Origin of the sequence: Nocardia sp. NPDC051929, assembly GCF_044548645.1 — a bacterium.
GTDB classification, from domain to species: Bacteria; Actinomycetota; Actinomycetes; order Mycobacteriales; family Mycobacteriaceae; genus Nocardia; species Nocardia sichangensis.
Genome location: NZ_JBIUCG010000012.1, coordinates 223,978 through 281,648, shown reverse-complemented (window position 1 = coordinate 281,648; position 57,671 = coordinate 223,978). Strand labels below are relative to the sequence as shown.

29 protein-coding genes (2 of these 29 only partly in view) are annotated in these 57,671 nt (G+C 69.3%); 12 read left to right on the top strand and 17 right to left on the bottom strand.

Annotated elements, in window-relative coordinates:
• From ACIHAX_RS18335 to ACIHAX_RS18325, 3 genes are all read left to right on the top strand, one after another.
• Positions 1–30,464 carry part of the coding region annotated (locus ACIHAX_RS18335; RefSeq protein ID WP_397278630.1) for a non-ribosomal peptide synthase/polyketide synthase on the top strand (this coding region is incomplete at its 5' end). Its footprint begins 630 nt before the window's first position, so 30,464 of the 31,094 annotated nt are shown.
• A gap of 158 nt (positions 30,465–30,622) precedes the next feature.
• A complete protein-coding gene (locus ACIHAX_RS18330; protein ID WP_397278628.1) occupies positions 30,623–31,198 on the top strand; it encodes a Uma2 family endonuclease in 576 nt (191 codons plus the stop codon).
• Positions 31,199–31,811: 613 nt separating this feature from the next.
• Positions 31,812–33,404 (top strand): MFS transporter, encoded by a 1,593-nt coding sequence (locus ACIHAX_RS18325; RefSeq protein ID WP_397278626.1) that lies wholly within the window; start codon positions 31,812–31,814, stop codon positions 33,402–33,404.
• 74 nt (positions 33,405–33,478) lie between these two features.
• Here the strand turns inward: ACIHAX_RS18325 and ACIHAX_RS18320 are convergent, their stop codons facing one another.
• Both ACIHAX_RS18320 and ACIHAX_RS18315 read right to left on the bottom strand, forming a co-directional pair.
• Positions 33,479–33,928 (bottom strand): anthrone oxygenase family protein, encoded by a 450-nt coding sequence (locus tag ACIHAX_RS18320; protein WP_397278624.1) that lies wholly within the window; start codon positions 33,926–33,928, stop codon positions 33,479–33,481.
• Positions 33,929–33,948: 20 nt separating this feature from the next.
• Positions 33,949–34,506, bottom strand: coding sequence for a peroxiredoxin-like family protein (locus ACIHAX_RS18315; RefSeq protein WP_397278622.1), 558 nt, complete (start codon positions 34,504–34,506; stop codon positions 33,949–33,951).
• Between the two features lie 72 nt (positions 34,507–34,578).
• On the opposite strand from ACIHAX_RS18315, the gene ACIHAX_RS18310 reads away from it, so the two are divergent.
• A complete protein-coding gene (locus tag ACIHAX_RS18310; protein ID WP_355074752.1) occupies positions 34,579–35,190 on the top strand; it encodes a TetR/AcrR family transcriptional regulator C-terminal domain-containing protein in 612 nt (203 codons plus the stop codon).
• A gap of 1 nt (position 35,191) precedes the next feature.
• Here the strand turns inward: ACIHAX_RS18310 and ACIHAX_RS18305 are convergent, their stop codons facing one another.
• A complete protein-coding gene (locus ACIHAX_RS18305) occupies positions 35,192–36,400 on the bottom strand; it encodes a GDSL-type esterase/lipase family protein (protein WP_397278620.1) in 1,209 nt (402 codons plus the stop codon).
• 37 nt (positions 36,401–36,437) lie between these two features.
• Here ACIHAX_RS18305 and ACIHAX_RS18300 point away from each other — a divergent pair, with 37 nt between their 5' ends.
• A complete protein-coding gene (locus ACIHAX_RS18300) occupies positions 36,438–36,911 on the top strand; it encodes a MarR family transcriptional regulator (protein WP_355074748.1) in 474 nt (157 codons plus the stop codon).
• A 3-nt stretch (positions 36,912–36,914) separates the two neighbouring features.
• On the opposite strand, the gene ACIHAX_RS18295 is transcribed toward ACIHAX_RS18300, so the two are convergent.
• From ACIHAX_RS18295 to ACIHAX_RS18285, 3 genes are all read right to left on the bottom strand, one after another.
• A complete protein-coding gene (locus ACIHAX_RS18295) occupies positions 36,915–37,355 on the bottom strand; it encodes a TetR/AcrR family transcriptional regulator C-terminal domain-containing protein (protein ID WP_364428627.1) in 441 nt (146 codons plus the stop codon).
• A gap of 27 nt (positions 37,356–37,382) precedes the next feature.
• Positions 37,383–38,159: an SDR family oxidoreductase gene (locus ACIHAX_RS18290; protein ID WP_397278617.1), complete on the bottom strand. Its 777-nt coding sequence runs from the start codon at positions 38,157–38,159 to the stop codon at positions 37,383–37,385.
• A 131-nt stretch (positions 38,160–38,290) separates the two neighbouring features.
• Positions 38,291–39,241 (bottom strand): helix-turn-helix transcriptional regulator, encoded by a 951-nt coding sequence (locus tag ACIHAX_RS18285; protein ID WP_397278615.1) that lies wholly within the window; start codon positions 39,239–39,241, stop codon positions 38,291–38,293.
• A 62-nt stretch (positions 39,242–39,303) separates the two neighbouring features.
• On the opposite strand from ACIHAX_RS18285, the gene ACIHAX_RS18280 reads away from it, so the two are divergent.
• On the top strand, positions 39,304–40,455 hold the full coding sequence (locus ACIHAX_RS18280) for an epoxide hydrolase family protein (RefSeq protein WP_364428636.1): 1,152 nt from the start codon (positions 39,304–39,306) through the stop codon (positions 40,453–40,455).
• A gap of 62 nt (positions 40,456–40,517) precedes the next feature.
• Here ACIHAX_RS18280 and ACIHAX_RS18275 read toward each other — a convergent pair whose 3' ends face one another.
• From ACIHAX_RS18275 to ACIHAX_RS18260, 4 genes are all read right to left on the bottom strand, one after another.
• Positions 40,518–42,572, bottom strand: a complete 2,055-nt coding sequence (locus ACIHAX_RS18275; protein WP_397278613.1) for a 5-oxoprolinase/urea amidolyase family protein — start codon at positions 42,570–42,572, stop codon at positions 40,518–40,520.
• Positions 42,569–43,183 carry an urea amidolyase associated protein UAAP2 gene (locus ACIHAX_RS18270; RefSeq protein WP_356963787.1) on the bottom strand — a complete coding sequence of 205 codons (615 nt, stop codon included), beginning with the start codon at positions 43,181–43,183 and terminating at the stop codon, positions 42,569–42,571. Before ACIHAX_RS18270 ends, ACIHAX_RS18275 begins: the two co-directional genes overlap by 4 nt.
• On the bottom strand, positions 43,180–43,932 hold the full coding sequence (locus ACIHAX_RS18265; RefSeq protein WP_397278611.1) for a DUF1989 domain-containing protein: 753 nt from the start codon (positions 43,930–43,932) through the stop codon (positions 43,180–43,182). Before ACIHAX_RS18265 ends, ACIHAX_RS18270 begins: the two co-directional genes overlap by 4 nt.
• Before the next feature lie 72 nt (positions 43,933–44,004).
• Positions 44,005–45,540, bottom strand: a complete 1,536-nt coding sequence (locus ACIHAX_RS18260; protein WP_397278609.1) for an amino acid permease — start codon at positions 45,538–45,540, stop codon at positions 44,005–44,007.
• A 222-nt stretch (positions 45,541–45,762) separates the two neighbouring features.
• Here ACIHAX_RS18260 and ACIHAX_RS18255 point away from each other — a divergent pair, with 222 nt between their 5' ends.
• Positions 45,763–46,437 carry a TetR/AcrR family transcriptional regulator gene (locus ACIHAX_RS18255; protein ID WP_397278607.1) on the top strand — a complete coding sequence of 225 codons (675 nt, stop codon included), beginning with the start codon at positions 45,763–45,765 and terminating at the stop codon, positions 46,435–46,437.
• 121 nt (positions 46,438–46,558) lie between these two features.
• Positions 46,559–47,536 (top strand): hypothetical protein, encoded by a 978-nt coding sequence (locus ACIHAX_RS18250; protein WP_397278605.1) that lies wholly within the window; start codon positions 46,559–46,561, stop codon positions 47,534–47,536.
• 22 nt (positions 47,537–47,558) lie between these two features.
• Here ACIHAX_RS18250 and ACIHAX_RS18245 read toward each other — a convergent pair whose 3' ends face one another.
• A complete protein-coding gene (locus tag ACIHAX_RS18245; protein WP_397278603.1) occupies positions 47,559–48,098 on the bottom strand; it encodes a hypothetical protein in 540 nt (179 codons plus the stop codon).
• Between the two features lie 70 nt (positions 48,099–48,168).
• Positions 48,169–48,378 (bottom strand): hypothetical protein, encoded by a 210-nt coding sequence (locus tag ACIHAX_RS18240; protein ID WP_355074723.1) that lies wholly within the window; start codon positions 48,376–48,378, stop codon positions 48,169–48,171.
• A gap of 793 nt (positions 48,379–49,171) precedes the next feature.
• Between ACIHAX_RS18240 and ACIHAX_RS18235 the strand changes: the two genes are divergently transcribed.
• From ACIHAX_RS18235 to ACIHAX_RS18225, 3 genes are all read left to right on the top strand, one after another.
• Positions 49,172–50,080 carry a helix-turn-helix domain-containing protein gene (locus ACIHAX_RS18235; protein WP_397278601.1) on the top strand — a complete coding sequence of 303 codons (909 nt, stop codon included), beginning with the start codon at positions 49,172–49,174 and terminating at the stop codon, positions 50,078–50,080.
• The gene (locus ACIHAX_RS18230; RefSeq protein ID WP_397278599.1) at positions 50,070–50,285 is read left to right on the top strand and encodes a DUF397 domain-containing protein; all 216 of its coding nucleotides are present in this window, start codon (positions 50,070–50,072) and stop codon (positions 50,283–50,285) included. The genes ACIHAX_RS18235 and ACIHAX_RS18230 overlap by 11 nt, the downstream gene beginning before the upstream one ends.
• Before the next feature lie 207 nt (positions 50,286–50,492).
• Positions 50,493–51,653, top strand: a complete 1,161-nt coding sequence (locus ACIHAX_RS18225) for a UDP-N-acetylglucosamine--N-acetylmuramyl-(pentapeptide) pyrophosphoryl-undecaprenol N-acetylglucosamine transferase (RefSeq protein ID WP_397278597.1) — start codon at positions 50,493–50,495, stop codon at positions 51,651–51,653.
• Positions 51,654–51,660: 7 nt separating this feature from the next.
• On the opposite strand, the gene ACIHAX_RS18220 is transcribed toward ACIHAX_RS18225, so the two are convergent.
• From ACIHAX_RS18220 to ACIHAX_RS18210, 3 genes are read right to left on the bottom strand one after another with little or no spacing between them, the layout of a single operon-like run.
• Positions 51,661–52,776, bottom strand: coding sequence for a DegT/DnrJ/EryC1/StrS family aminotransferase (locus ACIHAX_RS18220; RefSeq protein ID WP_364428671.1), 1,116 nt, complete (start codon positions 52,774–52,776; stop codon positions 51,661–51,663).
• Positions 52,760–53,740, bottom strand: a complete 981-nt coding sequence (locus ACIHAX_RS18215; RefSeq protein ID WP_397278595.1) for an ATP-grasp domain-containing protein — start codon at positions 53,738–53,740, stop codon at positions 52,760–52,762. Before ACIHAX_RS18215 ends, ACIHAX_RS18220 begins: the two co-directional genes overlap by 17 nt.
• On the bottom strand, positions 53,737–54,723 hold the full coding sequence (locus ACIHAX_RS18210) for a dTDP-glucose 4,6-dehydratase (protein WP_364428677.1): 987 nt from the start codon (positions 54,721–54,723) through the stop codon (positions 53,737–53,739). The genes ACIHAX_RS18215 and ACIHAX_RS18210 overlap by 4 nt, the downstream gene beginning before the upstream one ends.
• Before the next feature lie 178 nt (positions 54,724–54,901).
• On the opposite strand from ACIHAX_RS18210, the gene ACIHAX_RS18205 reads away from it, so the two are divergent.
• Complete coding sequence (locus tag ACIHAX_RS18205) at positions 54,902–56,395, top strand: peptide deformylase (RefSeq protein WP_364428680.1); 1,494 nt, start codon at positions 54,902–54,904, stop codon at positions 56,393–56,395.
• A 152-nt stretch (positions 56,396–56,547) separates the two neighbouring features.
• Here the strand turns inward: ACIHAX_RS18205 and ACIHAX_RS18200 are convergent, their stop codons facing one another.
• Both ACIHAX_RS18200 and ACIHAX_RS18195 read right to left on the bottom strand, forming a co-directional pair.
• Positions 56,548–57,078: a hypothetical protein gene (locus ACIHAX_RS18200; RefSeq protein WP_355074717.1), complete on the bottom strand. Its 531-nt coding sequence runs from the start codon at positions 57,076–57,078 to the stop codon at positions 56,548–56,550.
• Positions 57,079–57,167: 89 nt separating this feature from the next.
• On the bottom strand, positions 57,168–57,671 hold the 3' portion of the coding sequence (locus ACIHAX_RS18195; protein ID WP_397278592.1) for a family 1 encapsulin nanocompartment shell protein. 297 nt of this gene lie beyond the right edge of the window; 504 of the gene's 801 nt are visible here — the last part of the coding sequence; its start codon lies off the right edge, out of view; the stop codon is at positions 57,168–57,170.

The following is a 57,671-nucleotide window of genomic DNA, read 5'->3' as shown; positions in this document are numbered from 1 at the left end:
TGCTGGTGCTGCATCACATCAGCGCGGACGGTTTCTCGCTGCGGCCGTTGCTGCGCGATGTGGTGCTCGCCTACACCGAGCGCGCTCGCGGCGAGGTGCCGTCCTGGGCTCCGCTCGAGGTGCAGTACGCCGACTACGCGCTGTGGCAGCGCGAGGTGCTCGGCGCCGAGGACGACGCCGAGTCCGTCGCGGCCAGGCAGATCGCCTACTGGACCGAGCAGTTGCGTGACCTGCCCGACCAGATCGAGCTGCCCGCCGACCGGCCCCGGCCGGAGATCGCCTCCAATGCCGGTGGCACGTACAACTTCTCGGTCGACGCGCAGGTGCACGAGGCGCTGGCCGAGCTGGCGCGCGCCCGCGGCGTGACGCTGTTCATGGTGGTGCACGCCGCGCTGGCGGTGTGGGCGGGCCGGTTGTCGGGCAGCACCGACGTCGCGATCGGCACGCCGATCGCGGGCCGCGGTGAACGCGCGCTCGACGACGTGGTCGGCATGTTCGTCAACACGCTCGTGCTGCGCAGCCAGGTCGAGCCGGGCGCAGGCTTCGACGAGCTGCTCGAGCAGGTGCGCCGCACCGACCTGGCCGCCTTCGCCAACGCCGACGTGCCGTTCGAGCGGCTGGTGGACGTGCTCAGCCCGGCGCGCTCGCAGGCGCACCACCCGCTGTTCCAGGTCGCGCTGACCTTCGAGGCGGCCTCGGCGGCCGCTCTCGGTGCGGTCGCGCTGCCCGGTGGCGTCGAGGTCGCCGCGGTCGAGTTCGATCCGGGCACCGCGAAATTCGACGTGCAGCTCACCGTGGGCGAGGCCGCCGACGGCGGGTTGACGCTGTCGTGGAACTACGCCACCGAATTGTTCGATCCCGAGACGGTGGCCGCGTTCGCGGATCGTTTCGTGCGCATCCTGCGCGGGGTCGCCGAGGATCCTCGGGCGGCGATCGGCGATATCGATCTGCTCGGCGAGGGCGAGCGGCTGGACGTCTCGCAGCGCTGGGTGTCGTCGGGTTCCGAAAGCGTCGCAGGGCTTTTCGCCGATCCGAACATCACTCTGGTCGGGCTGTTCGACGCGGCTGTGGCCGCGCATCCGCATCGCGTCGCGGCCCGCTTCGGCGTGGAGACGCTGACCTACGCCGAGCTGGACCGGCGCGCGAATGTGCTGGCGCGCAGGCTGATCAGCGACGGCGCGGGGCCGGAGACGCTGGTCGCGGTGATCCTGCCGCGGTCGCTGGATTTGGTGGTGGCGCTGCTGGCGGTGGTGAAGACCGGCGCGGGTTACGTGCCGGTGGACCCGACCTACCCGGCCGAGCGCATCGCCTACGTACTCGCCGACTCCCGGCCGACCAGCGTGGTGCTCGACTCCACGGTGCAGGTCGAGGTGCCCGCCGGGCTGCCGTCGGTCGTGCTGGACGGATTCGCGGTGGAGACCGGCAACGTCGAGGACGCCGACGACGCCCCGATCACCAACGCCGACCGCAACTCCGCGCTCACGCCGGACAATGTCGCGTACGTGATCTACACCTCCGGCTCGACCGGCCGCCCGAAGGGCGTCGCGGTCGCGCACCGCAACGTGGTGCGGCTGTTCGCGAACACCGACCGCGACTTCGGTTTCGGACCCGACGACGTGTGGACGCTGTTCCACAGCTACGCCTTCGACTTCTCGGTGTGGGAGCTGTGGGGTCCGCTGCTGTTCGGCGGCACCCTCGTGGTGGTCGACTACTACACCTCGCGCTCGCCGGAGCAGTTCCTGGAACTGCTGCGCGCCGAGCGGGTCACGGTGCTCAACCAGACCCCGTCGGCGTTCTACCAGCTGGCCGAGGCCGACCGGAACGCCGCGCCCGACGCCGCCGCTCTGGCGCTGCGGTATGTGGTGTTCGGCGGTGAGGCGCTGGAGCTGCGCAGGCTGTCGGATTGGGTGGCGCGCCACGGCGACGGCACCGGCGCGACGGCTGGCACCGCGCCGCTGCTGGTCAACATGTACGGCATCACCGAGACCACGGTGCACGTGTCCTATCGCGCGCTGGACGCCGCGACCATCGCCGCCGCCTCCGGCAGCGTGGTCGGCCGCGCCATCGCCGGTCTGCGGGTGTACGTCCTCGACAGCAGGCTGCGCCCGGTGCCGGTCGGCGTCGCGGGCGAGATGTACGTGGCGGGCCCGCAATTGGCGCGTGGCTACCTCGGACGCCCGGATCTGTCGGCGACCCGTTTCGTCGCCGACCCGATGGGCGGCACGTCGGGTGGGCGGCTGTATCGCTCCGGCGACCTCGCCCGCTGGAACCGCTTCGGTGAACTCGAGTACCTGGGCCGCGCCGACGACCAGGTGAAGGTGCGCGGCTTCCGCATCGAACTCGGCGAGATCGAGTCCGCGATCCTCGCCCAGCCGGGCATCGCCCAAGCCGCGGTCATCGTGCGTGAGGACCAGCCCGGCGATCAGCGGATCGTCGCCTACGTGGTGTCCGAGCCGGATGCCGAGCCCGTGCTGGACGCGGTGCGCGACGGCGCGGCCGCGCAACTGCCCGCCTACATGGTGCCCTCGGCCGTGGTGCGGCTGGAATGGATCCCGCTGACCGTCAACGGGAAGCTGGACCGTCGCGCGCTGCCCGCCCCGACGGCGACCTCGCGCGCGTTCCGCGCGCCGGTCACGCCGGTGCAGGAGACCGTGGCGGCGGTGTTCGCCGACGTGCTCGGCCTGGAGCGGGTCGGCGTGGACGACGACTTCTTCGACCTCGGCGGCAACTCGCTGATCGCGACCAGGGTGGTCGCCCGCATCGGCGCGGCGCTGGGGACGACGGTCGCGGTGCGCACCCTGTTCGAGGCCTCGACGGTGGAAGCGCTCGCCGCTCGGGTGGAATCGCACGCCGACGGCGCGGCCCGCGCCCGGCTCGTCGCCCGCGAGCGCGCGGCGGGCGAACTGGTGCCGCTGTCGTTCGCGCAGCAGCGCATGTGGTTCCTGAACAAGTACGACACCTCCTCGGCGGCCTACAACCTGCCGATCGCCATCAGGCTCACCGGCGCGCTGGACGTCGAAGCGCTGCGGCTGGCGGTGGCCGATGTGGTGCGCAGGCACGAATCGCTGCGCACCCGTTACCCCGAGCACGGCGGCACCCCGGTCCAGGTGATCGTGCCCGCCGAGGACATCGCCCTGGATCTGCGTCCCGTGGCGGTGGACCCGGCGCGGTTGATCGAGACGGTGACCGAGTTCGTCACCACCGGATTCGACGTGGCCGAACAGGTTCCGCTGCGCACCCGGCTGTACGCGGCCGGGCCGGACGAGCACGTACTCGTCGTGGTGGTGCACCACATCGCGGCCGACGGTTTCTCGATGGGACCGTTGACCCGCGACGTGATGGCCGCCTACACCGCGCGCAGCACCGGCAGCGCTCCCGGCTGGGCGCCGCTGGCGGTGCAGTACGCCGACTTCGCGGTGTGGCAGCGCGAGATCCTCGGGTCCGAGGACGATTCCGACTCCCTGCTGGCTAAGCAGGTCGCCTACTGGCGGCACGCGCTCGACGACATCCCCGACGAACTGGCCCTGCCCACCGACCGCCCGCGTCCGGCCGTCGCCTCGCACCGCGGCGCGACGTTGCACCGCGAGCTGTCCGGTGAACTGGTCGCCGCGCTCGAGGAGATCGCGCGGCAGCGCGGCGCGTCGCTGTTCATGGTGATGCACGGCGCGCTGGCGGTGCTGCTGGCGCGGCTGTCGGGCAGCGACGATGTCGCGGTCGGCACCCCGGTCGCGGGCCGCGGCGAGGCCGCGCTCGACGACCTGGTCGGCATGTTCGTCAACACGCTGGTGCTGCGCACTGGAATCGAGCCGGGCGAGTCGTTCGCCGACCTGCTCGGCCGGGTGCGCCGCACCGACCTGGACGCCTACGGCAACGCCGACGTGCCGTTCGAGCGGCTGGTGGAACTGCTCGCGCCGGAGCGCTCGCAGGCCCGCAACCCGCTGTTCCAGGTGATGCTGGCGTTCCAGAACTTGGAGCGCACCACCCTGGAACTGCCGGGGCTTTCGGTGTCGGCGCTGGACCTGGAAGAGAACGTCGCGCGCTTCGACCTGCAGTTCACCCTCGCCGAGCGCGGCGAAAACGGTTCCGGCGCCATGGCTTTGGCGCTCACCTACGCCACCGAGCTGTTCGACGAGTCGACCGCCGCGGCCATCGTGGATCGCTGGGAGCGTGTGCTCGCCGCGGTGGCGGCCGATCCGTCGGTCGCCGTCGGCGCGATCGACGTGCTCGACGCCGCCGAGCGCGCCGACCTGGTCGCGCGCACCGGCGCGCCCGCCACGCCCGCGCGGACGCTGCCGGACCTGATCGCCGAGGCCGCCGCCATCGATCCCGAGGCGCCCGCCGTGGTGTTCCAGGGGAGAAGTGTGTCCTATGGCGAGCTGGACGCGCGGTCCAACCGCTTGGCCCGCTTGCTGATCGAGCGCGGTATCGGCACCGAGGATCTGGTGGCGGTCGCCGTGCCGCGCTCGGACGAGTCGTACTTCGCCGAGTGGGCGGTGTCGAAGTCCGGTGCCGCGTTCGTGCCGATCGACCCGGCCTATCCGGCCGACCGCATCGCGCACATGGTCACCGACTCCGGTTCCCCGATCGGCCTGACCGTGGCGTCGGTGCGCGCCGAACTGCCGGAATCGGTCGAGTGGCTGGTACTCGACGAACTGGATCTCGACGGGTTCGACAGCGCCCCGGTGACCGACGGCGATCGGGTGCGCCCGGTGCGGCCGGAGCACCCCGCCTACGTCATCTACACCTCCGGTTCCACCGGCGTGCCCAAGGGCGTCGTGGTCACCCACGCCGGTCTCGCGAACTTCCGCGACGAGCAGAACGCCCGCTACGACGTCGACTCCGACACGCGCGCACTGCATTTCGCCTCGCCCAGCTTCGACGCCTCGATCCTGGAGTTCCTGCTCGCGATCGGCCGCGGCGGCGCCCTGGTGGTCTGCCCGCCCGGCGTGTACGGCGGCGAGGAACTGTCCGAGCTGATCCGCGCCGAGCGGGTCACGCACGCCTTCATCACCCCGTCGGTGCTCGCGTCGCTGGATTCGGCCGCGCTGGCAGGCATGCGGGTGATCGTGGCGGGCGGCGAGGCCGTGCCGGCCGATCTGGTCACCAAGTGGGGTGGCGCGCCGGACGGTTCGGGCCGCCGCTTCCACAACGGTTACGGCCCGACCGAGACCACGATCATGACCAACATCAGCGACGCGCTCGCGCCCGGCGACCGGGTCACCATCGGTGGCCCGACCCGCGGCATGCAGTCGCTGATCCTGGACGCCCAGCTCAGGCCCGTTCCGGTGGGTGTCGCGGGTGAGCTGTATCTGTCGGGCGTCCAGCTGGCGCGCGGCTACCACGCCCGCCCCGGCCTGTCGGCGGAACGGTTCGTCGCCAACCCGTACGTGCCCGGCGCGCGGATGTACCGCACCGGCGACGTGGTGCGCTGGACCCGGGTCGGGCACTCCGCGGGCTCCGCGCCCGCTGGAGGAGTCGAATCCCTAGTTGTCGAATACGTAGGCCGCTCCGACTTCCAGGTGAAGGTGCGCGGTTTCCGCATCGAACTCGGCGAGATCGACGCCGCGCTCGCCTCGCACGAGACCGTCGACTTCGCCGTCACCGTGGGCCACAAGAGCGCCGCGGGCGCCGTGTCGCTGGTGTCGTACGTCGTTGCCGCGCAAGGTCATTCGATCGACGTCGCGGCGCTGACCGCGCACGTCGAGGAGCGCCTGCCCGCCTACATGGTGCCCTCGTCGATCATGGTGATCGACCATGTGCCGCTCACCCCGGTGGGCAAGCTGGACCGTAAGGCGCTGCCGGAGCCCGTGTTCGCGACCGAGGTCGTGTTCCGTGCGGCGCGCACGCCGGTCGAGCAGACCATCGCGGAAGTGTTCGCCGAGGTGCTGGGCGTGGAGCGGGTCGGCGTGGACGACTCCTTCTTCGCGCTCGGCGGCGACAGCATCGTCTCCATCCAGTTGGTGTCGCGGGCCAAGGCGCGCGGCGTGGTGTTCACGCCGCGGCACGTGTTCGAGCAGCGCACCGTGGCCGGGCTGGCCTCGGTCGCGGAGACCACCGAGGCGGCCGAGGCGTCGGCGACGACGCTGGCCGAGCCGCCCGGCGGCGGCATCGGCGCTATGCCGTTGACGCCGGTGGTGCGGTTCATGGCCGAGCGGCGCGGCTCGTTCGGCCGGTTCAACCAGACGCTGGCGCTGGAACTGCCGATCGGCATCGACCGGGCGGGCATCGCCGCGACGGTCGGCGCGGTCATCGATCGCCACGACATGCTGCGCGCGAGCCTGCGCCGCGACGGCGACGACTGGGTGGTCGAGACCGCCGCGCCGGGCACGGTCGCGGTGGACGCGCTGATCGATCGCACCGAGTTCGACGCGAACGTCACCGACGCCGAACTGGTCGAGATCGCCGCGGCGGCACTGGACGAGTCGCTGGACCGGCTCGATCCGGCCGCGGGCGTGGTCATCCGGTTCGTCTGGCTCGAGCCGGATTCCGCCGAGCGCGCCGGACGCCTGGTCGTCGTCGCCCACCACTTGGTGGTGGACGGCGTCTCCTGGCGCATCCTGGTGCCCGACTTCGTCGCCGCGTGGGGGCAGCGCACCGCCGGGCAGACGCCCGAGTTGGTCGCCCCGGCCACGTCGATGCGGGCGTGGGCGCACGCGCTGGAGCGCGAAGCGGTCAGCCCGGAGCGGGTGGCCGAACTGGACTACTGGCGTTCGGTGGTCGGTACGGCCGATCCGCTGCTGACCGAGCGTGCGATGGATCCGGCTCTCGACACCTCGGGCGTCATCGAGAAGCATCAGGTCGAGGTGTCCGCCGAGGTCACCAAGGCCCTGCTCACCACGGTTCCGGCGCTGTTCCACGGCGGTGTGAACGACGGCCTGCTGACCGCGCTGGCGCTGGCCACCGCCAAGTGGCGGGCGCGGCGGGTGGCCGCTCGCGGCGAGGATTCGCTGCTGATCCGCTTGGAGGGTCACGGCCGCGAGGAAGACGTGGTGCCGGGTGCGGATCTGTCGCGCACCGTCGGCTGGTTCACCGCGATCTACCCGGTCGCCTTCGACCTGTCCGGCATCGACGTCGATGCCGCGTTCACCGGCGGTCCCGCGCTGGGCGCGGCCGTGAAGGCGGTCAAGGAGCAGTTGCTGTCGGTGCCCGACAAGGGCATCGGCTACGGCCTGCTGCGGTACCTGAACACCGAGACCGCGGCCGAGTTGCCGCGTGAGCTGCCCGGCCAGGTGAGTTTCAACTACCTCGGCCGCGTCTCCGAGGGTGACGTGCCGGAGTCGCTGCGCGGCTTCGGCTGGATCCCCGCGCCGGAACTCGGCGCGCTGGGCGGGGCCTACGACGCGGACATGCCCGCGATGGCGCCGCTGGACGTGAACGCGATCGTGGTCGGCGACAAGCTGACCGCCAACATCGGCTACCCGTCGACCCTGCTGTCGGCCGCCGAGGTGCGCGAGTTCGGCGAATTGTGGACCGCGGCGCTGGAAGCTGTCGCGCGGCACGCCAATTCGGCGGGCGCGGGCGGGCATACACCGTCGGACTTCGCGCTGGTGCGCAGCACGCAACGCGATATCGACGTCTGGGAGCGGCGCTTCCCGGCGCTGGCCGACGTGTGGCCGCTGTCGGCGTTGCAGGCCGGTCTGCTGTTCCACGCCCGCCTCGCGGCGACCTCGGTGGACGTGTACACCGCCCAGGCGGTGCTGACGCTCACCGGCCGGGTGGACGCCGCCCGGTTGCGCTCGGCCGCACAGGCTCTGGTGGACCGCTACGAGAACCTGCGCACGGCGTTCGTCAGCGACCACGACGGCAACCCGGTGCAGATCGTGCTGGACAGCGTCCGGGTGGCGTGGGCCGAGCACGACCGGATCGAATCCGGTGCGGCCGACGACCTGATCGAGGCCGATCGCATGAGCCGGTTCGACCTGGCCGCGCCGCCGCTGATCCGCTTCACGCTGATCCAGGTCGCGGCCGACCGCTGGCAGTTCGTGGTGTCCAACCACCACATCCTGCTCGACGGCTGGTCCATGCCGCTGCTCATGCGGGATCTGCTGGTGCTCTACGCCGCGCACGCGGACGTCTCCGCGCTGCCCGCGGTGCGGTCCTACCGGCACTTCCTGGACTGGACCCGGCAGCAGGATCAGGCGGCGTCGCTGGCCGCGTGGGCGCACGCGCTGCGCGGCGTCGGCGAGCCGACCCTGCTGGCGCGGCCGGACGCCGGTCGCGAGATCACCTCGCTGTCCGGCGAGTACTTCTTCGACCTTGACGAGGCGACCACCGCGCGGCTGACCGCGCTGGCCGGCTCGCTGGGCGTCACCCCGAACACCGTGTTGCAGACGGCGTGGGGCATTCTCGTCGGCCGCATGACCAGCCGCGACGACGTGCTGTTCGGCACCACCGTCTCCGGTCGTCCCGCGCAGCTGTCCGGCGTGGAGGCGATGGTCGGCCTGTTCATCAACACCGTGCCGGTGCGGGTGCGTTTCGATCCGTCGGAGTCCGTGCGCGACCTGCTGGTCCGCACGCAGGGCGAGCAGGCCGACCTGATCGACCACCACTACGTGGGCCTGGCCGACATCCAGGCCGTCGCGGGCGTCGGCGGGCTGTTCGACACCCTGGTGGTGTTCGAGTCCTACCCGGTCGACGCCGCGGGCTTGCAGGCGCAGGCGGCGGACATCGACGGCATGGCCGTGGTCGGCCTGGACGCGGCCGACGCCACGCACTACCCGCTGACCCTGATCGCGCAGCTGGATTCGCGGCTGCGGGTGCGCGCGGGCTACCTGCGCGACCTGTTCGACGAGCAGACGGTGCGCCGCATCGCCGACCGCTTGGTCCGGGTGCTCACCGCGATCACCGCCGAACCCGAGGCGGTGGTCGGCGACATCGAGCTGCTGGATGCCGCCGAGCGCGAGCTCGTGGTGTCCGGGTGGAACGACACCGCGCATCCGGTGGACACCGGCGCGACGTTGGTGTCGATGTTCTACGACCAGGTCGAACGCACTCCGGACGCGACGGCGGTCACGTTCGAGGGGACAAGTCTGTCCTACGCCGAGTTCTCTTGGCGGGTGAACCAGCTGGCGCGCTGGCTGATCGCGCGCGGTGTGGGCGCGGAATCGTTTGTGGCGCTGGGTATGCGGCGCTCGATCGATTTGGTGGTCGGCATGTACGCCGTCGCCGTGGCCGGTGGTTCGTATGTTCCGCTGGACCCGGATCACCCGGCCGAGCGCACGGAATACATCCTCGGCACGGCCGACCCGGTGTGTGTGCTGACCTCCGGTAGCGATCTGGACATCGACACCGCGCAGGTGCGCATCGATCTGCTCGATCTGAAGGGTCTGTCCGAGGCCCCGGTCACCGACGCGGATCGCCGTGCGCCGCTGCTTCCGTCGAACACCGCCTACGTGATCTTCACGTCGGGTTCGACGGGTCGTCCGAAGGGTGTGGCGGTTTCGCATTCGGCGATCGTCAACCGCCTGGTGTGGATGCAGACCGCGTACCAGTTGACCGGCGCTGACGTGGTGTTGCAGAAGACGCCTGCGACCTTCGATGTGTCGGTGTGGGAATTCTTCTGGCCGTTGCAGATCGGTGCCCGCCTGGTCGTGGCGAAGCCGGACGGTCATCGCGACCCGGCCTACCTCGCCGAGATCATCAGCGCCGAGAAGGTGACCGTCACCCACTTCGTGCCCTCGATGCTCGCGGTATTCGTCGCCGATGCCGCCGCCGCGCAGTGCGATTCGCTGCGTCTGGTGTTCGCTTCGGGTGAGGCGTTGCCGCCCAAGCCCGCGCACCGCCTGCGCGAGCTGACCGGCGCGTCCCTGCACAACCTGTACGGCCCGACCGAAGCGGCGGTCGACGTCACCTTCCACGAGGTCGTCGACGCCGACGCCGAGACGGTGCCGATCGGTGCTCCGGTGTTCAACACGCAGGTGTTCGTGCTGGACGCTCGCTTGCGTCCGGTCCCCGTTGGTGTCGCGGGTGAGCTGTACCTCGCGGGTGTTCAGCTGGCGCGGGGTTACGTCGCGCGCCCGGATCTGACGAGTGACCGGTTCGTCGCCAACCCGTATGGGGAGCCCGGCGCGCGGATGTACCGTACCGGCGACCTGGTGGCGTGGACCGAACACGGCGAGCTGGAGTACCTGGGCCGCACCGACTTCCAGGTGAAACTGCGTGGTCTGCGTATCGAACTCGGGGAGATCGAGCAGGCGCTGACCGGCCTGGACGAGGTCGCGCAAGCCGTCGTCGTGGTGCGCTCCGACGCGCACGCGGGCGATCAGCTCGTCGCGTACGTCATCCCCGCGCCGGACGCCGCGCTGGACACCGACCTGGTGCGCGAGGACCTCGGTCGGCAGCTGCCCGCGTACATGGTGCCGTCGATCGTGATGGCGCTGGAGGAGTTCCCGCTCAACGCTTCGGGCAAGCTGGACCGCAAGGCGCTGCCCGCGCCGGTGTTCGAGGCCGCGGTGTTCCGCGCGCCGACCACGCCGGTCGAAGAAATCGTCGCCGCCACCTTCGCCGACGTGCTCGGCCTCGAGCGGGTGGGTCTGGACGACGACTTCTTCGCCCTCGGCGGCAACTCGCTGTCGGCCACCCAGGTCGCCGCCCGGCTGTCGGCGGCGCTGGACACCGACCTCGGCGTGCGTGAGCTGTTCGAGGCCTCCACCGTGGTCGCTTTGGCGGCGCGCGCGGAGACCAAGGCGGGTGTGGGCGGTCGTGCGCCGCTGGCGCCGCAGCAGCGGCCGGAGCTGGTGCCGCTGTCGCTGGCCCAGCAGCGTATGTGGTTCCTCAACCGCTTCGATCCCGACTCGGCGGTGGACAACATCCCGGCCGCGGTGCGGCTGTCGGGCCTGCTGGACCGGCAGGCGTTGCAGATCGCCGTCGCCGACGTGCTGGCCCGCCACGAGTCGCTGCGCACCTTCTACCCCGAGGTGGACGGCGCCGCGCGGCAGCAGATCGTGGCCACGGCCAAGGTCATCCCGGACCTGACGCCGGTCGACGTCACCGAAGCCGAACTGCCCGAGCGGCTTTCGCAGCTGATCGGCACGGCCTTCGACGTCACCGCCGAGGTGCCCTTCCGCGCCAGGCTGTTCGAGATCAGCCCCACCGAGCACGTGCTCGCCCTGGTGGTGCACCACATCTCGGCCGACGGTTTCTCCATGGGCCCGCTGACCCGCGACGTGATGACCGCCTACGGCGCCCGCGTCGACGGCGGCGAGCCCGCCTGGCGTCCGCTGGAGGTCCAGTACGCCGACTTCGCGCTGTGGCAGCGTCAGGTGCTCGGCGCCGAGGACGATCCGGCTTCGGTGATCGCCGAGCAGATCTCGTTCTGGTCGGACTCGCTGCGCGGGCTGCCCGAGCAGCTGGATCTGCCGTCGGATCGGCCGCGTCCCGCGGTCGCCTCCGGTCGCGGCGCCACGCACGTCTTCGAGATCGACGCGCAGACCCACGCTCAGCTGACCGAACTGGCCCGCACCAGGGGCGCGACGCTGTTCATGGTCGCGCACACCGCGCTGGCCGTGCTGCTGTCGCGGCTGTCCGGCGAGGACGACATCGCGATCGGCACTCCGGTCGCCGGACGTGGCGAGCGCGCGCTCGATGACCTGATCGGCATGTTCGTCAACACTCTCGTGTTGCGGACCCCGGTCAGGGCCGGTGCGACGTTCACCGAGTTGCTGCGTGCGGTGCGCGCCACCGACATCGCCGCGTTCGGGCACGCGGACCTGCCGTTCGAGCGGCTGGTGGAGATCCTGAACCCGGCGCGCTCGCAGGCGCGGCACCCGTTGTTCCAGGTGATGCTGTCGTTCCAGAACACCGGCCAGAACAGCCTGGAGCTGCCCGGTCTGACGGTGAGCGGTGTCGAATTGCCGATCGACGTCGCCAAGTTCGACCTGCAACTGGTGCTGTCCGAACGCGACGCCGAGAATTCCGCGGGCGCGAACCCCGCGGGCATCGCGGCCGAGCTGATCTACGCCACCGACCTGTTCGACCCGGCCACCATGGCCGAGTTCGGGCGGCGCTTCGGCCGGTTGCTGAAGGCCGTCGCGGCCGAGCCGGACCGGCCCATCGGCGATCTCACGCTGCTGGACGAGCCGGAGACCGAGCAGGCGCTGCGCGGCTGGAACGACACCGCCCGCGACCTCGGCCCGGCGAGCACGCTGGTCGAGGAGTTCGCCGCGCAGGCCGCGGCGACGCCGGACGCGGTCGCGGTGATCGATCCGGCCACCGGGACGCAGCTCACCTACGCCGAATTCGCCGCGCGCGTGCGGCGATTGGCGCGTCGACTCATCGAGGCGGGTGTGGGTCCTGAGACGCTGGTCGCCCTGGGCCTGCGCCGCTCGGTGGACCTGGTCGTGGCCGCTTACGCGGTGCAGGCGGCGGGTGGCGGCTACGTGCCGCTGGATCTCGACCAGCCCGCCGACCGCGTGCACTACGTGCTCGACTCGGCCGACCCGGTCTGCGTGCTGACCACCGCGCGCGACGCGTTCGACGGCGCGGGCCGCGCGACACTGCGCATCGACGAGCTGGAGTTGTCCGGTTACGCGGACGACCCGGTCACCGACGCCGAGCGCATCGCGCCGCTGCGCCCGCAGCACCCGGCGTACGTGATCTTCACCTCCGGCTCCACCGGCCGCCCCAAGGGCGTCGCCGTGCCGCACGCCGCGGTCGTCAACCAGATCCGCTGGATCACCGGCGAATACGGCATCGACGCCGACGACGTGGTGCTGTTCAAGACCCCCGCCACCTTCGACGTGTCGGTGTGGGAGCTGTTCGGCCCGCTGAGCACCGGCGGCCGGATCGTGGTGGCGAGCCCGGACGGGCACCGCGACCCGCAGTACCTGGTCGAGGTGATCGCGGCCGAGCGGGTCACGATGACCTCGTTCGTGCCGTCGATGCTGACCGTCTTCGCGGCCTGGATCGACCCGGCCGACGCCGACGCGCTCGCCTCGCTGCGCACGCTGTTCGTCGCCGGTGAGGCGTTCACAGCCGACGCGGTCGTGGCCATCCGCCGCGTCAGCGACGCCGCGCTGTACAACCTGTACGGACCCACCGAGTTCACCGTGCACGCCACGCACGCACCTGTCGCCGAGCAGGTGGACGGGGCGGTGCCGATCGGCCTGCCGGTGTGGAACGCGCAGGCGTACGTGCTGGATTCGCGTCTGCACCCGGTGCCGTCGAACGTCGCGGGTGAGCTGTACCTCGCGGGCGATCAGTTGGCGCGCGGCTACTTCGGTCGCACGGACCTCACCGCCGATCGCTTCGTGGCCAACCCGTACGGCGCGCCCGGCGCTCGGATGTACCGCACCGGCGACTTGGTGCGCCGGGACGACACCGGCGCCATCGAGTACCTGGGCCGCACCGACTTCCAGGTGAAACTGCGTGGTCTGCGCATCGAGCTCGGCGAGATCGAGACCGCGTTGACGGCGCACGAATCGGTCGCGCAGTCGGTCGCGCTGGTGCGTTCGGACGCGCGCACCGGCGACCAGCTGGTGGGTTATGTGGTGCCGGCGAACGGCGCGACGGTGGACGTCGAGGCGTTGCGCGCGCATCTGTCCGCGCAGCTGCCGTCCTACATGGTGCCCGCCGCCATCGTGGTGCTCGACGCCATGCCGTTGAACCCGAACGGCAAACTGGATCGCCGCGCGCTGCCCGAGCCGGTCTTCGAGGCGCGGGAGTTCCGCGCGCCGTCCACGCCGGTGGAGGAGATCGTCGCCGACGTCTTCGCCGAGGTGCTCGGCCTGGCACAGGCGGAACGCGCGGTCGGCTTGGACGACGACTTCTTCGACCTGGGCGGCAACTCGCTGATCGCCACACAGGTGGTGGCCCGACTCGGCGCCGCGCTGGACACCAGGATCCCGGTCCGCACGCTGTTCGAGGCGCCGACCGTGGCGGCGTTGGCCGTGCGGGTGGAGGCGCACCAGGGCACCGGCCGCCGCCGGGAACTCGCCGCGGGCCCGCGCCCGTCGAAGATCCCACTGTCGCTGGCCCAGCAGCGCATGTGGTTCCTGAACCGGTTCGACAACCAGACCGCGGTGAACAACATCCCGCTCGCGGTCCGGCTCACCGGAACCCTGGACACCGAGGCGCTGCGCCAGGCCGTGGCCGACGTGGTCGACCGGCACGAGGTGTTGCGCACCGTCTACCCGGAGACCGCCGACGGCCAGGGCGTGCAGGTCGTGCTGCCCGCCGGGCACAGCGCGGTCGACCTCACCCCGATCGAGGTGTCCGAGGCCGAGATCTCCGAGCGGATCAGCGAACTGGTGCTGACCGGCTTCGACGTCACCGCCGAGGTGCCGGTGCGCGCCGCGCTGTTCCGCATCGCGGGCTCGATGGACGGCTCGCAGCCCGACACCCACGTGCTGGTGTTCGTGGTGCACCACATCTCCGGCGACGGCTGGTCGGTGCGCCCGCTGGCACGCGACGTGATGGTGGCCTACTCGGCGCGTTCGCGCGGCGAGGCGCCCGCGTGGGCGCCGCTGCCGGTGCAGTACGCCGATTACGCGCTGTGGCAGCGCGAGACGCTGGGGTCGGAGGGCGATCCCGCCTCGCTGATCGCCCAGCAGGTCGCGTTCTGGTCCGACTCCCTGGCCGGGCTGCCGGATCAGCTGGATCTGCCGTCGGACCGCTCGCGTCCGGCGGTGGCGTCCAACCGCGGCGGCGTGTACGAGTTCGCGCTCGACGCGCGGCTGCTGCGCGAGCTGAACGCGCTGGCCCGCGCGAACGGCGCCAGCCTGTTCATGGTGGTGCACGCGGCGTTCGCCGCCTTGCTGGCCCGGTTGTCCGGCAGCGACGACATCGCCATCGGCACCGCGGTCGCGGGCCGTGGTGAGGCCGTGCTCGACGACGCCATCGGCATGTTCGTCAACACGCTGGTGCTGCGCAGCGCGGTCGATCCCGCGATCGCGTTCACCGAATTGCTCGCGCGCACCAAGGACACCGACCTCGCGGCGTTCGCGCACGCGGACCTGCCGTTCGAGCGGCTGGTGGAGATCCTGAACCCGGCGCGCTCGCAGGCGCGGCATCCGCTGTTCCAGGTGATGCTGTCGTTCCAGAACACCGGTGAGGCCACCTTCGAGCTGCCCGGCCTGGAAGTGGCCGGGGTGCCGCTGGACGTGGTGACCGCCAAGTTCGATCTGCACCTCAACCTCGCCGACCGGTTCGACGCCTCGGGCTCGGCCGACGGCATGACCGCCGAATTCGCCTACGCCACCGACATGTTCGACTCCGACACCATCGCGGGCGTCGCGTCGCGGCTGGTGCGGATGCTGACGGCGATAGCCGCCGATCCGTCCGTGGCCGTCGGCGATGTCGAGTTGCTCGACAGCGTCGAGCGCACCGAGGTCCTCGAGCGGTGGAACGACACCGCGCACGCGGTCGACCCGGACGCCACCCTGGTGTCGATGTTCGCCGCGCAGCTGGCGCGGACCCCGGACGCGACCGCCGTGACGTTCGAGGGGACGAGTCTGGCCCACCCGTCGCCCGACCACCACCCCTCATCGAGTCACTACGTGACGCTGACGTATGCCGAGTTCGCCTCGCGCGTGAACCGCCTGGCCCGGCACCTCATCTCGCTGGGCGTCGGCCCGGACTCGATGGTCGCGCTGGGCATGCGCCGCTCGATCGACCTGGTGGTCGGCATGTACGCGGTGAGCGTCGCCGGTGGCGCGTACGTGCCGCTGGATCCGGACCATCCGGCCGACCGCACCCGCTACGTGCTCGACACCGCGCAGCCGGTGTGCGTGCTCACCACTTCGCGCGACGAGTTCGACGCCGGCGCTACCCCGGCGATCGAGATCGATGTTGTCTCGCTGGCCGGGTACTCCGACAAGCCGGTCACCGATGCGGATCGCCGTGCGCCGCTGCGCTCGTCGAACGCCGCGTACGTGATCTTCACCTCCGGTTCGACCGGCCGCCCGAAGGGTGTGGCGGTCTCGCACGCGGCGATCGTCAACCGTCTGGTGTGGATGCAGGACGAGTACGGCCTCGACGACACCGACGTGGTGTTGCAGAAGACCCCGGCCACGTTCGACGTGTCGGTATGGGAGTTCTTCTGGCCGTTGCAGGTCGGCGCGCGCCTGGTCGTCGCGAAGCCCGACGGCCACCGCGACCCGGCCTACCTCGTGCAGGTCATCACCGGCGAGCAGGTCACCACGGCGCACTTCGTGCCGTCGATGCTGTCGGTGTTCGTGGCCGAGGAACGCGCCGACGAATGCACCAGTCTGCGCAACGTCTTCGCCTCCGGTGAGGCGCTGCCCGCCGCCACCGCGCAGCGGATGCAGGAACTCACCGGCGCGCTGCTGCACAACCTGTACGGCCCGACCGAGGCCGCGGTCGACGTCACCTATCACGAGGTGACCGAGGCCGACACGGTGTCGGTGCCGATCGGCGCTCCCGTGTTCAACACCCAGGTTTACGTGCTGGATTCGCGCCTGCACCCGGTGCCGGTGGGTGTCGCGGGTGAGCTGTATCTCGCGGGCGTGCAATTGGCCCGCGGCTACGTCGCGCGTCCCGATCTGACCGCTGACCGGTTCGTGGCCAACCCGTACGGCGCGCCGGGCGAGCGGATGTACCGCACCGGCGACCTCGTCTCCTGGACCGACAAGGGCGAACTGGAGTACCTGGGCCGCACCGACTTCCAGGTGAAGCTGCGCGGTCTGCGCATCGAGCTGGGCGAGATCGAGTCGGCGCTCACCGCGCTGGACTCGATCGCCCAGGCCGTGGTCGTGGTGCGCTCGGACGAGCGGCTGGGCGACCAGTTGGTGGCGTACGTCATCGCGACCGCGGGCCGCTCGGTGGACATCGAGGGCGTGCGTTCCGAGCTCGGCGGCGAGCTGCCCGCCTACATGGTGCCGTCGGCGTTCGTCGTGCTGGAGGCGTTCCCGCTGAACGCCTCCGGCAAGCTGGACCGTAAGGCGCTGCCCGCGCCGGTGTTCGAGGCCAAGGTGTTCCGCGCGCCGTCCACCCCGATCGAGGAGATCGTGGCGGGCACCTTCGGTGACGTGCTCGGTGTCGCGCGGGTCGGACTGGACGACGACTTCTTCGAACTCGGCGGCAACTCGCTGCTGGCCACCCAGGTGACCGCGCGGCTGGGCGCCGCGCTGGACACCAGGCTCGCGGTGCGCGACCTGTTCGAGGCCTCCACCGTGGTGGCGTTGGCCGCCAGGGTGGAGCGCAACGCCGGGTCCGGCCGGAACCGGCCACGCCTGGAGGCGGGGGAGCGCCCGGCGCGCATCCCGCTCTCGCCCGCGCAGCAGCGGTACTGGTTCCTCAACCAGTTCGACACGGCCACTTCGGCGGTGGACAACATCCCGCTGGCCGTCCGCTTGTCGGGCACGCTGGAGGTGGCCGCGCTGGAGCAGGCCATCGGCGACGTGTTCGCCCGTCACGAGGTACTGCGCACCACCTACCCGCGCTCGGCGGAGGGCCCGCATCAGGTGATCCGCCCGGCCGACCGGTCCGCGGCGGCGCTCACCCCGATCGACGTGGCCGAGGACGACCTGCTCGGCGCCGTCATCGGCTTCGCGCTGACCACCTTCGACGTCACCGTGGAGGTGCCGTTGGCGGTGGCGCTGTTCCGCATCGCGGACAACGACCATGTGCTGGCGTTCACCGTGCATCACGTCGCGGCCGATGGTTCGTCGATGGGTCCGCTGGCCCGCGACGTTATGGCCGCCTACGTGGCGCGGGTGCAGGGCGAGGCGCCGCAGTGGCAGCCGTTGCCGGTGCAGTACGCCGACTACGCGCTGTGGCAGCGCGCGGTGCTCGGATCCGAGGACGATCCGGAATCGCTGGCCGCGCAGCAGGTGGCGTACTGGCGTCAGGCGCTGGCGGATCTGCCCGATCAGCTGGAACTGCCCGCCGACCGGCCGCGCCCGCCCGCGCAGTCGTTCCAGGGCAAGGCGATCCGCTTCGAGATCGACCCGCAGCGGCACGCCCGCCTGCACGAACTGGCGCGCGCGCACAACGCGTCGCTGTTCATGGTGGTGCACGCGGCGCTGGCGGTGCTGCTGTCGCGGTTGTCGGGCACCGACGACATCGCGGTCGGCACCCCGATCGCCGGTCGCGGCGAACGCGAACTCGACGACCTGATCGGCATGTTCGTCAACACCCTGGTGTTCCGCACCCGGGTGGCGTCCGGTGAACGCTTCGCCGACCTGCTCGGCGACGTCAAGGAACGCGATCTGGAGGCGTTCGCCAACGCCGACGTGCCGTTCGAGCGCCTGGTCGAGGTGCTCAACCCGGTGCGCTCGACCGCGCGCAATCCGCTGTTCCAGGTGGGCCTGTCGTTCCAGAACCTGGCCGAGACCACCTTCGAGCTGCCCGGCCTGACGGTGAGCGCGGTCAACTTCGACTCGCAGCTGGCCAAGACCGACCTGCACGTCACGCTCTACGACCGGTACGCAGACGACGGCACGCCCGCCGAGATCATCACCGAATTCGGTTACGCCACCGACCTGTTCGACGAGGACACGGTGCAGGGCTTCGCCGACCGGTTCCTGCGGGTGCTCGACGCGGTGGCGGCCGACGCCACGGTGCGGGTGGGCGAGATCGACCTGCTCGCGGCCGAGGAGAGCGAGCGCATCCTCACCGCGTGGAACGCCACCGACCACGAGGTCGACCAGACCGCGACGCTGGTGTCCTTGCTGGATGACACGGTGGCCGCGACCCCGGCGGCCGTGGCGCTGGTCGCCGACGAGCCGACCGGCCGTCGCGAGCTGACCTACGCCGGGCTGGACGCGCGGGTCAACCGACTGGCCCGGTACCTGATCGGCCGCGGCGTCGGCCCGGAGGACCGCGTCGCGCTGGCGATCCGCCGCAGCAGCGACCTCGTGATCGCCATGTACGCGGTCGCGAAGGCCGGTGCGGCGTACGTGCCGATCGATCCGGATCAGCCCGCCGAGCGGACCGACTACATCCTGGGCACCGCCGCGCCGGTGTGCGTGCTGACCACCGGCCGCGACGGGTTCCGCACCGCGGCGGCCGATGTCGTGCAGATCGACGGGCTCGACCTCGCCGAGTACCCGACGGCTCCGGTGACCGCGGCCGAGCGCACGGGTGCGCTGACCCCGGCGAACACCGCGTACGTGATCTTCACGTCCGGTTCCACCGGTCAGCCGAAGGGCGTCGCGGTCCCGCACGCGGCGATCGCCAACCAGTTGCAGTGGGAGACATCTGTCTTCGAGCTGGGCGCGGACGACGCGGTGCTGCTGAAGACGGCGGCGACGTTCGACCTCTCGGTGTGGGAGTTCTGGTCGGCCGCGGTTTCCGGCGGCCGCCTGGTGATCTCGTCCGCCGACGGGCATCGCGACCCGGCGTACCTGAACGAGCTGATGCGCGCCACCGGCGTCACCACGCTGCACGTGGTGCCGTCCATGCTGGACGCGCTGCTCACCGAATCCGGTGGCCGCCTGTCGGACTCGCTGCGGCGGGTGCTGGCCATCGGTGAGGCGCTGCCCGCCGCGACCGCCCAGCGGTTGCGCCGCAACAACGCCGCCGAACTGCACAACCTCTACGGTCCGACCGAGGCGGCGGTGTCGATCACCAGCCACCTGGTCACCGATGCCGACGAGGCGTCGGTGTCGATCGGCGCGCCGGAGTGGAACAGCCGGGTCTACGTGCTGGACTCGCGACTGCGGCCGGTGCCGGTCGGCGTCTCCGGTGAGCTGTACCTGGCCGGTGCGCAGTTGGCGCGCGGGTACTTCGGTCGTGCGGACCTGACCGCGGACCGGTTCGTCGCCGACCCGTTCGGCGCGGCGGGCGACCGGATGTACCGCACCGGCGACCTGGTGGCCTGGAGCGCCTCCGGCGAGCTGGACTACCGCGGCCGCACCGATTTCCAGGTGAAGATCCGCGGCTTCCGCATCGAGCTCGGCGAGATCGAGGCCGCGTTGCTGCGGCAGGACGCGGTGAGCGCCGCGGCCGTCGTCGCGCACACCGATCCGAGCATCGGCGATCGGCTGGTCGCCTACGTGGTGACCCGCACGGGCGCGCTGGACAAGAGGGCTCTGCAGTCCGCGCTGTCGGCCGAGCTGCCGTCGTACATGGTGCCGTCGATGCTGATCGGGCTGGAGGCGTTGCCGCTCAACGCCAACGGCAAGCTGGACCGCAAGGCGCTGCCGGAGCCCACCTTCGAGAAGGCGGTGTTCCGCGCGCCGGTCACGCCGATCGAGCAGATCGTGGCGAACACCTTCGCCGAGGTGCTGCGGCTGTCCGATCGCGAAGGCGGCGAAGCCAAGCGCCTCGGCCTGGACGACGACTTCTTCGCCTGGGGCGGTAACTCGCTGCTGGCCACGCAGGTCGCCGCCCGCCTGGGTGAGGCGCTCAACACGCGGGTGCCGGTGCGTCTGCTGTTCGAGGCGTCCACCGTCGCCGCGCTGGCGGTGCGGGTGGAGCAGCACGCCGACATGGGCGGCCGCCGTGCGCTGACGGCGGGCCCGCGGCCGGAGCACATCCCGCTGTCGCTGGCGCAGCAGCGCATGTGGTTCCTCAACCGGTTCGACACCCAGTCGGCGGCCTACAACGTGCCGATCGCGGTGCGGTTGTCCGGCGCGTTGGACGTGGCCGCGCTGCGTGCCGCGATCGCGGACCTGGTGAGCCGCCACGAGATCCTGCGGACGGTGTACCCGCAGACCGAGGCGGGCCCGGTGCAGGTCATCCTGCCGCCCGCCCAAGCCGTGCCGCGCCTGGAGGTGCGGGTGGTCGCGCCGTCGCAGATCGAGTCCGCCGTGGTGGCGCTGACCTCGACGATCTTCGATGTCACGACCGAGGTGCCGGTGAAGGTCGCGCTGTTCCAGATCGCCGGGGAGGGCGCGCAGACTCCGGCGGACGGGTCGGTGGACTACGTGCTGGCCATGGTCGTGCACCACATCTCCGGTGACGGCTCCTCGGTCGGCCCGCTGACCAGGGACCTGATGATCGCCTACGCCGCGCGGTCGGCGGGCGAGGCGCCGAACTGGGCGCCGCTGGAAGTCCAGTACGCGGACTACAGCATCTGGCAGCGCGAGCTGCTCGGCGACGAGGAGGATTCGGAATCGCTGGCCGCCAAGCAGGTCGCCTACTGGCGCCAGGCGCTGGCCGAGCTGCCCGATCAGCTGGACCTGCCCTCGGACCGGCCGCGCCCCGCGGTGCAGTCCTTCGCGGGCGGCAAGGTCGAGCTGCGGGTGGACGCGCAAACCCATCAGGCGCTGATCGAGCTGGCGCGTGCGGAGGGCGCGACGCTGTTCATGGTCGTGCACACCGCGCTGGCGGTGCTGCTGGCCCGGTTGTCTGGCACCGACGACATCGCGATCGGCACGCCGATGGCGGGCCGTGGCGAAGCCGTTCTGGACGATCTGATCGGCATGTTCGTCAACACCCTGGTGTTCCGCACCCGGGTCGAGGCGGGCGAGGCGTTCACCGATTTGCTGGCCCGCCAGCGCGAGACCGACATCCAGGCGTTCGCCAACGCCGACGTGCCGTTCGAGCGCCTGGTGGAGGTGCTCAACCCGGTGCGTTCGACCGCGCGGCACCCGCTGTTCCAGGTGGGTCTGTCGTTCCAGAACCTGGCGCAGTCCGCGCTGGAGTTGCCCGGCCTGAGCGTGTCCGGCCTGGACATCGACACCGAGCTGTCCCAGTTCGACCTGCACCTGATCGCGACCGACCGCTACGACGACGCCGGCGCGCCCGAGGGCATCACCGGCTTCTTCACCTACGCGACCGACATGTTCGACCGCGCGACGGTGCAGGGCTTCGTGGACCGGTTCGCGCGCCTGCTCGGCGAGATCATCGCCGCGCCGCGCACCCCGGTCGGCGACCTCGAACTGCTCGACGCCGCCGAACGGACCCAGCTGCTCACCGCGCGCAACGCGACCGACCAGCCGGTGGACACCTCCGCCACGCTGGTGTCGCTGCTGGACGCCACGGTCGCGGCCGGGCCGAAGGAAGTCGCGCTCGTCACCGAGGACGGCGAGTCGATCACCTATGGCGCACTCGACGTTCGGGTGAATCGTCTTGCGCGGCATCTGATTTCGTTGGGTGTCGGTCCGGAGTCGCGAGTGGCGCTGGCGTTGCGTCGGTCGGTCGATCTGATCGTGGCGATGTATGCGGTGGCGAAGTCCGGTGGCGCGTATGTGCCGGTGGATCCGGATCAGGCTGCCGAGCGCACGAGCTACATCCTCGAGACGGCGGCACCGGTTTGTGTGTTGAGCAACGCCGAGGCGGAGTTCAGTACCGATGTCGCGCCGGTGGTGCGGATCGATGAGCTCGACTTGTCGGGTGTGGATGCCACGCCGGTCACGGATGCGGATCGGGTCGCACCCCTGCGTCCGGAGAACACGGCGTATGTGATCTTCACGTCTGGTTCGACGGGTCGCCCGAAGGGTGTCGCGGTTCCGCACGGCGCTATCGCGAACCAGTTGCAGTGGAAGAACGTCGAATTCGGTTTGGACGCTGCGGATGCGATTCTGCTGAAGACGGCGGCGACGTTCGACCTGTCGGTGTGGGAGTTCTGGTCGGCCGCTGTCTGCGGTGGTCGCCTGGTGATCGCCTCCCCGGACGGTCACCGAGACCCGGCGTACCTGAACGAGTTGATGGCTCGCGAGTGGGTCACCACGCTGCATGTGGTGCCGTCGATGCTGGACGCGTTGTTGACCGCCGGTATGCCGAACTCGCTGTGGCGGGTGCTGGCCATCGGTGAAGCGCTGCCGGGTTCGGTCGCGCAGCGGTTCCTGCGGGAACACCCGCGCACGGAACTGTTCAACCTCTACGGTCCGACCGAGGCGGCGGTGTCCATCACCAGCCACCGGGTCACTCTCGCCGACGAGACCTCCGTGTCGATCGGTGCGCCGGAATGGAACAGCCGGGTCTACGTCCTCGACTCCCGGCTGCGGCCGGTGCCCGACGGCGTCTCCGGCGAGCTGTACCTCGCCGGTGCGCAGTTGGCGCGTGGTTACTTCGGTCGTGCGGATCTGACGGCGGATCGGTTCGTGGCGAATCCGTTCGAGCCGGGTGCGCGGATGTATCGCACGGGTGACTTGGTCGCTTGGACCGGCACCGGCGAACTGGAATATCGGGGTCGTACGGATTTCCAGGTGAAGATCCGTGGTTTCCGTATCGAGCTGGGTGAGATCGAAGCAGCGTTGCTCGTGCTGCCGGAGGTCGCGCAGACTGCGGTGATCGCGAAGTCGGATCCGAAGACGGGTGACCGTTTGGTGGCCTACCTGGTGGCTGCCGATGCCGAGGCCGGTGTGGATGTGGCGCGGGTGAAGTCCGAACTCACTGCTGGGTTGCCGTCGTACATGGTGCCGTCGGCGTTCGTGGTGTTGGATGCGTTGCCGTTGAACGTCAACGGCAAGCTCGACCGCAAGGCGCTGCCGGAACCCGAGTTCGAGATTCAAGCCTTCCGTGCGCCGTCGACTCCGATCGAGGAGATCGTGGCGTCGGTGTTCGCCGAGGTGCTCGGGGTGGAGCGGGTCGGCGCGGATGACGACTTCTTCGCGCTCGGTGGTAATTCGCTGTTGGCGACGCAGGTCGCGGCGCGTATCGGCGCGGCACTGGATGCCCGTGTGCCGGTGCGTGTGCTGTTCGAAGCCTCCACCGTCGCCGGACTGGCCGCGAAGGTCGAGCAGCACGCGGGGGCCGGTGGCCGCCGCGAGCTGGTGGCCGGTCCGCGTCCGGAGCACATCCCGTTGTCGCTGGCGCAGCAGCGCATGTGGTTCCTCAACCAGTTCGACACCGCCTCGGCGGTGAACAACATCCCGGTGGCCGTGCGGCTCACCGGCGAGCTGGATGTCGAAGCGCTGCAAGCGGCGGTCGGGGACGTCATCGCCAGGCACGAGACCCTGCGCACCGTCTACCCCGAACAGGACGGCGCGGCGCACCAGGTCATCGTGCCCGTCGAGCGGGCACTGCCGGACCTGCGGCCGGAAGCGGTCGCGCCCGAGGACATCCGGCACCGGATCATCGAGGTGATCTCCGCCGGGTTCGACGTGACCACCGAGGTTCCGTTGCGGGCCAAGCTGTTCCGCGTCACGGATGCGAGCGGCGGGGCGGGAGCCGGCACAGCGTACGTGCTCGTGTTCGTCGCGCATCACATCAGCGCCGACGGCTGGTCGATGGGCCCGCTGACCCGCGACGTGATGCTGGCCTACGCGGCCCGTTCGGCCGGTGTGGAACCGGGTTGGGCGCCGCTGCCGGTGCAGTACGCCGACTTCAGCCTCTGGCAGCGTGACGTGCTCGGCTCCGAGGACGACCCGCAGAGCCTGATCTCCCAGCAGGCCGAATACTGGCGTGCCGCGCTGGCCGGGCTGCCCGACGAGCTGAACCTGCCCGCCGACCGGCCGCGTCCGACGACGCAGTCGTTCGCGGGTGGGCGAGTGGTGTTCCCGATCTCCGGCGAGCTGCACGGCAGGCTCACCGACATCGCCAGGCAGCAGAACGCGACGCTGTTCATGGTGGTGCACGCCGCGCTGGCGCTGTTCCTGGCGCGTATGTCCGGCACCGACGACATCGCCGTCGGCACGCCCATCGCGGGCCGCGGCGAGGCCGAACTCGACGACGTGATCGGCATGTTCGTCAATACCCTGGTGCTGCGTTCGCACGTGGACGGCGACCTCACCTTCGACCAGTTCCTGGCCCGCACCAAGGACGCCGATCTGCAGGCGTTCGCGCACGCGGACCTGCCGTTCGAGCGGCTGGTGGAACTGCTCAACCCGGAGCGCTCCACCGCGCGGCACCCGCTGTTCCAGGTGGCGCTGTCGTTCGAGAACCTGCCCGAGAGCAGCTTCGAGCTGCCCGGACTGCACGTGGGCGCGGTCGATTTCGACGTCGACACCGCCAAGTTCGACCTGTCGCTGACCATCCGCGAGGCAGGGGAGAACCCCGACGACGCGGGCATGTACGCGGAGTTCTCCTTCGCGCGCGACCTGTTCGACGACGAGACGGTGCGGGTGTTCGCCGAGCGGTTCACCAGGCTGCTCACCGCGATCGCCACCGACCGGGAAACCCCGATCGGCGACCTGCCGCTGCTGGACGTGGCCGAGTACCACCTGCTCACGCACGTGGCGGGCGAGGACGTCATGGCCACCGGCCTGCTGCCGGACCTGCTGCAGCACGGCGCGCGGCTGGACCCGGACCAGATCGCGGTGCGCTACCAGGGCCGCTCGATCACCTACCGTGAATTGGACGAGTACTCCTCGCGCCTGGCGCGGGTGCTCATCGCGCGCGGTGTGGGACCGGAGCGCATCGTGGCGCTGTCGTTCCCGCGCTCCTACGAGATGGTCGCGGCGTTCTGGGCGGTGGCGAAGGCGGGCGGCGCGCACGTGCCGGTCGACCCGACCTACCCCGAAGATCGCATGCGGCACATGGTCAACGACTCCGGCGCGGTCATCGGCATCACCGCGAGCGAGTACGTCGACCGGCTGCCGCGCGACGTGGAGTGGCTGCGGATCGACGACCCGGCGCTGGGCGAGCTGATCGAGAGCCAGCCCGCCGAGCAGGTGACCGACACCGATCGGAACGCCGTGCTGGCGATGCGTCATCCGGCGTACGTCATCTACACCTCCGGCTCGACCGGTATGCCCAAGGGCGTCACCGTGACCCATGCGGGCATGGGCGGCCTGGTCGGCGTCGCGGCGGATCTCTACCAGCTGGAATCGCACCATCGGTTCCTGCACATCTGCTCGCCGAGCTTCGACCCGTCGGTGCTGGAATGGCTGTGCGCCGCCTACACCGGCGCGACGCTGGTGGTCGTGCCCTCGACCATCATCGGCGGCCCGGACCTGGCGGAGCTGCTGCGCACCGAGCGGGTGAGCCACACGATCATCACCCCCGCGGTGCTCGGCACGGTCGATCCGGAAGGCATGGAGGCGCTCGAGGTGGCCTCCGTCGGCGGTGACGTCACCACGCCGGAGCTGCTGGCCAAGTGGTGGCCGGGCCGCAAGTACTTCAACGCCTACGGCCCGACCGAGACGACGATCATCTCGTCCTACGCCCAGCTCACCCCGGGCAGGCACATCACCATCGGCCGCCCGGTGCGCGGCATGTCCGCGCTGGTGCTGGACAACCGCCTCAACCCGGTGCCGCCGGGCGTCGCGGGCGAGCTGTACCTGGCCGGTGGCGCGCTGGCGCGCGGCTACCACAACCGCCCCGACCTCACCGCGGAACGGTTCGTCGCCAACCCGTGGAGCGACGAGGGCGCGCGCATGTACCGCACCGGTGACGTGGTGCGCTGGTTCGCCGAACCCGGCGAGCGGGCCGGCAACGCCGCGCTGGCGTCGGTGCCGTGGCACCTCGATTACGTGGGCCGCTCGGACTTCCAGGTGAAGATCCGCGGCTTCCGCATCGAACTGGGCGAGATCGACACCGTGCTGGCGAGCCACGAGGACGTCGAGTACGCGATCACCATCGGCCGCAAGACCGAGGCGGGCGCGACGATCCTGGTGTCCTACGTGCTGGCCGCGCCGGGCCGGGAGATCGATACGGCGAGGCTGACCGAGTACGCCTCGCGCACGCTGCCGCCGCACATGGTGCCGACGGCGATCGTGGTGATCGACGAGATCCCGCTGACCCCGGTCGGCAAGCTGGATCGCAAGGCGCTGCCCGAGCCCGAGCTGGCGCCGCGCGAGTTCCGCGCGCCTGCCAGCGAGGTCGAGGCCGTCATCGCCGAGGTGTTCGCCGAGGTGCTCGGCGTCGACCAGATCGGTTTGGACGACTCGTTCTTCGCGCTCGGCGGCGACTCCATCCTGTCGATCCAGCTGGTCTCGCGGGCCAAGGCGCGTGGCGTGCTGTTCACTCCGCGTGACGTGTTCGAGCGGCGCAGCGTGGCCTCGCTGGCCGAGATCGCCGCGCTGGGCGCGGGCACGGAGCAGGTGCGGCTGGAGGAACTGCCCGGCGGCGGTGTCGGCGAGATCCCGCTGACCCCGATCATGCGGCAGATCCTCGCGAGCGGCTCGTCGTATCAGCGGTTCTCGCAGACCATGGCGCTGCGGCTGCCCGAAGGCATCGACCGGGAGACACTGGTCGCCACCATCGCCGCGGTCTTCGACCACCACGACGTGCTGCGGTCGCGGCTGCGCCGCACGGGCGGGGACTGGACGTTCGAGGCCCTGCCGCACGGCGCGGTGGACGTCGACGCGCTGGTGCGCCGCGTGGACCTGGCCGCCGACGCCGACGAGGCGGAGCTGGCGCGCGTGGCCACCGAAGCGCTCGACGGTGCGTTGGGCAGGTTGGATCCGGCCGAGGCCGCCATGGCGCAGTTCGTCTGGTTCGCCTTCGAAGGCGAGCGGCGGGACGTGCTGTTGATCGTCGCGCACCACTTCGTGGTCGACGGCGTGTCCTGGCGCATCCTGATCCCGGATCTGGCGGTGGCCTGGTCGCAGCTGGTCGCCGGTCAGCCGGTGGCGCTGCCTGCCAACGGCACCTCCATGCGGCGCTGGGCGCACAGCCTGGTCCAGGCGGCGAGCGCGCCGGATCGGGTCGCGGAACTGCCGTTCTGGCAGCAGGTTTCGGCCACACCGGATCCGTTGCTCGGCGAGCGTGCGTTCGATCCGGCGGTGGACACGTTCGCCACCGTCGAGCGGGTCGAGGTCACCGTGCCCGCCGAGGTCACCGACGCGGTGCTCACCGCGATCCCGGGCCTGTACCGGGGCGGTGTGAACGACGGTCTGCTCTCGGCGCTGGCCATGACGATCGCCCGTTGGCGCGGCCACGGTTCGGACGCGGCGCTGGTGAAGCTGGAAGGCCACGGTCGTGAAGAGGACGTCGTGCCGGGCGCGGATCTGTCGCGCACGGTCGGCTGGTTCACTTCGGCCTACCCCGTCCGGCTGGACCTGGCCGGTGCGGATCTCACCGACGCGTTCGCCGGTGGCGCCGCGCTCGGCGAGATCGTGAAGTCGATCAAGGAGCAGCTGCTCGCGGTGCCCGACAAGGGCCTCGGCTACGGCCTGCTGCGGCAGCTGAATCCGGAGACCGCGCCCACCCTGGGTTCGTCCGGGCAGATCAGCTTCAACTACTTGGGCCGGATGTCGGCCGGGGAGATCCCCGAGCAGCTCGCCGAGATCGGCTGGGTGCCGGTGGCCGACCTGGGTCAGCTGGATGTCGACATGGACCTCGACATGCCCGCCAACGCGACGATCGACATCAACGCCATCGTCACCGACTCCGACGAGGGGCCGCGCCTGGGCGCGTCGTTCGCCTTCCCGACCGGTCTGCTGAGCAGGGAGCGGGTCCAGGAGTTCGCCGACCTGTGGGTCGAGGCGCTCACCGCGCTGGCCACCCACGCGCGGCGGCCGGACGCGGGCGGCTTCACGCCGTCGGACATGCCGCTGGTGCGGGTGCGGCAGCCCGACCTCGAGCAGTGGGAGCGCAGCTACCCGGCGCTGGCCGAGGTGTGGCCGCTGTCGCCGCTGCAGTCGGGTCTGCTGTTCCACGCGATGATGACCCAGTCCACCGTGGACGTCTACACCATGCAGGCCGTGGTGGACCTGGGCGGCACGCTGGACGTGGCGCGGCTGCGTGCGGCGGCTCAGGGCATCGTCGACCGGTACCCGAACCTGCGCACCGCGTTCGTCACCGACGCCGACGGCCAGGCCGTGCAGGTGGTGTTGGATCGGGTCGAGGCGCCGTGGCGCGAGGTGGATCTCACCGGGCTGCCCGCCGACGAGCGGACCGCGGAACTGCGCAGGCAGGTCGCGGCCGATCAGGCGACGCACTTCGACATGGCCACGCCGCCGCTGATGCGGTTCACGCTGTTCCGCAGCGACGCCGCGCAATGGCACCTGGCCATCACCACCCACCACATCCTGCTGGACGGTTGGTCGATGCCGCTGCTCATGCGGGATCTGCTGGTGCTGTACGCGGTGCGCGGCGACCAGACCGCCTTGCCGCGGGTGGCCTCCTACCGCAACTTCCTCGGCTGGCTGGCCGGGCGCGACCGGGACGCCTCGCTGCGCGCTTGGGCGACGGCGCTGGAAGGGGTCAACGAACCCACCCAGCTCGCGCCGCAGCCGCGCGGCGCCGAGAACTACGAGATCGGCAAGGTCGTCACCGAACTCGACGCCGACCGCACCCGCCGGATCACCAAGCACGCCGCCGAACTCGGCGTCACGGTGAACACGCTGGTGCAGGCCGCGTGGGGCATCCTGCTCGGACGTCTCACCGGCCGCGGCGACGTGGTGTTCGGCGCGACGGTGTCCGGCCGTCCGGCCGAGCTGCCCGGTGTCGAGTCGATGGTGGGTCTGTTCATCAACACGCTGCCGGTGCGGCTGCGCATCGATGACCGCCAGAGCATCGGCGAGCTGCTCGGGCGCTTGCAGGGCGACCAGGCGGGTCTGCTCGAGCACCACTATGTGGGGCTCACCGACATCCAGCGGGTGGCGGGCACCGGAGCACTGTTCGACACGCTGCTGGTGTTCGAGTCGTATCCGATGGACAAGGAAGCGATCTCGGCCGCCAGCTCGATCGACGGCATGTCGGTGACCGGTGTCGGCGTCAACGACGCCACGCACTACCCGATGACCCTGCTGGTGATGTCGGAGGCCACGATCGAGCTGACCCTGAAGTACCTGGGCAGCCGGTTCACCGCCGAAGAGGTCGAGACCCTCGCCGAACGGCTGGTGCGGGTGCTCGACGCGCTGCTGGGCGATCCGGACGCGCTGGTCGGGGACATCGACATCCTCGACGAGGGCGAACGGGCCCGGCTGCTGGTCGAATCCGGCGTCACGGCCGCGGCTTCCACGCCGGAGCCGGTGGGCCGGGTCGGCGCTCGCACGGTGTCCAAGGTGCTCGCCGAGGTCGTCGAAGAGGACCCGGACGCGCCCGTGCTGCTGGCAGGCGAGGACGAGGTCGCCTTCCACACGCTGGATCGGCGTTCCTCGCAGCTGGCCCGGGTGCTCATCGACCGCGGCGCCGGACCCGGCGACGTGGTCGCGGTGACGCTGCCGCGTTCGGTGGACGCGGTGGTCGCGGCCTGGGCGGTCCAGAAGGCCGGTGCGGCATGCCTGTTCGCGGGCGATCTCACCGCCGAGGAACTGACCGCTGCGGGCGCCGGGTTCGGCATCGGCTCGGAGTCGGTGGCCGACAGCGACATTCGCTGGCTGGCGCTCGACGACGCCCAGGTCCAGCAGGACATCGCCGCGGCGGCCGCGCACCCGGTCTCCTACGCCGACCGGGTCCGCCCGCTCGGCGAGGAACACCCGGCGTTCGTCGTCACCACGGCGAACGGAGTCGTCGCGATCACCCAGTCCGAGGCACTGGACGAGGCCGAACGCGTGCGCGAGGAGCACGAGATCGACTACGAGTCAACCACGTACACCACCGCGCTCTCCGGCCGCGCCGCCGTCCTGGAGTTCTTGGTCTCCGCCACCGCCGGAGCCCTGTCCGTGCTCCCGACCGGCGACCTCGCGACCGACCTCACCGAGGGCGAGGTCACCCACTGGTTCGCCTCGCCGGGTGAATCGACCGACGCGGCGGGCGAGGAGATCACGATCGTGATCGCGGAATAGGAGAACGACGGAACTTGCTGGTGTAGGGCACGGTCGACCTGTGCCCTACACCAGTGGCGCCGCTCCGCTCGATCGACTCGAATCAATTCGGTCCACGCGATTACACTCGAGTCGATCGGCGGCGATCGTCATCGTCCTACGAGGTTGGAGGTGGTTTCATGGCGATGCCAGTTCCTCATGGCGACGGCTGGACGGCTGCCGACCTCGATCACATGCCCGAAGACGGATTGCGTTACGAGGTGTTGAATGGTCAGCTCGTCGTGAATGCCGCACCCAAGCCGCGCCATCAGTTGCTGATCAGGTGGCTGGGACGTGCCCTCGACGCGGTGTTGCCTCCTGGCCGCTTGGTGCTCGAAGGCGTCGGCGTGCTGATCGGCGACGACGAGCCGATTCCCGATCTCATGGTGGTGGCCGACTCGATCGATGTCGACGCAAGAGGGGTTCCTGCTCACCAGGTGGAACTGGTGGTAGAAGTGGTGTCCAAATCCACTACGATGCAGGACCGCATGGTCAAACCCGTGGTCTATGCCGAAGCCGGCATCACCAACTACTGGCGTTTCGAGCCCAACACCTTCAAGGGCCAATTACCGGGCGAGTCGCTTCCCGTTCTGTTCGCACACGAACTCGGTGCCGACGGTACCTACCAGCTGACCCACCGGGTGTCCGCCGGCGACACCGTCACCTTGCGCAGCCCCTTCGAATTCACGATCGACCCCGCCACCCTCCTGCCCTGACCTCGCCGTAGCGGAAGTCTTCCGCCGTGGTGATGGTTCCTCTCGCCGCCGGAGGTGATCGTCAGCCGAGTCCGTGGTCCGGTTCGGTTCGGTTCGAACTGCAATGATGTCGCTATGAGCGCTCCCGACGAGCAACAGGTACTCCGTGTCACGGCCGAGCAGTTCGCCGAAGGGGCGACTGCCGGGCTCGGTGACATCGAGATCGTCGACGGGCGCGTAGTGCGACTGATGGCACAGAGCCCCGTGCACAGCCGTGTGGTCCGGCGGCTGGCCCGATTGGTCCGGCCGCCGCTACCTGGCCCACACAGTCCACCGACGCGTACTGCTACTGGACGACCCGGTCGAGGCAACTATTCCCTTCGACGTACTGGAACAGCCCTAGCCCGCAACAGCCGCGAGCGGCACATGGCTGCGGCAAAGCGCGAGAGACCTCTCCACCATGTGCCACTCGTCGCTGCGCGAGATTGTTTGTCTTGATACGTCATTTACGGGGGTTGTGGGCGTAGATAGTGTCGGTGGCGCGGCTTCGGTCGCGCGTTTCCCGTCCTTTCGGTCCGTAATGGACTCGCCCGCACGCGATTCGCGGACGGTGCGCGAACTTCATAAGGAAGACATGTCCACGATCGCAACCTCGTCCGGCAGCAAGCCGGACGACTCTTCCGCAAGTCCGCTGCGCGCCGGGCTGGTGCTGGTCATGGTCAGCGGGGCCATCTTCATGATGATGCTCGACCTGACCGTGGTCTCCGCCGCGCTCGCCGATATCCGCGCCGACTTCGACACGTCCATCGACGGACTGCAGTGGGTCATCGACGCTTACGCCATCCCGATGGCGGGGTTGCTGCTGACCTTCGCCACGCTCGGCGACCGGTTCGGCCGGAAGCGCCTTTTCCTCGCGGGCATGGTGGTGTTCACCGCGTCATCGCTGGCATTGGCGCTGGCCGGCAGCATCTTGCAGTTGAACGTCCTGCGCGCGGTCCAGAGCGTCGGCTCGGCGATGATCTTCGCGACGGCGTTGCCTCTGCTCGCGGTGGCCTACCCCGACGCGGGCAAGCGCGCGAAGGCCATCGGCGTCTACGGCGCCGTCATGGCGAGCGCGACCGTCGCGGGTCCGGTACTCGGCGGCGCGCTGGTCACCCAGTTCGGCTGGCGGTCGATCTTCATCATCAACGTCCCGATCGGCATCTTCATCGGGGTGCTCGCCGTGCTGCGGATGCCGGAGTCGGCGCGCATGGAAGGGCGCAAGGCCGACTGGCCGGGGTCGCTGATGCTCACCGGTGGCCTGGTGACGGGTGTGTTCGCGCTGACCCGCGGCAACTCGCTCGGCTGGACCTCGGCCACGGTGCTCGGGCTCGCCGCCGCCGCCACGGTGCTCCTGGCCGGGTTCGCGGCATGGCAGTTCAAGGCCGAGCACCCCCTGCTCGACGTGTCCATGATTCGCAAGCGCGGATTCACCGGCACGGCCGCCGTCTCGATCGGACACATGGCGACGCTGATGGCCGCGAGCAACTACCTGGCGGTGTTCCTGATCAACACACTCGGGTACACGCCGTTGCAGATGGGCCTGCGCTTGCTGCCCGTGAGCGTGGCCGCGCTGATCAGCGCGCCGCTGGCGATGGTCTTCGCTAAGCGGGTCCCGTTCGCGGTCTCGCTGCCGGTCACGATGGGCATGGTCGCGTTGGGCACATGGCTGATGGGCGACTTCGGTTCCGACGACTCTTGGACGCATTTCCTGCCCGGAATGGTGATCGGCGGCCTCGGGCTCGGCGCGATCACGGCCGTCAACCAGGCGGCCTCACTCACCTTCGCCTCCGACGAGAACGCGGGCATGGCCAGCGCGACGTTCGGCACCCTTCGGCAGGTCGGCCTCGCGGTGGGCGTGGCCGGGCTCGGCGCCATGTTCAATCACTCCGCGCGCGGTTCCGCTGCCGACGGGCTCGACGCGCTGCCCGGGGCCGTCCCGCCGGTGTTGCGTGAGCAGTTCCTGGAAGCGGCGGGCTCCGGCGCCGGCCGCTCGGTGGCCGACGAGCTGCCCACGCGGTTCCAGCCGATCGCGTCGGACCTGTCGCACATCGCGGCCTCCGCGTCGATCGATGGACTCAACTCCATGATCGCCCTGGCCGCGGTGATCGGATGCGTCGCGGTACTCACCTCCATGCTCGCTTTCGGCGTGAACCACCTGCGCAGCAGACGCACCCGTTCGGACTAGCCGGAAACACCACCGCGAGTGGCACATGGTGCGGCGAATCGCGAGAAGACCTCGCCACCATGTGCCACTCGTGGTCATGATTTCGCGGGGAGGAGAGTCGTAGAGGCGATGAGGAGGAAGGCCAGGACGGCGCAGGCGGTGCGGGCGACGTGGAAGGTTTCCCAGCGGGTGAGGATTTCGGCGTAGTCGGCGGGTGGGCCGCTGATCGCCCATATCTTGATCTTCTGGTTGATCGGGACGTTGCCCAGGCGGGTGATCACGAACGCGGCGACGGCGAGCAGACTCGCGCTCCCGGCGAGCAGGCGTGACCGCCCGGTGGAGCGGGCGGTCAGCACCAATGCGCTCAGAATGGTCAGACCCATCAGTGTTTGCATGACCACGCCGTTCACGCTCATCAGCGCGGTGTGGAAGGTGAAGCGCACATCCAAAGGGACTCTGCGGAACGCGTAGAGGACATTCACCGCGCCGTAACCGAACGCTCCGGCGAGCAGCCCGCCGGGAACCAGCGCGAACACACGTGCCACCAGGGGACTTTCGGCAATTCTCATGCGCGCCGCTCCGCTGGGACGAGCGCGAGGAGTTCGTCGACCGACCACTGGTCGTAGACGTGCGCGCCGTGCTTCGCGGCGAGCACCCGTCCGTCGGGTGCGATCAGGAAATCGGCGGGCAGTCCGAGACTGCCGCCCTCGGGCTTGCCGGGTGGGGCGGACTGCCTTCGGCGCAAGGTCGCGTAAGCGTCGTGGGCGACACCGCGCAGGATGGCGGGCCAGCCGCGCGGGTCGAGCAGCGCGCGAGGCGAGGTCTCGACGCCGAATTCGCGGTAGAGCTTCCGGTCCGGATCGGCGATGACGTCCAGCGGCAGTTCCGCGGTGTACTTGCGCAATTCCGCCGCGCTGGAATGGAAGACGATCACTTCCCGGACGCCTGCGGCGGCGATCTCCGCGTGGCGCGCGACGATCGAACGCAGGTGCAGGTTGCACACCGGGCATCCGGCGAAGCGCCGGAATTGCAGGTGGATCAGGCGATCCGGGTCCGGCACCAAGACCTGCGCACCGGAGACGGTGACCAGCTTTCGGTCCGGGACAGCGGTCGGCAGCGGCATCAGGGGCTCCTCTCGTAGGTGTACTTTGTACGCCTACGACAAGTATGCGCGTAGCTTGTACGCTGTCAATCCGTGCCCCGCCCCCGCTCGCTGACCACCGCCGATCTCGCCACGGCGGCCCTCGCCGTGCTCGACCGCGAGGGTTCGTCGGCGCTGACCATGCGTGCGGTGGCCAAGGAACTGGGCATGGCCACCATGGCCCTGTACCGCTACGTGCGCGACCGCGACGAACTAGAGGTGCTGGTGGCCGACCAGGTCTTCGCCGCGATCGACACGTCGCTCCCTGCCGGAACCGACTGGCGGGAGCGCGTGACGATACTGCTCGAGAACATCCGTGACGGGTTCTCGGCCCATCCGGCCGCCGTGCCGATCGTGCTGCGGCGCAGGCAGTCGGCGGTCGAGTCGTTGCGCGTGATGGAGACACTGCTCGCCGTGCTCACCGAGGGTGGGTTCACCGGGCGCGCCCGCGTCATCGCCCAGCGCACCCTGATCGCCTTCCTGATCGGCTACCTCCAGAACAAGCACTATGCGCCGCTGCGGGGGCACGGGACGATCGTGCTGGCCGAACTGCCCCCGGAGAAATACCCGCACCTGGCGCAGACCGCGGGCCAGGCCAAGGGCATGTCGGCCGACGACGAATTCCGCGGTGGCATCGAGATCGTGCTGCGTGGTCTCGAGCCGTGACCTAGCCGAAAAGAACTGTGACGTCGACACTTTCCGCCATGGCGCGAGCGCCGGCGTCATTGAGGTGCATGCCGTCGCCGCTGTCGAATTCGGGCCGGATGAAGTCGGGCCGCTCCGGGTCCTCGACCGCTCGCGCCACATCGAACACCGAATCGAAAACATCGGTGCCGCGCAGCCATTCGTTCACGCGCCGACGGATCGGCAAGGTCTCCGCGACCGGCAGGCCCTCGTAGACGCAGCCGCCGTAGGGTCCGATGGTCGCGGCGTGGATGGGAAGCCCCGCCGCGTGCGCGCGCCGCGCGAGCGTGGTGAAGCCGGTGATCAACTCCTCGGCGGTCGCGGGCGGCTGCCCCGCCATCCCGCCCAGGATGAAGTCGTTGATGCCGAAGTTGATCAGCACACTCGTCACGCCCGGCACGGCGAGTACGTCGCGATCGAAACGATCCAGGCCCGGCTCGCCGATTTCGTCGGTGAGCAGCCGATTCCCTGAGATGCCCTGGTTGACCACCCAGCCCCGCTCCAGTCGCGCGTTGAGGAAGTCCACCGACCTGCGGTTGGCGCCGATCGTGGTGCCGAAGCCTTCGAACCACGAATCGCCGAACGCGACGGCCACCGGCGTCGCCACGGGCGCGAGAACGTCGACACCGGTGACGAAGAACCGCGCGGGCGCCTCGTCCGCGGTGGTGAGCGCGGCTTCGTCGGCGACATTTCCGTCCGCGATGTAAGCGGTTTCGCCGGGCTGGTGGGAGAAGGTGGCCAGCCCGGTCGGGCCGGGCAGATACAGGCTCAATGCCAGGTCCGCGCCCGCGGGGACAGCCAGATCGACAGGGTCGCTGAGCACTTCGCCACCTACCGGGACGACCACCTGTTCGGCGCCGTCGAACCGCAACGCGGCATCGGTCTCGGCGACGATCTCGCTGCCGGTCTTGCGCAGGGCGACCCGGGCGGCGCCGATCGCCAGCGGTGTTTTCCCATAGCGATTGGTCAGCCCGACCCGCACCCGCGCGCCGCCGCCCGCGAGATGCAGCACTTGGCGGACGGTCTGGTCGGTGAACGCGCGCGACTCCGCGAGCTTGATCTGTTCGTCCGGGCGGATCACCGCGGAGCGGAATCCGGCGATCCAGGCGGTCGGCGACATGGGAACCTCCACTAGTTGACGCGAGGAATATTGCGTATGCATATTTCTACAACGACCTATTCCTCGTGTCAACTATCCGCGCGGGGAAACATTCCGGTAGGTTGCCCGTATGGACGTGACGGAGTTGTTCGACGACCCGCGCCTGACCACGATGGGCCTGCTGTTCGAGGCCTACGGCGGTGTGGTCGCCAAGCTGGAGCAGGTCTGGAATGCGCACGGTCTGTCCGGACTGGATCTGAACGCCCTGATGCGGCTGAGCCGTTCGCCGGGGCGGCGGCTGCGGATGACGGAGCTCGCCGTGCAGACCGCGCTGTCCACCAGCGGCGTCACCCGGCTCGTCGATCGGCTGGCGCGCGCCGGGCTGGTGGAACGCGAGCTGGACCCGGGGGATCGGCGCAGCGCGTACGCGGTGCTCACCGAGGCGGGCGCGGCGCGGCTCGCGCAGGTGCTGCCGGACTATCTCGCCGCCGTCGACCGCTGGTTCGTCGGTTTGCTGACGCCCGAACAGCTCGCGGCGTTGTCCGAGGCGTTGCGGATCGTGCGGGACACCGCGAACCCGGAGGCCACGTTCCGCATGGACTGAGCGTCAGGCGCTCGCGGCGAGCAACCGTTCCAGGCCGTCCAGGATCAAGTCGAGGCCGAAATCGAAATGGGATGCGCGGCAGGAACTGTTGTGCCGCAGCGACGTATGCGGCCGGTTCCGTGGAAAATTCAACTCCTGCAATGTGAAACCGTAGCGGTGGCCGTCCAGCGCGTTCCAGGCGCGATCGGCTTGCGGCAGGGAGAAACCCGCCGCGCGCAGGCAGCCCACGGTGGCGTCGATGTACCGCAGCATGGCGGGGCCGACGTTGATCCGGGTGCCGGTCAGACCGGTGGCCCACGGATGGCGCAACAAGACTTCGTGGGCGGACGCCGACCGGGCACGCAGCGCGGCCTTCCAATCGCCGCCGATGGCCGGTAGCGCCATCTCGGCCACCACCAGATCGGCGATGCCCGGCGGTGGCCGAGGCGTGGTCGCCACCGCCACCCGAGCCGGGTCGGCGGCCGTGACGGGTCATCCGGCCAGGACCGCGCCCCGGTGTTCCGCCAGGTAATCCGCCCAGGTCAGCTCGCCGACGTCGGCGCCGCCGGTCACCAGATTTCCGCCCGCGCGATAGACCCGGCCCGCCTTGCCCGGCACCCGGACGGTCAGCAACGCCCGCCGCTTGCCCAGCAGCGCCAAGTAGTCGCGGATCAGCTCGCGCATGCCGATCACCTCGGGCCCGACCAGATCCGGGACCCGTCCGGCGGGCGCGCCGAGCGTCAGCTCCGCCAGCCGGGCCGCCACCTCGCGCACGTGCACCGGCTGGAGGCACACCCCACCGAGCGCCGGGAGCACCGGCGATTTCAGCATCGTGTCCACCAGCTTCGGCGCGAAATCGTGGAATTGCGCGGCACGCAGCGTGGTCCACGGGATACCCGACTCCGCGATGGCCTGCTCGGCGGCGAACTTCGCGCGGAAGTAGGTCATCGGGAGCAGTTCGGCGGCGGTGACCGAGATGTAGACGATGTGCCCAACGCCCGCGGCGGTGGCGGCCCGCAACAGATTCGCGGTGGCCACGTCGTCGCCCTTCGCGTCGCCCGCCAGATGCAAGATGGTGCCGACACCCGCCACCGCGGCATCTATGCCGGTGCCGCGCAGCAGGTCTCCCGCGACGAACTCGACGCCGCCGTCCGACGGACGTTCGGTGCGGCTCAACACGCGCACGGCGGCCCCGGTCGCGCGCAGCAGCGGGAGCACTTCGCGGCCGAGGGTGCCCGTGCCACCGGTGACCAGGATCTTCGCGGTCATGACTGTCTCCGATCTCGTCGGTGCCGATGGGACGTTCCCATCGCTTCACCGAGACGACGACGTGCGGGCGCGGACTGTGACACCTGTGCCGGGCACCACTCCTGGCCGCGATAGCGACCGTCTGAGCCGGGTCAGCCGGCCGCCGCGCCGAGGCGCGCGGCGAGTTCGCGTAAGTGCGTGACGAGTTCCGGCGGTTCGTGCACCCGGAAGGGAAAGCCGAAGCCGGCGACGTAGATCGCCAATTCGTCCAGCGAGTCGGAACCCGTTCGCAGCACACAATTTTCCGCGTCCACCGCCTCGATCACGCCGACGGTCGGGGCGATCCGCTCGGCGGCCACTTCGGCGGCGACGCGCAGGGTGATGCGGGCCGCGTAGCGGTACGGCGCGGTCGACACGCCGCGGGAGAGATACCCGGGCAGGTCCGCGTCGGGCGCTGCGCGCGGGGTGAAGCGGGGACCGGTGGGGATGCGCGGCCGCAGGCGGTCGACGCGGTAGGTGCGCCAGTCCGCGCGGTCGACGTCCCAGCCGATCAGGTACCACCGCCTGCCCGTGTGGGCGAGGCGATGCGGTTCGGTGACGCGCAGCGAGGTGGCGCCGTCGTGGGCGCGATAGTCGAAGCGCAGGCGGTGGTGGTCGCGGATGGCCGCCGCGACAGCGGTCAGCACGTCCGGGTCGACGGTCGGGCCGCCCGCGGGCACCGTGACCGTGGCCGCCTGGAGCATCCCGACGCGGTGGCGCAGCCGTGCGGGCAGCACCTGCTCGAGCTTGGCCAGCGCGCGTAGCGAACTGTCCTCGATGCCCGCGATGGTGCCGCCCGCCGCGGTGCGCAGGCCGAGTGCCACCGCCACCGCCTCGTCATCGTCGAGGAGCAGTGGCGGCAGCTTCGCTCCCGCACCGAGCCGGTAACCCGCCACGCCCGGTGTCGCGTCCACCGGGTAGCCCAGCGCGCGCAGCTTGTCGATGTCCCGGCGGACGGTGCGCACGTCGACACCGAGTCGTTCAGCGAGTGCGGCGCCGGTCCAATCGCGCGGGGTCTGCAACAGCGACAGCAGACGAAGCAGGCGCGCCGAGGTTTCCAACATGGGAAAAGTCTGCCCGAAAGCTAGGGCGGAAGCTGTCCTAGGCAGGCCATACCGTCGATGACATGACCGACGAAATCACTCCGTTCCGCATCGAAATCCCGCAGCGGCAACTCGACGACCTGCGTACCCGTCTGGACGCGACCCGCTGGCCTGCCCCCCTGCCCGGGGACGACTGGGACACCGGTGTGCCGACCGCGTGGCTGCGCGAGCTGGTCGACCACTGGCGTACCGGATACGACTGGCGCGCGGCCGAAGCGCAACTCAACTCCTATCCGCAGTACACGACGGAGATCGACGGGCAGACCATCCACTTCCTGCACGTGCGCTCGCCCGAGTCCGGCGCGCTGCCGCTGCTGCTGACCCACGGATGGCCCGGCTCGGTGGCCGAATTCCTCGACGTCATCGTGCCTTTGAGCGATCCGAGGTCGCACGGTGGCGACCCGGCCGACGCGTTCCACCTCGTCATCCCGTCGCTGCCGGGATTCGGGTTCTCCGGCCCGGTCGCCGAGACGGGCTGGAGCATCACGCGGATCGCCGCGGCGTGGGCCGAGCTCATGCGCAGGCTGGGGTATGAGCGATACGGCGTGCAAGGCGGCGACATAGGAGCGGCGGTGAGCCCGGAGGTGGGCCGAACGGTGCCCGATCGGGTCGTTGGCGTGCACGTCAACGGCGCGCCGGGTCTTCCGCCGCTGCCGCGCGCGGAGGCGGAGCTGGCGAGCCTGACCGAACTGGAGCGCGATCGCGTCCGGCGGATGCAGGCGTTCATGCGGGAGGAGTACGGCTACGTCGCCATCCAGTCCACCCGCCCGCAGGCCTTGGCCTACGGACTGACCGATTCTCCGGTGGGGCAACTGGCCTGGATCATCGACAAGTTCCGGGAGTGGACGCATCCACGGGCCGTCGAGCCGGACAAGATCCTCGACCGGGACCGGCTGCTGACCAACGTGATGATCTACTGGCTCACCGGCACCGCGGGCTCCTCGGCCTATGTCGGCTACGCCCAGGACGCCCCGTGGGGCGAGCCGAAGCGCAACTCCGGCGTGCCGACGGCCGTGCTGGTCTTCGCCCACGACGTCGGCATTCGTCGCTACGCCGAGGAAGCCAACACCATCACGCGCTGGAACGACGTCGATCGCGGCGGCCACTTCGCCGCCATGGAGGAACCCGCGCTGCTCACCGCCGACATCCGCGAGTTCTTCCGCGACCTGCGCTGACGAGTCAACCGGTGAGCTCCTGCGCAGATAGCACACATAGTTCGCGACTCCTGCGCCATAACTCAACCCGTGAGCTCACCAGCCGAGCGCCAGGAATTGCGTTCCGCGGTGAACGCTTCCGCCTGCTTCGCGCGGAAAGCGTCGATGGATCGGGCGTTCTCGGCGAGGAACGCCCGATACTCCGCCAGGCGGAATTCGCCGTCCTCGGCTCGCACCCGCACGTCGCCCGCGGCGAAGTCGGCGCGCAGGTCGAGCAGTTCCTCCGCTTCGACGGGATACCAGCGGATCCGGTCGAAATACCGCAGTAGCCAGGGTGTTTCGACGCCCGCTGCGGCCCGGTCGGCGCCGGGAGGAACCGGGCCCGCACCGGCTCGGTGATTCCACACCTGCGTGGTGCGTCCGACGAACTGATATCCGCCCGGCCCTTCCATGCCGTAGATGCACAGATAGGCGCCGCCGATGCCGACCGCGTTCTCCGGTGTCCAGGTGCGGGCGGGGTTGTACTTGGTGGTGACCAGCCGGTGCCGGGGATCGGTGGGTGTGGCGACCGGCGCGCCGAGGTAGACGTCGCCGAGGCCGAGAACCAGGTACTCGGCTCCGAACACGGTGTCGTAGACGTCCGCGACGGAAGCCAAGCCGTTCATGCGGCGGATGAACTCGATGTTCCACGGGCACCACGGCGCATCGGCGCGCACACCGTGCATGTAGCGGGTGATCGCCTCGCGCGTGGACGGATCGTCCCAGGACAGCGGCAGATGAACGACCCGGCTGGGCACCACCAGCTGATCGGAGGCGGGCAACTGCGCCTCCGTCTCGGCGAGCAGGTCGAGCAGCGCGGTCACGGACAGCACGTGCGGGTCGACCCGGATCTGCAACGAACGGATGCCGGGGGTCAGCTCGGTCACGCCGCGCACTCCGGCGGCGAGCAGGTGCTGGTGCAGCGCGTGCACGCGGGCGCGCAGGCCCAGATCCAAGGTCATGGCACCGTATTCGACGAGTACGCCGTCGTCGCCGGCGCGACGGTAGGTCACCGCGGTCTCGTCGTCGGCTTCGCAACGGCGCAACACGCCGTCGTCGCCGTCGCCGCCCGACGAGAGCACCGTCGGCCACCCGGCCCGGCGCGCGAGCCCGAGTTCCCGGATCGAAGCCGCCCGGTCACCGCGGACCGGCACGAATCGCACGCGGTCGCCCGGCGAGAGCTGCCCGAGCTTCCAGCGGTCGGCCGCCACGACGGTGACCGGGCAGACGAAACCGCCGAGGCTGGGTCCGTCCGGACCGAGCAGAATGGGCGTGTCACCGGTGAAGTCCAGCGCGCCGACGGAATACGGGGTGTCGTGGATATTGGACGGGTGCAGTCCCGCCTCGCCGCCGTCGGTGCGGGCCCATTCCGGTTTCGGCCCGATCAACCGGACACCGGTGCGGTCGGAGTTGAAGTGCACCTCGTAGTCGGTGCCGACGACGGTCTCGAAGTCGGCGCGGGTGAAGAACTCGGGCGCACCGTGCGGGCCCTCGGTGACGGCGAGTTCCCAGCGCCGGGTCAGCACGGGTTGCTCGTCCATCGGCACGGCCGCCGTGACGCGGCCGTGGTGGGTGCCGAGCGCGAGCGACTCTCCGGCGCGCAACGCGGCGCCGGTGCCGCCGCCGAAGCGGCCGAGCGTGAAGGTGGCTGCGCTGCCGAGGTATTCGGGCACGTCGATACCGCCGGCGATCAGCACGTAACAGCGCATCCCCGGTCCGCGCACCGCGCCCACGTCCAGCACACCGCCCGCGGGCACCCGTACGGTCCGCCACTGCGGCACGGCGACGCCGTCCACGGTCACCTCCGCCGGAGCGCCGGTGACGCAGACCCAGCCCGGTGCGGTGAACCGCAGCGCGGGGCCGTCGAGGGTGCATTCCAGTCCGGCGGCGCCCTCGGCATTGCCGAGCGCGCGATTACCCAGACGGAAGGACAGATCGTCCATCGGCCCCGACGGCGGGACGCCGATGTGCCAATACCCGACCCGGCCCGGCCAGTCCTGCACGGTGGTGAGCATGCCGGGGCGAACGACCTCGATCCGGCCGGGTCGCGCGGACTCGTCCTGCGCGACCCGGGCCACCGGTAGCTCGGCGACGGTCATCGCGACACCACCATGCGCACCGGGGTCGGGTCGAAGCCGTTGCAGGGGTTGTTGATCTGCGGGCAGTTCGACACCAGCACCAGCGTGTCGATCTCGGCGCGCAACGTGACCCGTTTGCCCGGCGCGGACAATCCGTCCACGATGCCCAGCGTGCCGTCCGCCTCGACCGGAACGTTCATGAACCAGTTGATATTCGACACCAGGTCGCGTTTGCCCAGGCCCCAGCGCAAGGCCTCGGTGAGGAAGTTCTCCACGCAGGCGTGCTGGTGGCGGGTGTGGTGGCCGTAGCGCAGAGTGTTGGATTCCTGCGAGCACGCGCCCGCGATGGTGTCGTGGTTGCCGACCTCGTCGGCTACCACCGTCATCAGTGCCGTGCCCGTGTCGGTGCGCAGCACGCTGCCGGTGGTGAGGAAGATGTTGCGCTGGGCGGTGATCGTGGCCTGCGCGCTGTAGCGTTCGGAGTGATCGGCCGCCGAGTACAGCAGGCAGTCCACCGCCTGGTTGCCGTGCAGATCGATGATCTCCAGGTATTCGCCCGCCCGGACCACCGCCGACCAGGGCGAGCGGGCGGGGACGGTCTCGTCGAGCACGATGGCGCGTGCCGTGGTCATGCGGTTGCCTCCGAGGTCAGCGCGGCGGTCCAGGCTTGTTCGGTGTTCTCCAGTGCCCGTTGGTATTCCGGGTCCTCGTTGCCGGGTGCGACGAGGTCTTCCGGTGCGGCCCACGCGACGAGGTCGAGGTCGGTCGCGGGCCGGTCGTCCAGCGGATGCGCGGAGTTGGCGACCAGCACGGTGACCGGCAGGTGCACCAGCAGATCCACGGAGGAGCCGGGGGCGGCGCTGCCGGTCGAGACGAGCGCGCCATCCCGCGCGACACGCACGCCGCGGAAGAACGAGACCGTCGGCCCGATGTCCCGTGGTTCCAGGCCGTGTTTGGCGCCCGCGAGGCGCAGCGAGTGCCGGGCCTGGTCGGTGGGTCCGCAGAGCGTGTCGTGGTGGCCGGAGGTGTCGGCGAGTACGGTCGCCAGCACACGGCCCTGGTCCGACAGCAGCGGGTGACCGCCGCCCAGGTACGCCTGCCACGGCACCTTGACCGTGTCGGCGACGTTCAGGCGCTCCCACGGCGCTTCGGCGCGCACCAGCAGCAGGTGCGCGCAGGCCGCGCCGTGCGGGTCGGAGAGGCGGACGCGGGTGCCGCGTCCGAGCGCGATGTTCGCGTAACCGCCCGCCGGAATCCGCTGGGCGAAGGTGATCTTCGAGGCGGGGATGTCGGCGGGGAGCGCGGGATTCGCGATCGTCGCCGCCGCGGCCTGCGCCCGTGCGTGCGCTCGCGCGCCGGAGGTGTCCGCAGTGCTTGTCACGATGATTCCTTTCGGATGCCGAATGTGGGGAATGCGGCGGTGCCTGGCAGCGCACCGCCGCATCGAAGGCGCTCAGGCCGGTTGCGGTGCGGGCTCACCCGCGGTGACGCCGCGCGACCAGCCGACCACGAAGCGGTGCACCACGACGCCGACGGCGAGCACCAGCAGCACGAAAAGCGGTGCGGCCCAGAGCATCCACCAGCCGCCGCCGGCCGGGGCGTATACCTCCGCCCGTGGCCAGGCCAGGTTCACCACCATCGCGACGCCCCAGGCCACGGCGAGCGCGTTGACCGGAATGCCGAACCGGCCCAGGCCGAACAGCCGCGCGTCGGTGCCCGCGTCCGGCAGGCCGGTGAACCGGCGGATCAGCAGCGGCACCGTCACCAGCAGGTAGGCCAGGTACAGCGTGACGATGCAGACGCTGGCCAGCGTCGCGAAGATGGCGGCGTTGCCGAGATTCAGCACCAGCAGGCCGATGCCGAGCGCGCCGATCACGATCGCGGGCAGCACCGGCGTGCCGTAACGCGGGTGCACCGCGGCGAGCCTGCGGGCGAACGGCAGCTTCCCGTCTCGCGCCATGGAGAACATCAGCCGCGAGCCCGCGGTCTGGATAGCCAAGGTGCACACGGTGATCGCGACCGCCACGCACCCCAGCAGCACCTTGCCCGCCGGGCTGTCCAGCTTCGCGGTGAGCACGTAGGCCAGGCCGTCGGAGGCCAGCGCGCCATCGGACAGGCTCGGCGCGGCCATCAGTGCGCCGAGCAGCATCAGCCCGCCGCCCAGCGCCGAGACCGACAGCGCGGTGAGAATGGTGCGCGGCGCGACCCGGCGGGGGTTCTTGGTCTCCTCGGAAAGCTCACCCGCGGAGTCGAATCCGACCATGACGTAAGCCGCCATCAATCCCGACACCAGGAACGCGGCCCAGTAGGGACCCGGCGCGGCCTGGTCGGTCTCGAGTACCACGCCGGGCCCGCGCTCGGTGTGGGTGAAGAACAGCGCGATGATCGCCAGCACGCCGACGATCTCGACTGTGACGCCGATCGAGTTGATTCGCGCCATCAGGTCGATGCCGATCACGTTGATCAGCGTGGTGACCACCAGCAGGATGCTGCCCAGCAGCACGGCGTTGGTCGCGCCGGACGGCGAGGTGAGCGCGGTGTCGGTGCCGACGAGCTGGAATCCGGTCCAGATCGATGGCAGCACCACTTGCAGGGCGATCGCCGCCGCGGCGGCGGTGACGATCTGCGCGATGATCATCATCCAGCCCGCGAACCAGCCGACGAGTTCGCCGCCGAGTCGCCGGGACCACTGGTAGATGCAGCCCGAGATCGGGTAGCGCGCGGCCAGTTCGGCGAAGTTGAGCGCGACGAGGAACTGTCCGGCGAACACGATCGGCCAGGTCCAGAAGAAGGCGGCTCCGCCGAACGAATAGCCGAAGCCGAAGAACTGGAAGATCGTGGTCAGGATGGAGACGAACGAGAAGCCTGCCGCGAAGGAGGCGTAGCGGCCGAGCTTGCGGTGCAGCACGGGCTGATAGCCGAACCGGGCGAGGTCGGCGCTGTCACCGGTGAGATCGGGTGGCGGGGTCGGGGCGAGCGTGGTGGCCATGGGGTGGTCCTTCGGCGTGGCGGCCAATAACTATCAGACGACAGTTTTGCCGCCTCGATCGCGCTTTCGGTGACCTGCGTGTATCGCTTTCGAGACCTTGGGTAACTTCTGTGTTGCGGCTATTTCTATCAAATGACAGAAAACGCACCGCGTGCCGTCGGCCAACTGAGCGCTCGACCACCGCGCCGGAGCATCCCCACGCCGACCTGCCAGAATGAACCCGTGGCAAACCTCGGGCCCGGACGGCCGCGTCTCGAACAGCGACGCAGGCGCGGATCGACGCCGCGCGCCGAGATCCTCGACGCCGCAGGCGAACTGTTCACCACCAACGGGTACGCCAACACCTCCACCCGCGCGATCGCCGACGCCGTCGGCATCCGGCAAGCCTCGCTCTACCACCACTTCTCCGCCAAGGACGACATTCTCGACGCGCTGCTCGCCGAAACCGTCGCCGCCCCGATCGAACTGGCCGAACGCCTGCGCTCGGCGTCCGAACCGGTACCGGTCCGGCTGTACGCGCTGGCACTGTTCGATGTGCGGCAACTATGCGCGTCGCGCTGGAATCTCGGTGCGCTGTACCTGCTCCCGGAACTGCGCACCGAGCGCTTCGCCGCGTTCCGCCTGCGCCGCGACGAATTGCGCGGACATTACGAGGCTTTGGCCGCCCAGGTGCTCGCCGAGGTAGGCGCGGTGAGCGTGCCGGGTACGCAGTTGCTGCCGTTCCGGTTGGTGGAGACGGTGATCAGCATTCGCTCCGACGAAGGAGCCGCGCCCAGGTACGCCGAGCGCACGATCCCCGGGGCGGTACTGCGCACGCTCGGCTGGTCCGGAGATCTCGACCCGATCCGGGCCGAGGCGATCGTGCTGCTGGACCACCTGGCAATGCCCACCCCATGACACGGTACGGCTACCGATTGCGCTCGATCCCCCGGCTCCGATCCTGACTGTGCAAATAGCCCCGCACAACCGGCGGCGCATGACCCGGCGGCTCCCGCACCGCCGCCGACGGCGGTTCCGCTTGACCGAGCCCCAGAATCTTCACCACCTCCGGTGGTATTCCGCGCGCTTGCAGCCGCGCCAGATGTTCCGCGCGTTCCTTCTCCGCTGCCGCGCGTTCCTTCTCGGCTGCCGCACGTGCCTCGGCCGCCTCTCGGGCCGCCTGTTCCCCAGTGTCGGTGGCCGGTCGCTCCTGGTGCTGGTCGGGCGCTGGGAATTCCCGCGCGACCCGCTCGGCGGCCTCACGTGCAACCCGTGCACGCTCGGTTTCCGGCGCATGGGGTACTTGCCTGGCTCGTTCGGCTTGCTCCTGAACCTGCCTGGCGTGTTCGGCTCGCTGGGGAGCATCCGCCCGGCCACGAGTGGCGCCTTCCCGGAACCGCAGCATATTCCGGAACTTCTCCGCTCGTTCACGTGCCTTGTTCGCCAGCTCCGCGAGTTTCGACCTGTGCTCGCGCTGTTGCCTCTTCTGCTGCCGCGCTTTCTCGCCGACACCGGACAATTCGAGCTGCTGGCCTCGCTCCAATGCCAGCCCACGTGCCCAGATTTCGCGAGCGTCGGCCCGCGATATGACCTGGTGCGTGAACCGATCCCCGAAATCCCGAATCAATCCTCTGATGATTTCTTGGGCCTTACTCGAGATGAACTCGCCTTCGACGGATCGCAATATATGTTGATGCACCTCACGATTGGCGAGAAGCGCACGTATTACCTTGAGCTGAGTTTCGTCCTTATCTCCCTCGATTCTGCCGGATTTCTCTTCGATGGAGCTGACTTTTCCCCGATCGTCTTTGATCTTGTCGAATCGAGTTTTACCCACGCCTTCGACGCGATACAGCCTCGACTGCTGAACGTATCCGTTCTCACGGTCGCGAAAGAATCGGTCGGTGCCGTTTTCGAATATTCTGCCGCGGTCATGGTTCCTGACCTTGTCGCGGTCTCGGTCGTATCCATCCGGCATAGCTGGACACACCCCCCGGTGTGCGTAGTGTCCTGGTGAGAAGATATAGAGAACCGAGCATTCACGTGCGGTTCGCGGATTCCTCTTGCCGTTTCTCTTCGTGGTAGGACGCATATTCGCGCACCGCTGCGGCAATGTAGGAGAACATGCCGTCATGGTCTTCAGGGTCGTAGCCGATCATGCTGTCCACCAGCCGCCGCATCACGATTTCGTCTTCGTCGTAGGTGTCGCACTCCACTGCGGGATTCACGCGCGGGTAGAAGGAATGCTCTCGGCCGAACCATTCGCAATCGAACCATCGTGCGCCCGCGAACCTGATGAAACATTCACCGACGAAGCAGATGAAAGCGTCTACCATGTCGGCGTTCTCGGGGTCCATCGCGGTAGTCATATTCGGGAACAATTCCGCGACAATGGGGTTCAGACGCTGCACCTCCGCCGATCCTTCTGGCCACGGTTCCGAGGGAAAGCGGCTTATTCCTGCATGGTCCATGAACTTCTGGACCTGTGCCTTGCGGCGGTCCGGATCGACCCATTTACCCCATTCGGTCTGCTCGACGGGTACGCCGAGATCCATGGTCAACTGCTCGTCATTCCCCAACGCCCAGCTCCTTCTCGTCATGGCCCGAACAGGCCAGTGTCGCGCGTGCACCGGTCACCGGACAAGAACCTCATCGCTCCAAGTACAACTTCTCGTTCGGTAACCTAGGCCAGCCCTCGGCACTATCAGGGAGTATGTGCGCCGCGTCGACGTAGTGGCGTTTCCGGTGGTCTTCGATGAACGTCAACGCGGCAGTAAGGCAGGCCGTGAAGTCGAGCCGGACGCCGTGCAGGAACACCGACAGATGCACATCCGGATCGTTCGGCAGCGGAGAAGTCATGGCGCTTCTCCCGTCATCGCCTACCCGTATCGCCACACGCCCGGATGGCCTCGACCACAACCATTCCGGACGGGCGGTACCTGTCCCGGGGTGTCTCTATCCAATGCCTGACAGCGCCGGACTCAACTGTGGGTGACGGCAGTGCCACAGTGCCGCCCTCCCGGACAATCGACACGTCGAGCCGGAACATCTCCGCGAAAAGCTCGGTGTCGTCTGGAAAATCGGGCCGCACAATGTAGGTCCACCTGTTCGAGCGAGGATGCGCCACAATCGGCCCTATGGCATCCCGGCGGCGCTGCATGACTTGCCTGACGGCTCGCCCTAACGGAGCGGGCATGGTCAACGCTCCGACGTACGACGCGCGCATGATGATGCGCCCCAGCTCGGGTGGGTCGATTACAGCGGGCAAATCACACATGCGCCGGTAGAAGTGGCAGCGAGACCGGGGTGTGTCCCCGAAAGGTATGGTTTCCATCCGTTTCAGATCTCTTGGACAGGCTGGGCGCTGTGGATCTGCTCGGATTGCCACTCATGTAGGGCGTTCAGAAACCGCTCGAGAACATCGGCAGGAACATCGACCAACGGCGTGGCAGATCGACCGAGTAACGGGTTCCGATGTGGGAGCGCATTATTCGCCATGCGCACAGGATGTTGTGAAGGGTCGACGTTCGGTGCGCGACTTCTTCGGTTCGCGAAACCCGCGCGAAAGCGCACCAAGTCTTCCGCTGAGCGAGCTACCCTCCTTCCGTTGCGAAATGAAGCTGCATCGCAGAGCGGAAGGGGGTCGCAAGGGGTGAACGAAGAAGATGACGTGCCGGAGGACGCCGAAACCAGTTTGCCGCGTCGACAGTTGGGTCGTTTGCTTCGAGAGGCACGGACGGCGGCGGGTCTGAGCCTGGAAGTGGCAGCGCGGACACTCGGCTGGGGTAACGCAACCATCAGCAGACTGGAGAACGGCCGCAACAAGAAGGTCAGGGTGACCGACCTCGACGCTCTGGGTGCGCTGTACGGGGTCGACGAGGAAGACCTTGTGGAGTGGAAGGAACTCGCGGGACAAGCCCCGGTCCGCTCCTGGCTGCGAACGTACAGTGACGTACTGGAGCCGAAGTTCAACACTTACGTCGTGCTGGAGTCTGCCGCAAGTGAATTGGCCATATTTCAGCCGCTCATCATCCCCGGACTGCTCCAGACTCGCGCCTACGCTGAGGCCATGAACCGCGCCAGGCAGCCTCGAGTTTCGGAGGCGGACTTGGAACGGTTGGCAGCAGTTCGGGCTCGGCGTCAGCATCTACTCACTCGGCCACGGAACCCGTGCAGACTCACAGCCGTAATACACGAGAACGCCCTGCGGACGATCGTCGGCAACCGGCAGGTGATGGCTGATCAGTGCCGACACGCGGCGGACATGAGCACGCTCGACAACATCGAGGTCCGCATACTCAGGCAAGAAGTTGGCTTGCCAACTGGCAGGCTCGTCACCCCCTTCATTGTGATGACCTTTCCGAAGGACTCACAGGGCAAACCAGTTGAACCGTCTGTCATCTACGCGGAGAGCTACACGGGGGATGCGTATCTCGAGAAGCGTGAGGACGTCCAGCGCTGTAGGCACACGTTCCTTACGCTGGCCGAAGCGACTATGGATGCCCGCTCGAGCCGCACCCTGTTGAGAGAGATAGCAAGGAGTTACGACAGTGAACGTTGAACTCGACCTAGCGGGAGCGAAGTGGTTCAAGTCACGCCACAGTTCGGGGGGCAGCGGCGAATGTGTCGAGGTCGCACACCTCAGCGGAGGCATGGTTGGCGTTCGTGACTCCAAAAATCCGACCGGCCCGGCGCTGATCTTCACCCCAGGCGAGTGGGACACGTTTACCGCCGTCGTTGTCGATGGCGAGTTCGAGCGCTCATAGACGAAACGGAAGCCCCGCCCCTTCGCTGAGACGCAGCCCGTCGAATGACTATCTGCCGCAACTACTGCAATGGCGGCCTGCCCAGAAGACTCGTGTCTGGAGCAAAGCTACGCCGCCCGGACATATACGCGCTTGTGAGGGGCCGGGCCAGCTCCGATTGAACGGCCTACCTGGTGGCAGACTCGAGCGCGTTGTGAGAGCCCGATCATGGAAGGCGGCGTCGTGCGGGTAGCGATAGCGGGTGGTGGTACCGGAGGGCACGTTTTCCCTGCGCTCTCTGTTGCGCGAGAACTGCGCGCCGGTGCAGATCAGGTGCAGGTGCGGTGGTTCGGGCAGGCGGACTCGCTCGAACAGCGGACCGCGGCTGCCGACGATATCGATTTCACCGGGGTGGCAGTGGGAAAACTGCGCCGGGACCGCAACCCGCTACGGATGTTGACCCGCGCCAATGCCGTCGACATGGCGCGGGTACCGGTCGGTGTGGCGCAGGCGGTGCGCCGGTTGCGCGCGTTCGCTCCGGATGTCGTACTGACCACGGGCGGCTATGTGGCCGTGCCGGTCGGTATGGCTGCTGGCGTTCTGCGGGTTCCGTTGGTAGTGCATGAGCAGACGGTTGGGCTGGGCCTGGCGAACCGGGTGTTGGCGCGGGCCGCGACCGCGGTGGCGGTGACCTCTGAAGCGACTGTCGCGGTGTTGCCGCCGCGGGTGGCCGTACGCGCGGTGGTCACCGGCAACCCGGTCCGTGAGGCGGTACTCGCTGGCAGTGGTCCTGCGGCGTTGGACCGGTTCGGGCGCGGGTTCGACCGGGGGCTGCCGACCGTGCTGGTCACCGGCGGTGCGCAGGGCGCCCACCAGATCAATACCGCTGTCGTCGGGGTGCTGAAGTCGCTGTTGGGTCAGACCAACGTGATTCACCAGGCCGGCGCTGCGGACCTTGCAGCGTTGCGGCAGACGGCGGCCGCGTTGCCTGGCGAGCTGGCCGGTCGGTACTACGTCACCGACTTCATCGACGGTGCGGGGATGGCGGATGCGTTGGCGTTGGCTGAGGTGGTGGTGTGCCGTGCTGGCGCAGGCACGATCGCCGAGTTGACCGCGTTGGGTAAACCCGCGGTGCTGATCCCACTGGCGTCGTCGGCCGGTGGCGAGCAGGTGCGGGCGGCGCGGCTACTCGCCGAGGCCGGGGCCGCGATCACGGTGTCGGGCGCGGTTACCGGGGAGCGTGTCGGCGCGGCCGTCGGCGGGCTGCTGACTGATCCGGACGCCCGCGCCCGGCTGGGCAAGGCCGCGCGGGAGTTGGGGCGCCCGGATGCGGGACAGCGCCTAGCTGGGTTGGTGCGCGCCGTCGCCATAGGCGAGCCGGTCAGGTAGCTGCGGGTTACGGCGCGCCAGCCAGTGCCGTCACGACGGTGGTGACGTCGGTGTCGGTCATGGCGAGGTGAAACGGCAACGACAGCAACTCCGCCGCGGAGTGCTCGGTGGCAGGCAGACGGCGGTGCCAGCGCTCGAAGGCAGGCTGGGTGTGGTTGGGCGGGTAGTGCACACCGACCCCGATGCCGGCCGCCTTCATCCGCGCGAACACCTGGTCACGGTCACGCACTCGCACGACCAGGTTGAAGGGCACCGTGTGGTCTATATCGACGTCGACGAGACGCACCTCCTCGAGGTCGGCGAGCGCGCGAGCGTAGCTGCGCCATAGGGCCATTCGCCGATCGATGACGTGGTCGAAGTGAGCCAGTTGAACTCGGCCGACCGCGGCGTGCACGGCGGACAGGTGATACGGCAGACCGAATCCGTTGACGCGGTAGTCGGTGGTGCGAATGCGGGTCAGCTGTGTGGCGCGGATGCCGAGTGTCCGCATGGTACGCAGCCGTTCGGCTTCGCGGCGGTCGCGGGCCACCACCGCGCCGCCCTCGATCGAGGTGATGTTCTTGATCGGGCCGAACGAGAAGCAGGTGAGCTGGCCGGTCGCACCGACCCGGCGCCCATCATGGTGTCGGGAGCCGAAGGCGTGGGCAGCGTCTTCGACCACGGCTATTCCCCGTTCGGCCAGCCGGAGTTCGGTCAGGTCGACAGCGCGGCCGCCGTAGAACACCGGGAGCACCGCGCGGGTGTTGACGGTGATCGCGGCCTCGACGGTTTCGGGGGTGACGCATTGGGTGGCGGGGTCGATGTCGGCGAAGCGCGGCACTCCGCCGGCGGCGCGGATGGCGTGAATGGTGGCGCAGAACGTTTGGGAGGGGACCACGACTTCGTCGCCGCGCCATATCCCGACTGCCATCAACGCCATGTGCAGGGCTGCGGTGCCGCGATGGGTCGTGACGACGTCGGCGACGCCGAGGAACGCGGCCAGTTCCTGCTCGAAGAGTTCGGTTTCGGTGTTGTGCCCGTACTGGCCGGCCTCCAGCGCGGCGGCGAGGGCAGCAGTTTCCGGGCCGTGCAGGTACGGGGCGGCGTTGCGGGCGACGGCCGGAGAGTCAGTCGGCGTGAGCATCACGGTCTCCTGTGGTGGTGACAACGGCGAGGGTGTCGACGTATTTGGTGAGCCTCACCCCGGGGCGGTAGGTGAGTCGGTCGTAGTCGATCGGCCCACCGAGCAGGGCAGCAAGGTATTGGCCCGTCAGGTCGGCGCCGGCGGCTTCGGAGGCCAGAAACGCACCGGCGGGCCGTGCGTTGACCTCGGTGATCTGCGGGCCGGTATCGGTAGCGAAACCCTGCACGCAACACCACCCGCGGATTCCGACCGCGACTAGGGTGGCGCGCACGAGGGCATTGATGTCGGGGTCGGTGAAGGTGCTGGTCACGATCGACAGCCCGCCTTTGGTCAGCAGCCGCCACCGCAGGATGACACCAGCTCGGCCGTCGTCGCCGACGAGACAGTCCGCGGTGAATTCGGTGCCGATGATCCGGGTTTGCACGATCGGGTCCTCGATCAGCAGGCAGGCCGCGCGCGCTCGGTCACGGCCCTGACAAGCCAGGACGCCACGTGATCCCTGGCCCCGACGGGGTTTGACGACGAACGCCCCACCGGAGGGCGCGTCTTCGAGCTGTTCGGGCAGCCACGTTGCCGGGTGTGCGACGCCGACCGCCGCGAGTGCCTCGGCGAAGGTGGCTTTGTCCCGGCAGGCGGTGACTGCCGAACTCGGTGGCAGCCAGGTCCGCGTGCCCAGCGCGTACATTCCGGCGGTCATCTCGATAAGCGCAGGCAGCTCAGCTTCGATGGTGGGGGCAACCGCGTCGACGGCCTCGGTGTCGCACAGCTTCATCAATGCCGGCCCGTAGTGGGGGTCCTCGACATGCGGGCCCAGCCGCGGTTCGATCCCGTCCAGTAGGAACCCGTTGGCCAGCGGGTCAGCGTCGACGCCGATGACCGTCGCGCCGAGCTGACGCAGGCGCCGCGCCACGTCGAAACCGGGCTGGCCGCCGACACCGGTGACCAGGACCCGTGCCTCGCTCACCGCTGGACACCGGCGCCGGTGCGGGCGGCCAGCATCGGCGCCCACAGGTCGGCATTGGCGCGATACCAAGCGATGGTCTCGGCTAGCCCGTCTTCGATGCTGAGCCGGGGCCGGTATCCCAGCCGCGCGATCTTGTCCCAGGTCATCGCGTAGCGGCGGTCGTTGCAGCGGCGATCGGGTACCCGGATGACGCGATCCCAGTCCGCGCCCATCGCGGCCAAGATCAGCCCGGTGAGGGCTTCGTTGGTCAAATCGGTTCCACCACCCAGGTTGTAGACCTGCCCCGGAGTGCCGTGGCGGCGCACGAGCTCCAGGCCCGCGCAGTTGTCGGCGACATGCAGCCAGTTCCGCACATGCTGTCCGTCGCCGTGCAGCACGATCTTGGTTCCGTGCAACAACGAGGTGATGTGGGCAGGGATGATCTTTTCCGGGTGCTGATGCGGGCCGTAGTTGTTCGACGAGCGAGTCACACACACCGGCACGCCGTGAGTCCGGTAGTAGGACAACGCGATCAGGTCCGCAGCGGCCTTGCTCGCCGCGTACGGCACGGTCGGCGCCAGCGGGGCATCCTCGCTCGCGGCACCTTCAAGTGCGGGCCCGTACACCTCATCGGTGGACACATGCACCACCTTGGTGATCCGATGTCGGAGGGCGGCATCGATAACCGTCTGCGTGCCTGCCACATTCGTGGCGATGAACCGTGCGGCCTGAGCGAAGGAGTGATCGACGTGCGACTCCGCGGCCAGGTGGACGATTTCGTCGTGTGAAGCCGCCAACTCGTCCACGAGGGCGGAGTCACCGATATCGCCGGTAACCAGACGCAGCCGCGGCGAGAGCATCGCGGCGCCGAGGTTCTCCGCGTGCCCGGCGTAAGTGAGTGCGTCGAGCACAGTGACCTGCTCGACGTCATCGTGGCCGAGTAGATGCCGGACGTAGTGCGAGCCGATGAAACCCGCGCCCCCGGTCACCAGGACTCTGCTCATGTTGTGCCTCCCCGAATCGTATTGGCCGCGAACCACCCCAGGGCAATCAACGGGTCAAGCCGGAGGCGGGTCGCTGGGTGTGCAATTTCCCCATGGATGCAGGGTGTTTCGTCAGAGTGGGCGCATACTCACGGGGTACTCACGCACATGCACACCCCGCGCGAACAGGAGCACGACAGTGACCCCGGCCGAAACCTCGCCCGACAATGCCGTGACGCAGGTCAATGCCTTCGCGCTCGAGTTGCGCCGCTGGCGCGATGTCCGTGGCCTGTCACGCCGGGCGCTGGCCGCCAAACTCGGCTACAGCCGCCCGTATGTGTCCAAGATCGAATCCGGCACCGAGAAGCCATCCCGAGAGTTCGCCGCCTGCGCCGAGTCGGCCCTTCAAGCCGGTGGGGCACTGCGCGCCGCGTTCGAGGAGTTCCGCGCCTACCGCTCCGCCGTCACCCGTCCGGCCGCTGTCGATCTCAGCGACGCTGCCGGGTCACTGGTGGTTGATCACGACGATGCGAGCTTGTCCTTCGACGGGCACACCTACCGGCTGCGCCAACGGCGGCGCCTGATCAACGGCGGCTCCGAACCGATCACCCGCTATCTGATCCGGATCTCGGTCGACCGCCACCCCGGCGACCCCGAGCGATCCAACCAGCTCTATCAGGAACACCCACTGACCTGGGACGAGATCGACTTGCATGCCTGGCACGGCGAACACCGCGCCGAGCCCATGGCCTGGACCGCGCACCATGACCGCGATGCGTTCAAGGAAGTTTGGCTGATGTTCAGCGAACTCGATGGTGGCCGCCACTTTCCGCTCTACCCCGGCCATGCCTGCTGGATCGAGTACGAGTACACCGTCTCAGAGGCTCACTGGGGCAACTGGTTTCAGCGCGCGGTCCGCCTACCTACCAATCGCCTGTCGGTGCGGTTGGACTTCCCCGCCGCGCTCGAGCCCTCGGTCTGGGGGCTCCAGACCTCGATGGCGGCCGAAGGTCAGCCGTTCCGCACACCCATTTCCCATCAGGTGGACCAGGAACGCCACATCTATGCCTGGTCCACCGATGATCCGCCGCTGCATGCGCGCTACCGCCTCGAATGGGACTTCCGCGGACGCAGCGACGACGAACGCACCCCACCGAGCAAGGTCATGGCTGGCCTGGGCATCGCGCAGGAAGGTGACGAGATTCTGCGCCAGGTCGCGCGCCCGTTCGATCTGCCGGCCGAAGCCGAAGACGCGCGCCGCGTCGTGGCCGAACTTAATTCAGCCGCGGAACGTGTAGCCCAGGCTCACGTATTCGGCAAGGGAATGGGCATCGCCGCGCCCCAGATCGGCATCAGCCGTGCCGCAGCGATCGTGCGAACCCCCATGGGAGACGTCATCACCCTGTTCAATCCACGCATCGTCGAAACCAGCGGGGAAGACGAGCAATACGAAGGATGCTTGAGTTTCTTCGACCTGCGCGGGCGGGTACCGCGCCCGTTGACCATCCACGTGGAGCACACCAATATCGACGGCGACACCCGGATCACCGTGTTCGATCGCGGCGTTGCGCGCCTGGTCGCTCACGAGGTCGACCACTTGTACGGACGGCTCTACCTCGACCACATGAAGCCGGGTTCCGAGCCCATCTCCGTTGAGAAGTACCGAGGCACCGGCACGAACTGGACCTACTGATGCCGACGCCTCCCACCACGAACTGAACCTGGTCTTCACCGTCCCTGTGACCCCGGGGGCGGCGGGAACGTATTCGGCTCCTGGTGGGGGCGTGAAGGGTCGGTGCCGCCGAGGATATTGGACGTCCCAGATCTATCGACAGGCCGCCAACCTCAGTGCGTCGGCGGCGCGATCTGCCAATGCTCCTGCAACGCCCCCGCGATCTGCGGCAACACGGTCACCGGAATCCGCTTGCGCCGCAGTATCGCCCGTATCTCCGTCACCTGGTCGCGTTTGCGCAGGTCGTACGCTCCCGCGACCGGGCGGACCACCGGGGGAATGGACAACAGCACCAGTTCGCCGTGGGGTTCGTCGCCGCCGATGAGGTCCAGCGCCAGCGACCATCGGGCGCGCTCGTCCAGGGTGAAGCGCCCGGCCACCACGCGGTCCCACGAGATGCGGGAGATCGTCCACGGCTTGCGCCGGTAGATGGCGTGATCGGTGAGCACGACGGCGTCCCGGGTGAACAGGGCGACCAGCACCGCGATACCGACGACCGCTCCGGCCAGCAGGCCGGTGAACACCCGGTTCACCCCGAACGCGGCGACGAACGAACCGCAGATCGTGACGGTGGCAAGGATGCCGAGCACGCTGTAGAACACGGCGCGCTGCGTCGGAACGACACCCGCCCGCACCGTTGTCATCTCACCTACCTGTTCATGGCGCATATCCGGCCACCGTACCGTCTCGCGCTCCGGCCGCGCACCTGGCCGTTCCCAGATGTGACCGGCGCTCAGAGGGTCAGCGGGACCGCGGCCTCGGCCGTGTACACCAGGAACGTCAGGCTCTGCTGGAAGTACAGCTGCACCGACGTGCTGTCGTGCGTCAGGTAGCCGATGGACAGGTCCTGGCCGATGCGCAGATCGAAGTCGCCGCCGCGCGTGGTGAGCACGATCGCGCCGTCGATGGCGGGCGCCCAGATGATCTCCCCTTCCGGGATGAGGCGCTCGATATGCGTGCGGATCATGTGGCCGTGGTCGGAGGTCTCGCTGACCGCGGTGTACAGATCGGCGCTGAGCAGCACCGAGTACGGTCCGTCGACACCGGCAAGCCGCAGCGCGGTCAACGCCTGCGCGATCGACTCGGGGACCAGACGGGTGTCGCTGGGCAGCGTGATCGGATCGTTGGACGAGCTGGCGCGGATGCCGGTGATGTGCGCGGCCGTATAGCCCTCGAAGATCGCCCGGTCCTCGGCGAACGCCATCTTCTTCGCGGCGTCCTTCACCGGGTCCAGGTC

Bases quoted from the DNA above. Each gene is read 5' to 3' on its own strand.
- ACIHAX_RS18330 (WP_397278628.1), top strand. From the start codon at position 30,623: ATGGCGATGCCAGTTCCTCATGGCGACGGCTGGACGGCTGCCGACCTC.
- ACIHAX_RS18325 (WP_397278626.1), top strand. From the start codon at position 31,812: ATGTCCACGATCGCAACCTCGTCCGGCAGCAAGCCGGACGACTCTTCC.
- ACIHAX_RS18315 (WP_397278622.1), bottom strand. From the start codon at position 34,506: ATGCCGCTGCCGACCGCTGTCCCGGACCGAAAGCTGGTCACCGTCTCC.
- ACIHAX_RS18300 (WP_355074748.1), top strand. From the start codon at position 36,438: ATGGACGTGACGGAGTTGTTCGACGACCCGCGCCTGACCACGATGGGC.
- ACIHAX_RS18290 (WP_397278617.1), bottom strand. From the start codon at position 38,159: ATGACCGCGAAGATCCTGGTCACCGGTGGCACGGGCACCCTCGGCCGC.
- ACIHAX_RS18285 (WP_397278615.1), bottom strand. From the start codon at position 39,241: ATGTTGGAAACCTCGGCGCGCCTGCTTCGTCTGCTGTCGCTGTTGCAG.
- ACIHAX_RS18280 (WP_364428636.1), top strand. From the start codon at position 39,304: ATGACCGACGAAATCACTCCGTTCCGCATCGAAATCCCGCAGCGGCAA.
- ACIHAX_RS18275 (WP_397278613.1), bottom strand. From the start codon at position 42,572: ATGACCGTCGCCGAGCTACCGGTGGCCCGGGTCGCGCAGGACGAGTCC.
- ACIHAX_RS18270 (WP_356963787.1), bottom strand. From the start codon at position 43,183: ATGACCACGGCACGCGCCATCGTGCTCGACGAGACCGTCCCCGCCCGC.
- ACIHAX_RS18260 (WP_397278609.1), bottom strand. From the start codon at position 45,540: ATGGCCACCACGCTCGCCCCGACCCCGCCACCCGATCTCACCGGTGAC.
- ACIHAX_RS18240 (WP_355074723.1), bottom strand. From the start codon at position 48,378: ATGACTTCTCCGCTGCCGAACGATCCGGATGTGCATCTGTCGGTGTTC.
- ACIHAX_RS18225 (WP_397278597.1), top strand. From the start codon at position 50,493: ATGGAAGGCGGCGTCGTGCGGGTAGCGATAGCGGGTGGTGGTACCGGA.
- ACIHAX_RS18220 (WP_364428671.1), bottom strand. From the start codon at position 52,776: ATGCTCACGCCGACTGACTCTCCGGCCGTCGCCCGCAACGCCGCCCCG.
- ACIHAX_RS18210 (WP_364428677.1), bottom strand. From the start codon at position 54,723: ATGAGCAGAGTCCTGGTGACCGGGGGCGCGGGTTTCATCGGCTCGCAC.
- ACIHAX_RS18200 (WP_355074717.1), bottom strand. From the start codon at position 57,078: ATGACAACGGTGCGGGCGGGTGTCGTTCCGACGCAGCGCGCCGTGTTC.